We start from the raw sequence: 46,556 nt of genomic DNA, 5'->3' as shown, positions 1-46,556 counted from the left end.
TAAGCGACCACGAAAAACACGGGGTTACAATACGCCGGATGAGCTATTTAAAGGTACAAAAACTCATTTACTTCGTTTATAACGATGTTGCACTTAATATGTGAATCCAAGATGATCTGCTTATTTTCATTTGTCATGTAAATCTGAATAATTCTACTTTACAGACATTAAACAGATTGTATACATTTTTAAAATTTAATTAATTCAAATTTATTTGATTTATTTGTTAGTTTATAAGAAAGTATTATAATAAATAAAAATTTAAAACATTAATTTCTTTAATTACATGATTCGCATAATAACTATAATTTCAAAAATACTTGCATTTATATAATAAATTCATTCATGAAAGTACCTGAGTAGTCATCTTAAGAATTTCTTCTCTCAGGAGAAACTCATCTCTGAAAATTGTGGTTCTACAAGTCATTTGTATGTTGAGTGATTTATTGAATTAATTGATAATATAACGGTAAGTTTGATGTATACCACCGCACAAATTGTGGCTTATATCTGGGAATGCTAGCAGATTGTTTTCACTATGGTAGGAATAGCGAAATAACTACATTACCATGGTTTCAGTTACAAGAAATTGATTAAGATTCCTCATGTTAGAAGGAATGTACATGGCCTGTAGTGCCAAACTGATTGCCAGCCAGAAAGAGTTTCTCGTTTAATAAAACCACACTGACGCGCTGCACTTGTCTTCTCCATGTTACCGGGCTAATGCATTAGCCCGGTAACATGGAGAGCTGAAAAAACACTAGCCAAAAAAGATTTTTCCTCCTCATCAACTCCTCATTTTTCTCCTCACTTTTTGTTTTCCTCACTGCGAAAACAGGTGAGGAATTCATGATTTTTTATCCTTAAAAATCAATATGATTAGTGCTCCTCACTTTTTCTGTATATATGCAAGAAAAGTGAGGAAAACGGTGAGTTGTAAAATCCTTCTCCTCACCACTCCTCACTTTTTTACTCATTTTTTAATTTTCATTATTCTGGTTAACAATGGTGAGTTCCTGCCCGTTGCGGGTAATCAACTTTTCTTGCTCTAACTTGGTCAACCAGCGGCTGAAATTCTTCACATTCACGCCCATAGCTTTTAAATCATCACGGACAAGGGTAATATTGCAAGGTTCTCTCAGAGCAGTGCGCGACCGGATGCATTGCCACAATGCTGTGTGGTTATCGGTTTTATTGGAAATATGACCGATGTCTTCTTCTTCAACCGGATCACGTGGCCTGTCAATCAGAGCCAGTGACGTAATATCCTCACCGTCTTTATCAGTAAAAAGCTCCACCACGCGCATATCATAGGCTTTGGTTTCCGGTTCTTCGGCATCTTTCATTTTGGTACAGGTGATAACCAGCGCACCGCCTTTTTTTCCTTCCCGGTTGATCCGGTATTCAACATCCAGCGCAGCACGAAAGGCACTGGAACCTCTAGCCCCTTTGCTTTCATCCTTGCCTGAATGGTGAACCACGAGAATGCTTGCCCCTGTTTTGGCTTTTAATTCATCACAGCCCCGGACGAACGCACCCATATCTTTTGAATCATTTTCATCAGCCCCACCAAAACAACGAGCGAGGGTGTCCAGAATAATCAGGCGGACAGGTTTACCTGTTTCAGCTTCAACCTGTTGGGCGGCAATCACCAGTTCATGCACTTCGGCAGGCGAGGCCGGAAATACTGGGGTGTTGATCAGATACATATTTTCAACAGCCTGACCATTGACGATTTCCCATGCTTTGATGCGCCGGGGTACGCCGATCCCGCCTTCACCGACAACGTACAGTACAGAACCCTGCGCAACCTGTTTTCCTGCCCATGCCTTACCTGTAGCAATATGACAGCCCCATGCGCCCGCCAGAAAACTTTTGTATGATCCACTCGCTCCGTAAATGCTGCATAGGGAATGCGCCGGAATAATACCTTTAACCACGTAGTCTAACTGGGTATCAAAGCCTTCTGAGCCGATTGATAGTGGTAATTTTGTTTTGCGATTAGGGTAAATGCTTTCAACATTGTCATAACGACGGCTTTCTATTGTGTGACGGTTCATTGGTTTCCCTGCCTGATATAACCCGTTACTGAATGCCTGCTTTGTTACTTCAATGCCGTGTTGTTGCCGATAATCGTCCCAATCAGCTTTGATATTATCCGGTGGCAATGTGACCCAGCCATTAACCGCAAGAGCCGCTTTTTCTGCTGAAATTTTGCCAATATTTGTTTTGGGTTTGCCGTTTTTCTCCAATTCATCGGGATGATACCAGTCATTATCTGCTGCAATAATGATTTTCGTGTCAGGCCAGCGTTCCCGAACGGCTTTTGCGACAGAATACAAATTGCCTGCATCCAGTGCCGCCAAAACAGTACCTTTATAAAGTTGGTTAACCGTTAGTGCCGTGGCATAACCTTCGGTAATGATCACCGTGTCAGGTTGCTCTCCCAGTTCTGACAACGCAATAAACGCGCTTTTTTTCTGGCTGCCGGACAGTAATTTTTTCTCACCATTGGGTTTGATAATCTGCGCACCTGTTACTTTTTTATCCAGTGTTGTCAGAGCCAACACTGCCGAATTATCAGGCAACAGTCGTTGATTAGGATAATGCAGCCCTTTTGTCGTCAGATAGGGAGATTGCCCGATGACAGCTTGCGCCATCAGTGCCGCCACTCTTTCGGCAATGGGCTGTGTTGGATAGATGGTTTCTTTGGCGGGCTTGAGTTCCAGTAAAGGCAATGCCTGCACGTTAGCAACCACTTTTGCTGCTTCAAGAATCGAGATCCCATTGGTTCTAGCCACTAAATCCAGCCCATCACCATAGTTCGGCGCATCACACTGGCGACAGTACCAGTTGCCGTGATGATGGTCGTCGATAAAGTGAAAGCGGTCAGTGCCGCCACAAACCGGACAGGCACCATGTTTACCTTTTGCCGGAACAGTGATGCCACAGGCAGGCAGCAGGTTTTGCCAGGAATACATGGCGGAGGTTTTTACGGTTTGGATCAGGTCAAGCGGTTTTGGGATATTTGATGTTTTTTGAACTGTAAATTTAGGGCGAGTTTGGGTATGCTGTGTATCAGCCATCATTTTTACCTTGCTTAATGGTTGTTGGTGATACGCCTCAGATGTGTTCTCAGCACACTGGGGCGTTGTGTTTTATAGTACGTTTCTTATGTCATAGTTTTTTCTGCGTTATGCCGCTCGCGATTCCGCGATCCGCTGAACAATCCAGTTATCAATTTCAGCTTCAATAAAGGCGATGGAACGTGGGCCGATTTTGACCTGTTTCGGAAATTCACCATCGCTAATCAGTTTGTAGATCCACGCTTTGCTATAACCTGTTCTGCGCTGCACTTCCGGCAAACGAATCAGGCTGGTTTTCAATGCTGTCATTGTCATATTAATTCTCCTGTTACCGAGTCCCTGAGCGCTCATTGTGGACGTTGCTTGATGACAGGCGGATTATTTAAAAAGCAAGATTAAATGAACAGCGTTAATTGTTTTTCTCCCGATGAAAATTAACGGGTTGCAAATTGTACTAGAGGTTTTTTCTGTCACGCAGCGGTTTGGCGAAGTCATACGGTGTAATGGCCTTTTCCCGGTTTGCATCCAGATAATCCGCCCACCACTGCACCATCAGCCGCCGTTCGTCCAGATATTTAGACGTATGAATATAGGCTGCCCGGACGTTGTTGCGTTCGATATGACTGAGCTGGCGTTCGATGGCGTCATCGCTCCACAGGCCGGATTCCCCCATTGCGCCGCGCGCCATCGTGCGGAAGCCATGCCCGCAGACGTCGGTTTGGGTGTCGTAACCCATCGCCCGTAATGCCTTATTAACGGTGTTTTCACTCATGACTTTCGCGGAGTTATGATCACTGGGGAACATCACTTCGCAGTTACCGCTCAGTGCCTGCAACGATTTGATAAGCAAAACAGCCTGACGGCTCAACGGTACAAGGTGATCGGTTTTCATTTTCATACCGCGCTCAGAAAAGCGAACGCCTTTAATGGGTTGCCTTGTGGCTGGAATCTTCCACACCGCATTTTCAAGGTCGATTTCCTGCCAGCGGGCAAATCTCAGCTCACTGGAGCGGACAAATGTTAGCAGCGCCAGTTCTACCGCGATCTTGGTCAGTAAGCGCCCGCGATAGGAAGATAAGCGAGCTAAAAAGTCAGGCAAGTATTCATGGGGCAGTGCGGGATGGTGACGGGATTTTGTGGTGGTGAGTGCGCCGGCCATATCATTAGCTGGGTTGGACTCCAGAATATCATTCTGGACTGCATAGCGCATGATAGCTGTGGTGCGCTGCCGTAGACGTTGAGCAATATCATGTTTGCCCTGTTCATCAATGGCCTTGACCGGAGCTAAAAGCTGGCTGGTACGTAATGTGGTAATATCGCGGGAGCCGATATGCGGGAAAATATACTGCTCAAGGCTGCGCAGCACTTTTTGACGGTGGCTGTCGCTCCAGCGTTTGTTACTGGCGTGCCATGCACGGGCGACCTGTTCAAAGGTATTCACTTTGGCAGGCGAGGGCGCACCTATTTTCTCAGCTTTGGGATCAATGCCTTGTGCCATCAGCTTTTTGGCTTCATCGCGTTTAGCACGGGCATCAGCTAATGATACCGCCGGATAAACGCCGAACGCCAGACGGTCTTCTTTCTTATCGGTGGGGCGGTAATACTTCATTCGCCAGTATTTCGAGCCACGAGTAGTGACTTCTAAATAAAGACCGCCGCCATCGGCGAGTTTGTAGGTTCTTTCTTTGGGTTTTGCAGTTTCGATTTGCCGTGCGTTTAGTTTCATTATTAAGGGCATTCCTGTAATCGAACGGTAAGTGCCCCGAATTATGCCCTTCGCTGCATCTTGATTGCAACAGACGAAACTAGACGTAGAAATAGATAATAGTGTTGATTTTGCTGGATTTGACAGGAATTGTTTTACTGGGCTGGACTTCACTGGAAGTTGAAGTGGTGCCCGGACTCGGAATCGAACCAAGGACACGGGGATTTTCAATCCCCTGCTCTACCGACTGAGCTATCCGGGCTAACGGGGCGCATTAAACCGTATTCAGCCCAATCCGTCAAACACTTTCTGTGAAAAAATCATTAAAATTGATTGTTCGCTGTATTTTTATACCAACTTAGTGTGGTTATTCAGCTTGGGCCGCTTTTTATTAACTTAACGCCCCATTTTTTCGGCATTTTGCGATGGTTATAATATCCTCAGCCAGCAGTTTTGCCGTCAGGACATCTTCAAGATCTCTTTTCACGAGTAGCTTACTAAGACATCCTTCAAGGATAAGTTCCATCTGTTTGGCGATTTGTTGAACATCTTCAATGTCGAGTTGCTGCAATAACTCCGTTGAATAATGGAAGGAGTTTTGTTTTTGCAATTCTGCCAATTGATGGATCGGATGGTCTGCATCAGGGAAAGTGCTGCAAGCTGCGATGAACAGGCAACCCGGATAACGCTGTTCCTGTACTTTTTCCTTGAGAGCATCAAAGCGGGCTAATAATTTTTGTTCAGGGGTCAAATCTTCATCCAGCAGGATTTGGCGTTGCCAGATCTCAATCTGTTGGCTGTGGTAGCGTAAGCAATCGTAGAGCAGGGCCTCACGATCAGGCCAAAAATGTTTTATATGGTCAATATCAATATTCAGGGGAGTTAAAAGTGTCTCCAGTGTTGCTGACAGGCCATGTTGTTCCAATAAGTTCAGGGCATGGCTAAGCACATATTCACGTTGCACGGTGGCTCTCCTTCCAGATTATTTTTGTTGTAAATGCTGTATTTGCTGCACATGCTGGTTAAAACGTTCTGCATTCATAAATCCATTGACTCGTGAATCGATTAACTCTTTTCCTTGAATATCAAAGAACAAGATAGTGGGCAGCCCTCTTACCTGCAATTTGTGTAGTAATTCTTTCTGTTTTGGCCCGTTATCTGTGACATTTGCCTGTAACAGGAGGAATTGACTCAATTGTGCCTGTACTTGTGGATCACTGAAAGTATATTTTTCGAACTCCTTGCAGGCCACACACCAGTCAGCATACAAATCCAACATAATTGGCTGATGACGATTTTCGGCTAAAATTTGGCTTAATTCTTGCCAGTCACTGATTTGTTGGAATTTTATTGCTGTCTTTTGCTGTTCTGCCGTAGGCGTTCCCCACATCCAATCTTGCAAGGGGCGTGAAGCGATAAGTGCCAGAGCCAGCAAGAGAATTTGTAAAGTACGTAGCCAGCCGTTTTTGCTGTTTAATGTTAATGCGAAAGCCCATCCTAAGAATGCAACCGCCAGCATACTCCACAATTTGATGCCCCATGTGTCACCAAGAACGCGCTCCAGTAAGAATACCGGCAGAGCCAGAATAATGAACCCGAAGGCTTCTTTAACGTATTGCATCCACGGGCCGCTGCGAGGCAGGAGTTTGTGGCCGAATAATGTGACAGCGATAAGCGGTAACCCCATACCCAATGCGTAAAGATAAAGAGTCAGACCGCCAACCAGCGTATTACCGCTTTGGGCGATATAGAGCAAAATGGCGCTGAGTGGTGCAGTAGTGCAGGGAGAGGCTATCAATCCGGCTAAGGCACCCATGCTAAATACGCCAATATAAGAGCCGCTTTGCTGTTTGTTGCTCCAATCCACCAAACGAGTTTGGACAGAAGAAGGAAGTTGTAGGTTATATAGCCCGAACATTGACAGGGAAAGCAAAATAAATAGCACTGACAGCCCGATCAAAATGTAAGGGCTTTGCAGGGCAATCTGAAATTGCAGACCCGCAGCCGCGACGATTAATCCAAGCACGGTATAAGTAAGTGCCATTCCCTGAACGTAACTTATGGCGAGCCAAAATATTCGTTTCAGGCTTTCGGGGCGTTTCTGGCCCAGAATAATGCTGGAAATCAGAGGATACATGGGCAGTACACAAGGTGTAAAAGCGATGCCAATACCAATCAACAACGCCCATAATGGGGAAAATGGAACCTCATGTTCTTTGGTTTGGGGGCTTTCCTGCTGGGATACTGCGGTTTCATTATTTGATTGGTCTGAAGCAACCACTACTTGTAATGGTACGCTTAATGTTTCAGGAGGATAACAATAACCCGCCTCTGCACATCCCTGATAAATTATCTCAAGAGAAGCGTCATTGGTGGCGGATAAAATAGGAACATCAATGCGCGCTGATTGAAAATAAACTTCACTCTTCCCAAAAAACTCATCCTCATGATCTATTCCCTTGGCATAAACAATATCACCCAATGAAGCTTGCTTGGGAATAATCCTGAATTGTTTTCGATAGAGGTAGTAACCGGGTTTGATATCCCAGTTCAGTGTGAGTTTATTTCCTTGTTGCTGAAAATCAAACATAAATGCCTGATCAGCAGGAAGGTAGAGACTTTGCCCCGGTTGTTCAAACAGTGCGTTGGCTTTGATAGGAGAAAAAGCGATACCGCTGAACAGCAGAAACAACATGAGAATACGTTTCATCATAAGTAATCTTTGGCCTGCCTGTATCGTTGAATTGATTCGTAAAATTTATTTAGTCAGCACTATAACCGATGATGCTCATAGCAGAAAGCCACTTGATTAATATTAATACAATGCTGTTTTGGGGGGAGAAAAAAGATTTTTACGATGGAAATATCTCAGGGGCGTTATTGCCCCTGAGATAATATTTCCAAATGTTCGATCGATGAATAAAACTACAAGATCATACCGCCAAACAGAAAGCCGAATGTGACAGCCAATACAACGGCAATGGTTCCCGGAATAAAGAATGGATGGTTGAAAACAAAACGCCCAATACGCGTAGTTCCTGTATCATCCATCTGTACCGCCGCAACTAATGTCGGATAAGTTGGCAGGATAAAGAGACCGGAAACCGCAGAGAAAGAAGCAATCGCGGTTAATGGCGTAACATGCAGCGCCAGTGCCATTGGCATCAGAGCCTTCGCTGTGGCTGCTTGTGAATAGAGCAACGCTGAACAGAAGAAGAAAATGATCGCCAACAGCCATGGTTGGGCATGAATCAGGCTTCCTGCTGTCTCTTTGATCCAGTCAATATTAGCCTGTACAAAAGTATCTCCCAGCCATGCAACACCCAAGATACAGATACATGCACTCATGCCCGTTTTAAAGGTACTTGAGTTCAGGATGGCATCGGTATCCACTGAGCAAATGACGGTGGTGAGGGTGGCAACACTGAGCATGATGATGAGAATGGCATTGGTGGTGCTCATTAGTGGTTTTTCAACCAGACCAACGCTTGGGCTGTTGATAATGGCATAGATAACAACACTAATAACTCCCAGCAAGAACAGGAGAACAGACAATTTTGCTTTGGGTTTAATTTGAATTTGGCTGGCACCGCGCATTTCTATCAGATTATCCGCAAGGCGCTTTTGGTAAATTGGATCATTAGACAGTTTGGAATCAAAAAGCCATGAAATAATGAATGACATCAGAATGATGGCACAAAACGTTGCGGGTAGTAACACCATCAGCAAATGAATATAACTGATGCCTTGCTCTTCCATAACTGATGCCATGTAAACAACTGCCGCAGAAATAGGGGAAGCCGTGATCCCGATTTGGGCAGAAACAACAGCAGTGGAGAGTGGCCGGCATGGCTTGATGCCCTGCTCTTTGGCGACTTCTGCAATAACGGGCAATGTTGCCAATGAAATGTTTCCCGTACCGGCAAATAAAGTCAGAAAATAAGTGACGATAGGTGCCAGTATGGTGATGTATTTCGGATTCCTTCGCAGTAATTTTTCAGTTTGCTGAACTAAATAGTCCAGCCCTCCCGCCACTTGCATGGCAGATATTGCTGCGATAACAGCCATGATAATGGAGATAACATCAAATGGAATATGGCCAGGTTTAACACCAATGGCTGCAAGGATTAATACGCCAATCCCCCCTGCAAAACCAATACCTATTCCCCCTAATCGTGCCCCCAGAAAAATGGCCAGCAGAACAATAACCAATTCTACGGCTAACATGTTACGTACTCCTTAATTTATTTGATCTTATGAAAACTTATGGTTAATACTTTGTGTTTGCAGACAATTAAAAAGGCACGCTTCCGGTTGGAATGGCGTGCCTTAATAATTAAGACGAACTCGTTATTATAAACATTTAATCAGTCATCAAAACGTTTTGCTTTATAAGTTGGATGTTTTAGGTTCTCAACGGAGAAAATATCATCTAACTGAGCTTCAGTCAGCAAGCCGCGCTCCAGCACAACTTCACGAACGCTCTTACCGGTTTCAGCACAGATCTTGCCCACGATATCGCCATTGTGGTGACCGATGAATGGGTTTAGATAAGTAACTATACCAATGGAGTTGAATACAAATCTTTCGCACACTTCTTTATTGGCGGTAATACCGTTGATACACTTCTCAACCAGATTACGGCAAGCGTTGCTCAGGATAGACATAGATTCAAACATGGCCTGACCAATCGCGGGTTCCATGACGTTAAGCTGCAACTGACCGGCTTCTGCTGCCATAGTGATACAGGTATCGTTACCAATGACTTTAAAGCAAACCTGGTTAACAACTTCTGGTACAACCGGGTTAACTTTAGCTGGCATGATTGAAGAACCTGCCTGCAATTCTGGCAGGTTGATTTCGTTAAAACCAGCGCGAGGGCCGGAAGAGAGCAGGCGCAAGTCATTACAAATCTTGGACATCTTAACAGCCAGACGTTTCAACGCGCTGTGAACCATCACGTAAGCACCGCAGTCGGAAGTCGCTTCGATCAAATCTTCTGCGGGTTGGCAAGGTAATCCTGTGACTTCGGCCAATTTTTCAATGACTAATTGTTGGTAACCTGGCGCAGTATTCAAGCCAGTACCGATCGCAGTTGCGCCGAGGTTCACTTCCAGCAGAAGTTCTGCCGTGCGGGCGATGTTTTTGATTTCTTCTTTCAACAAAATAGAGAAAGCCCGGAATTCTTGACCCAGTGTCATTGGAACAGCGTCTTGCAATTGGGTACGTCCCATCTTCAGGATATCGTCGAATTCAGCGCCTTTTCTGTCGAACCCTGCTTTCAGCAACTCAATAGACTCAATTAATTGCATCAGTGAGTTATAGACAGCAATACGGAAACCAGTAGGGTAAGCATCGTTGGTTGACTGGCTTCTGTTCAGGTGATCATTCGGGTTCAGGTACTCATATTCGCCTTTTTTATGTCCCATCAATTCCAGACCGATATTCGCCAGTACCTCATTGGTATTCATGTTCAGAGAAGTACCTGCGCCGCCTTGGAAGACATCAACAGGGAATTGGTCCATACATTTGCCAGTGTTGAGGAGTTCATCACAAGCTTTGACAATAATATCTGCAACTTTTCCTGGAATAGTATGGAGTTCTTTGTTTGCCAGTGCCGCAGCTTTTTTCACCATGACCATGCCACGAATGAACTCTGGGACATCGTTGATAGTACGGTCACTGATATAAAAGTTTTCAATCGCACGCAGAGTGTGAATACCATAATAGGCATCAGCAGGGACTTCTCGTTTACCTAACAGGTCTTCTTCGATACGAATGTTGTTTGACATGAGAACCTTCTTAAAGTTGGATACGTTTTTTACTGTTCTATTACGTGTTTGTTTAGAATAATGTTGCCGGCGACAATTGCCTTGATATTAATCACTTATCATGGAATTGTGTGCGCGATCATATGTGGATTTATTATAAATGCCTTGAACCTGGATCACTTTATAGTGCTATTTTATTAATGAAATCACATATGTGTGATTGAAGTCACGATTACAGAGATGGAAAGTCAACTTTCTGAAGTATTGAAAACTGTTACTATCATCCCCACATTATGTGATCTAACGCCATATTGTGTGTATCTGACACAATATGAATGATAAATATTGTGATGATCGATATTTACTGCGACAAACAATAAATAGTGTGAACGATAAATAATGAAAGGAGAACCGCGTGCGCTGGCTCCCACTTATTCTTATATGCCTGCTGGTTTACATTGAGTCTGTCCTGTTTGTCCGGATTGCCTCTGAAGTTGGGGTCTTGCTGACTCTGCTGCTGGTTATTCTTACTTCTTGTCTTGGTGTGTCTCTTGTACGTAACCAGGGCATTAAGAATTTTATGTCTATGCAGCAAAAAATTGCAGCGGGTGAAAGCCCTGCCGAAGAAGCCATCAAAAGTGTTTCTTTGGTCCTTGCGGGATTCTTACTGATCGTGCCCGGTTTTTTCACTGATTTTCTCGGGTTGCTGTTGCTGCTGCCGCCTGTACAGAAGCTTCTGACGGCAAAGCTGTTGCCCCATATCAATTTTTACCGTCCCAATGCCTTTTATGGTTCAAATAATCATAGTTCGGGTTCGAATAATCATGGCCCGAACCACCAGAACGGGCAGACCTTTGAGGGAGAGTATGAGCGTAGGCAAGATGACGCTTCCTATACATTGGGTGGTCAGAAACCAGATGATCAAAAAAATCATGATGAATCTGGCAGTGAACACAACAAAAAATAATGGTGTCTGCTTGGTCTGGAATTTCAATGGGTAATAAAAAAGTAAAATATTTTTTGTCGCCACCCTTGAAGTACCGATCTTAAGCCCCAACTTGTAGCTTCATGGTACTGGTTCTGTTGGGTTCTGGTATCAATCCTCTTACCTGATATGGACTTTATTTATAGGAGATCTATCAATGAACATTCGTCCATTACACGACCGCGTTATCGTCAAGCGTACAGAAGTTGAATCAAAATCCGCTGGCGGGATTGTTCTGACTGGTTCTGCGGCGGGCAAATCCACCCGTGGAGAAATTTTGGCAGTTGGCAATGGTCGCATCCTTGAAAATGGGGAAGTGAAAGCGCTGGATGTAAAAGTGGGTGATACCGTCATTTTTAATGAAGGTTACGGCGTTAAAACAGAGAAGATCGATAATGAAGAAGTATTGATCATGTCTGAAAGCGACATTCTGGCAATTGTTGAAGCGTAATCTAGTCCCTTGCGCTTAGATCTTCTTAATTGAGAATTTAAAGGAAAGACACAATGGCAGCTAAAGACGTAAAATTTGGTAATGATGCTCGTAGCAAAATGTTACGCGGTGTGAATGTACTGGCTGACGCAGTTAAAGTCACTCTGGGCCCTAAAGGTCGTAACGTAGTTTTGGATAAATCTTTCGGTGCACCTGTTATCACTAAAGACGGTGTATCTGTAGCACGTGAAATCGAATTGGAAGACAAATTCGAGAACATGGGTGCGCAGATGGTTAAAGAAGTTGCCTCTAAAGCCAATGATGCGGCAGGCGATGGTACTACTACTGCAACAGTACTGGCTCAATCGATTGTCACCGAAGGTCTGAAAGCTGTTGCTGCTGGCATGAACCCAATGGATCTGAAACGCGGTATCGACAAAGCAGTTATTTCTGCCGTTGAAGAGTTGAAAAAACTGTCCGTACCTTGCTCTGATTCCACTGCTATTGCACAGGTTGGTACAATCTCTGCAAACTCCGACGAAACTGTAGGTAAACTGATCGCTGAAGCGATGGACAAAGTCGGTAAAGAAGGTGTAATCACCGTTGAAGAAGGTACTGGTCTGGAAGATGAACTGGATGTTGTTGAAGGCATGCAGTTCGACCGTGGTTACCTGTCTCCTTATTTCATCAACAAACCTGAATCAGGTGCTGTTGAACTGGAAAACCCATACATCCTGTTGGTTGACAAGAAAATCTCTAACATCCGTGAACTGTTGCCAGTTCTGGAAGGCGTAGCCAAGGCAAGCAAGCCTCTGGTTATCATCGCTGAAGATGTTGAAGGTGAAGCGTTGGCAACTCTGGTTGTTAACAACATGCGTGGTATCGTGAAAGTTGCTGCGGTTAAAGCACCAGGCTTCGGTGATCGCCGTAAAGCAATGCTGCAAGATATCGCAACTCTGACTAACGGTACTGTTATCTCTGAAGAGATCGGTCTGGAGCTGGAAAAAGCGACTCTGGAAGATCTGGGTCAGGCAAAACGTATTGTTATCAACAAAGACACCACTACCATCATTGATGGTGTAGGTGAAGAAAGTACAATTGCTGCTCGTGTTACTCAAATTCGCCAGCAAATCGAAGAATCCACTTCTGACTATGACCGTGAAAAACTGCAAGAGCGCGTAGCTAAACTGGCAGGCGGTGTTGCTGTTATCAAAGTAGGTGCAGCGACTGAAGTTGAAATGAAAGAAAAACGCGCTCGCGTTGATGATGCTCTGCACGCAACTCGCGCAGCAGTAGAAGAAGGTGTTGTTGCTGGTGGCGGTGTTGCACTGGTTCGTGTTGCTGGCGCTATCGCTGGCCTGACTGGTGACAACGAAGATCAGAACGTTGGTATCCGTGTTGCAATGCGTGCAATGGAAGCGCCAATGCGTCAGATCGTAGACAACGCAGGTGAAGAACCTTCTGTTGTTGTGAACAACGTGAAAGCAGGTAAAGACAACTACGGTTATAACGCTTCAACTGAACAGTACGGCGACATGATCGAAATGGGTATCTTGGATCCAACTAAAGTAACCCGTTCTGCACTGCAATTCGCAGCTTCTATCGCTGGCCTGATGATCACCACCGAAGCGATGGTGACTGAACTGCCTAAAGATGACAAAGCTGACTTAGGTGCAGCTGGCGGTATGGGCGGCATGGGTGGAATGGGCGGCATGATGTAGTGCTGTTCATCCTGATGATGGAATTGCCCATCCGTTAGGACAACACTTTGAAGGCGAGCAGGAAAAACTTGCTCGCCTTTTTTGAGGGAAGTTATGCGAATTAAAATTTTAATTGGTGCGTCAGTATTATTATTGGCAGGATGTACAACGAATCATCAGTTAACCTCCGCTGGCGCTAATGTGCAATTTGTGGAGACTCAACCGGGCAGTGAATGCCAGCGGTTAGGTGAAATTACCGGTACGCAAAGCAACTGGCTCAATGGTGTTAGCGGCGAGAGCAGTTCTATGCGCAGTGCAGCCAATGACTTACGCAATAAAGCTGCTGAAATTGGTGGAAACGTCATCTATGGCGTAAACAGTCCATCGGAGAATTTGCTGGGTAGCTTTGTACCTCTTGATAGCAAAATGGTCGGTCAGGTCTATAAGTGCCCTTAGGCATTAATGGCAGAAAAATAAAAGAGATAGCCCCGTAGAAGAGATGGTGTTGTCTATCCGAAGTGGATATAAAAATCGATGGGGTTAGTGAAAAATAAGTTTGGGCAATGCTCAGAAAAAACGTTTTGAAATAGCCATAATGACATATACGTTTGGTTTCTGGCGCTGCCCATTCTGAAAATCTTCAATGATGAAGTCAGCCCGCTCAGTGATTGATGGGCACTAATTTTGTTTTAACTCTAAATCCAGAGGCGTTTTGCTTGGTTCTCCCCCGATTTCCCTTGTCAGACAAGGCACTAAGTAACCGGATATCTTTGACAATAATTCCCGCATAATGGCTTTTGCTTCTCCATCACTCACAAGAAAATGGGCAGCACCTTGAACTTTATCCAGAATGTGGATGTAGTAAGGCAAAATACCTGCATCAAATAGCGCGTTACTTAAATCAGCCAGAATATCTGCATTATCATTGACATCACGTAGCATCACACTTTGATTTAACAGAGTCACACCAGCTTGTTTCAGCCTCATCATACTTTCCCGGAAGGCATCATCAATTTCATTGGCATGGTTGATATGGGTGACCATGATCACTTGCAAATGGGTTTGTGCTAAACGGTTACACAGTGAAAGCGTGATTCTGTCAGGGATAACAACTGGCAAACGCGTGTGGATCCGCAGCCGCTTAATGTGTGGGATAGATTCAATGTGACTGATTAACCAATCCAGCTCATGATCTTTTGCCATCAGAGGATCACCACCGGAAAAGATAATTTCATCAAGCTCAGGGTGTTGAGCGATATAATCCAGAGCAAGCTGCCAGTTGTTTTTATTGCCCTTGTTATCTTCATAAGGGAAATGACGGCGGAAACAATAACGACAATTTACCGCACATCCCCCTTTGACCAATAACAAGGCGCGATTGTGGTACTTATGCAATAAGCCAGGTACAACACTGCATTGTTCATCTAATGGATCGGTGGAGAAACCAGAAGGCGTAGCAAACTCTTCCCGGGAAGTCAGGACTTGCAATAACAGAGGATCTCGGGGATCGCCCTTTTTCATTCGTGCTACAAACGCTCTTGGCACACGCAGGGGAAATAAACGCTTTGCCTCATTACCTTCTTTCAATATGGCATGCGTGTTTAAAGACAATAGTTGCAACAATTCATTCGGATCAGTAATAACATCCGCAAGTTGTTTTAGCCAGACTTCTCTGACAGGGTGAATATGGGTTATAATGTGTGCCATTTTTTTGGCTAAGCCATTTTGTTAAAAATTAGAGGATCTCCATGGCTACTTATAGTACCAATGAATTCCGTTCAGGTCTTAAAATCATGTTAGATGGCGAGCCGTGCGCTATTCTTGACAGCGAATTTGTTAAACCAGGTAAAGGACAGGCATTTGCCCGTGTCCGTCTTCGTAAACTGATTTCTGGTAAACTGCTGGAAAAAACTTTTAAATCAACAGATTCTGTTGAAAGTGCAGATGTCATGGATGCCAACCTGACTTATTTGTACAACGACGGTGAATTCTGGCATTTCATGAACAACGAGACTTTCGAGCAGTTAGCTGCGGATGAGAAAGCCGTTGGTGACAATGCAAAATGGCTGATCGATCAGGCAGAATGTATTCTAACTCTGTGGAATGGCCGTCCTATCATTGTAACTCCACCAAACTTCGTTGAGCTGGAAGTGGTTGAAACCGATCCAGGTCTGAAAGGCGATACCGCTGGTACTGGTGGTAAACCAGCAACCCTGAGCACGGGTGCTGTGGTAAAAGTGCCTCTGTTTGTGCAGATCGGTGAAGTCATTAAAGTCGATACCCGTTCTAACGAATACGTTTCTCGCGTTAAATAATCGAGCCCGTTATTCTAGAGAAACCGCAGCCTCTTCGTCCAGAGGTTGCGGTTTTTTGTTGTCAGCCGTTGGTCGCCATCATTGCAGCAGCCAGATCGGATAGCTATAATTCAGCTTCATTTCTTATCGTTATTCGGGACGACTCGGATAAACGTCATCTCATTGGGGACGACCCCACTTGTCATCATATAAAAAGGGAAAGACATGTCTTGGTTGATCCTTCTTATTGCGGGTTTGTTAGAAGTGGTGTGGGCGGTAAGCCTGAAATATACGCATGGTTTTTCACGTCTGATTCCGAGTCTAATTACGATCGGTGCGATGGCTGTTAGTGTAGGGCTATTGGCCTATGCCATGAAAAATCTGCCCGCAGGAACCGCATATGCAGTGTGGACAGGCATTGGTGCAGTGGGAACGGCAATTTTTGGCATTATGGTACTGGGAGAATCAGTGAATTTCGCCAGAATTTTGAGCCTTGGCTTGATCGTTGCGGGTATTATCGGTTTAAAACTAGCGAGTTGATGTTTTATAAATGGATCGGTTTATAAATGAACCCAGCACTGCGCTGGGTTCTATTTTTGATTATTTTCTTTCATAGCGCGAAGGCCATATTTCTTCTGGCGTGCGCTCTAATGCTGTCGCGATAAGACGTTCGCCTTTCGGCCAATGTCGTTGTAGGGCATTGGCAAGGGTTGATGATGCAAGCCCTGCCTCTCGTGATACTTCTGATAATGTTGTCCCACGTTTTTTCAATTCAGCAATAATATCAGCGGAATGCCAGTCTTTTTTTTCCATCCTTAAGATCTCCAATTAGCTATCGTTTTTTCAATTAAAAAGTAAGTTATTAAACAGTAGACTATAAGTCACACATCATATCATAACTCAAATTGAATAGTGACTCATAGTCCGTGGTCGGATAAGTAACACGAATCGATACTTATCGGATGAAAACATCGAACAACATCAGATCCCTTTTTGGGCAAAGAATTAGATATCTCAGGAAAGAAGCAGGGATGTCGCAGGAGGCTTTTGCCGATAAATGTGGATTAGATCGAACTTATGTCAGCGGTATTGAACGCGGCGTCAGAAATCCTACCTTAGAAATTATTTATGTGATTGCCAATGGATTACAGATTGAACTGAATGATCTGTTTGATTTTAAAACAATGCTTCCGCCTCATTAGGGCTAATTATCGATAGCACTTCTCTGCAATAAAAAACGTCATTCTTTCTTCTCCTTCATCATTCAATTTATTGACTACGATCTGAATGATGAAGGCGATCCTCAATTTTGCTCGTGATTGTTTGTAACTTATATTCTTTTTTTAAATATGATATGTGTTTTTGACATATTATGAAGTGCTGCTGATGGGGATAAGACTTGTTGAATAGAATTTCCTTTAACCACTGAATCAAGGGGCCGTCTCAATGGTCAAAGGATATATTCGCATGATGATTAAGCGGGCTCTTCCCGAACAGACTTATGACTTGTAAGTTCAATAAGTTGTTTCGCCAATGTTTTTCAACGCATCGATCACTAATTGCCAAAATTTAGCTTGATCCAATTTAACGGCAACTTGTGTGTGGCAATCTTCAGGCGGTGGAAAACGGAAATCTGCGACTGTCATTCCTGTTGTTAAGGCTCCGGTTAGCTCAATATTGACGGGGACTTTTTGGGTCGTCATAACAGTAGGGTCGATCACATAGGCCACCGCACAAGGATCGTGAACCGGAGGATAACCAAATCCTTGGCTCTCACGATACCTGTCCCCATAAAATTGGAGTGCATCCAAAACGAATTGAGCAGAATGTGTTTTAATCTGGGCAATCTTCTCAATAACTTCAGGCGTCGCTTGAGCCTGATGAGTGAGATCTAAACCCACCATTGTCAGAGGCCATTTTTCATTAAAAACAATGTGTGCGGCTTCCGGATCGATCAAAATATTAAATTCAGCAACAGCGCTTCTGTTACCTTTGTGGTAGCCGCCTCCCATCAATACCACTTCTTTCACTCGCTCGACGATCTGCGGAGCTTTGCGTGCAGCCATGGCGATATTCGTCAGACCCGCAGTCGGAACCAGAGTGACGCTTTTAGGCGGATTTTCCATAATCACATCAATGATTAAATCCACTGCATGACGGGCATCCAACCTCATTGCTGGTTCAGGCAGAATAGGGCCATCCAGGCCAGTCTCGCCATGAATGTCCGGTGCTGTTTTGATCTCCCGAACGAGTGGTCGATGGCATCCTGCTGCGAAAGGAATATTGCTAATATTGGCAATTCGGGCAACGCACAGCGCATTATGGGTTACTTTATTCAGAGTTTGGTTGCCAACGACGGTCGTTACAGCCAATAGTTCAATATTTGGATTTCCGTGAGCAAGCAAGAGAGCAATGGCATCATCATGCCCGGGATCGCAATCAAGGATAATTTTCTTGGGTAGCATATTTGTTCCTTTTAGTGATTATGCCTTTCATCTTTCAGGCGGCTGTTTTGGTTACAATCCGAAACTTATTAGGCACACATGCAAATATCCCTTTCAGAATAATTCAGTATTAAAAAAATTCCTCTTCCATCTATCACAAAATGAAAACATAAAACTCATCATTTTTTAATGAATATTTTAATAATTGTGATTTGATTAACATGAAAACAACAAACAATTTGAGCATTTTAAGTACATGTGATTCATATATACCTTGAGATGAAATGCACAGACAGCGATTTGACATATTATTATTAACTTATTAATGTTTTTGTTGGTGTGCTTGTTAAACTTTTGTGAATACACCTAAATAATCAATGTTCAATAAATATGATAAATCTCCCTGAAAAAACAGAATAGCAATGTAACTGGATGTATATCATCAGGGGATAGATACACACGGGGTATAGCATGAATAATAAACTTGATTCATTAACATACTATGCGGCAACTAAGAAATATGATCTCCACTTTCCAATGCTGACAGAAGATTTGGATGTTGATGTCGTTATCATTGGTGGGGGATTCTCTGGTATCAATACAGCATTAGAACTCGCTGAAAAAGGGATCACCAATATTGCTATTTTGGAAGGCCGGACTCTGGGGTTTGGGGGGACAGGTCGTAATGGCGGGCAAGTGATGACAGGTATCGGTCATGACTTGGATAAGATCAAACGCCATGTTGGTGAGAAAGGTCTGGAAACAATATTCAAAATCAGCAGCTTGGGAGCCAGTATTATTCGTGACCGGATTGCCAAATATGATATTCAGGCAGATTTTTGTCAGGGTTATGCTTATCTTGGCTGGAATCCACGGCATGATAAAACCCTGCGGGGCTGGCTGGAAGGCTTCCGTGCCGCTTCCCCTGATGAGGAAATCGAGCTTTATACAGGGTCTGATGTCAAAAAAGTCATTGGGTCAGATCGCTATACCAGTGCATTGAAACATATGGGTGGCGGTCATGTTCATTCACTCAATCTGCTTTTAGGCGAAGCTAAGGCTGTCTCCGAATACGGTGTTAAAATTTTTGAAAATAGTCAGGTCTTGAATATCGAATATGGCCCGCGGGTCACGGTGCGTACAGCAACCGGCTCAGTTCGTGCCAGCAAGATGTTGTGGGCATGTAATGGCTTCTTGGATGAAGAGCTCGAACCCACTATCTACAGAAAAACTATCAATACGTATGCCTTCCAATTGATGACAGAAGAACTGCCCGAAGAGTTAATTGAACGAATAAGCCCGATTCGCGGTGCATACAGCGATATCAGTCCCGTCATTGATTATTACCGTGTCACTAACGAAAATCGCCTGTTATATGGCAGTGCGACACAGTTTATTGAATATATTCCTTCCGATTTAAAAGCATGGAACCGCAATATCATGCTGAAAACCTTCCCTTACCTGAAAGACGTGAAAATAGAATTGGCATGGGGCGGACCATTATGTTGCAGCGTTAATTTGTTCCCGCAAATTGGTTCCCTGCCTAAGCATAAAAACGTGTTCTATGTTCAGGGGTACTCAGGCTTTGGTGTAACCCCGAGTCATATTATTTGCAAAATTCTTGCTGAAGGAATGAGCGAAGGCTCCGATCGTTATTCACTACTAAGCTCTATTCCACATCTCGATGTTATTGGGAAAGACAGCCTTAGGAATATATTGCTCTCTGGCGGCAAAATTTGGCACCAAACTTCGGGTTATTGGAAAGGACGTCGTTAATCGGATCTCTGTTTAGCATTTTTCCCACGATTTTTTTGAACGGTAACTGTTAAAAGGTAAAAGTCATGATCAAGCCATTATTATTAGATAAAGCCCTTCCTGAATTAATGCCCATTGGCAGTGTCACTAATCTTGGTTCTGTTGTGGTAGAGGGAGATCCGCAGGCGAGTGCGGCCATGATCCACGGAGCACCATCGGATAATCTGACTTGCGGTATTTTTGCCTGTACCAAGGGCAAATTTAAAATGGTCTACCCCTTTGATGAGATGGCAACAGTGCATGAAGGCTCAATAAAACTGACGGATGTCAAAACTGGGGTTACGGTTGAATATCATGAAGGTGACTCGTGGTTTGCGGCAAAAGGGACTGAAGTACTGTGGGAAATCACCAGTGAACGTTTCGTCAAACATTACATGGCTTGTATAAACGGACAAGTGTCTGGCTAGACTGAGGAAGAGATGATGAGTGAAGTTAATTTGCTGGAGTCTGTAACCGCTTTTCTGCGACGTTCTCACGGCCATTATATTAATGGAGTCTCTATTCTTGGTCAGGAAAATGAAACTTTCTCTGTTGTTAACCCCGCAACGGATGAAACGATAGCTACGGTTAATCAAGGAGGAGAGGCCGAAGTTAATCAGGCAATGAAGGCGGCATCAACTGCCTTTCACGGTGTATGGGCAGAAACTTCACCCCTGGAACGGGGAAATTGCCTGAATCGGCTGGCTGATTTATTGCTGAAAAATAGCGAAGAACTGGCACAACTGGAAAGCTTATGTTCAGGCAAACCCATCCAGTTATCCCGCATGCTGGATGTGGGGGCATCTGCCGATTATTTACGCTATTTTGCCGGATGGTCGAGCAAAATCAGCGGAGAAACATTGGATGTTTCATTGCCCTCATTTAAAGGAGAGAAATATACCGCGTTTACCCGCCGTGAACCGATAGGCGTAGTGGTTGGTATTATTCCGTGGAATTTCTCCATCATGATTGCTATCTGGAAATTAGGGGCAGCGCTGACCAGTGGTTGTACCGTTGTGCTGAAACCCAGTGAATATACCCCCTTAACCATGCTGCGTGTGGCAGAACTGGCAAAAGAAGCCGGAATCCCTGATGGTGTGATTAACATCGTCAATGGGTCTGGTGCTGGTGTTGGGTCACATCTGCTGACTCATCCTCTGTGTGCCAAGGTCACTTTTACGGGTTCAGTGCCTACAGGAAAGCTCATTGGCAAATCTGTCATGGAACATGGGCTGTTCCGTGCAACGCTGGAGTTAGGTGGTAAAAATGCGGCTGCTTTCCTGTCGGATATGCCTGTCGAGAAGATTGTTGATGGGGTATTGGAAGCTGGTTATATGAATCAGGGGCAAATCTGTGCAGCTGCGGAACGTTTTTATATTCCTTCTGTTCATATGGATGCGGTTTTGAAATTACTTTCTGAGCGCTTGTCTGCGATGAAAATGGGTTCTCCCCTTGATGAAACGACGGAAATAGGGCCTTTGGCAAATAAAGAGCATTATGAAAAAATTCTGTCTTTGTTTGAAAAAGCGCGTCAGGAGGGGAGTGAAATCGTATATGGCGGCCATGCTGTGGAAAGGAAGGGTTTCTTTGTTATGCCAACCGTGATCCGTGCCAAAAGTGCTGACGATACATTGATGAAAGAAGAAACATTCGGGCCAATTGGTACTTTCCTCAGTTATGACGATGAGGAAGAACTGATTGCCATGATGAATGCAACACCATTCGGTTTATCCGCCAGTTTATGGACTAACGACCTGGGCAAAGCGATGCGTATGACATCTCGCATTGAAGCGGGAATACTATGGATCAACATGCATACGTTCCTCGATCCTGCCGTTCCATTTGGGGGAATGAAATCCTCTGGGATGGGGCGTGAATTTGGCAGCGCTTTCATTGAGCATTATACGGAACTGAAGTCGGTCATCATGCGTTATTAACGGAATGCTGGTTTATTGGTAGAGCGCCATCCGGCCTTTAGCTGCTGTGGCGCTTCATTTCACTTTTCATCTTTTAAAAAATCTTCCTGTCATCAGAATGTCGTCATAGGTTCAAATAACTGTCATGTGACATATCTATTATCCGGGCAACTCAACATGCTGATTTTTCATCTTTGACCCAATGGATTTTAAGGTACAGCCGGCAAGGCTATACTTGAAAGACGACGGGTATATTCATCTGACTGCAAGGAAAAACCTATGTCGCGTAATTATGAAAAAAAGCTGCTTGCTGCTGCCATTACTGTATTGATGTCAGGAGCTGTTATGCCTGCTTGGGCCGCTGGCGATTCAAATCACATTATGGCGCAACAGCGCGCAGCGCAAGGTAATATGACTGAATTTGGTGGTGCGCGCCGTTTGACTCAAGATCAAACTGAAGCACTTAAGGCCGCCCTGAGTAACAACAAAGCGAAAAATGTGATTTTGTTTATCGGCGATGGCATGGGGGACTCTGAGATTACCATTGCGCGTAATTATGCAGAAGGCGCTGGTGGATTCTTTAAAGGGATCGACGCATTGCCATTTACCGGACAATATACTCACTATTCGCTGGATAAGAAAACGCAAAAACCCAACTACGTGACGGATTCAGCGGCGTCCGCCACCGCATGGTCAACGGGAGTGAAAACCTATAACGGGGCATTAGGCATTGATGTTTTTGGTAACGCTCACTCATCCCTTTTGGAATTGGCCAAAAAGAACGGTAAAGCAACGGGAAATGTGACGACATCTGAAATTCAGGATGCGACTCCAGCGGCCCTGTACGCACATATCACAAACCGTAAATGTTATGGCCCGGAAGAAACATCAAAAGAATGTCCCACGAATGCATTAGAAAATGGCGGTAAAGGTTCCATAACTGAGCAATTACTGGCAACACGCGCTGATGTGACTTTGGGGGGCGGTGCGAAATCATTTACCCAACAATCAGTATCCGGCATCAATAAAGGAAAAACATTACAACAACAGGCATTGAGTCAGGGATATCAATGGGTAACCGATGCGCAGTCGTTAACTGCCGTCAAAGAAGCCAATCAACAAAAGCCCTTGTTAGGTTTGTTCCATGATGGAAATATGGACGTCGCCTGGGCAGGGCCAAAGGCGGTTTATCACGGTAATATCAATGAAAAGCCTGTGAAGTGCGACGTAAATTCTAAATTAAATTCTAACGCACCGACTTTGCAGCAAATGACAGAAAAAGCGATTGATTTACTGAAGGAAAACAAAAATGGCTTTTTCCTGCAAGTCGAAAGTGCTTCGATTGATAAACAGGATCATAATGCCAATCCTTGTGCGCAGATTGGTGAAACTGTCGCTTTAGATAAGGCGGTACAAGTAGGGCTTAAATTTGCGAAAGAACAGGGTGATACGTTAGTGATTGTGACTGCTGATCATGCACATTCCAGCCAGATCATTGGGCCTGATGCAAACTCGCCGGGTTTGACGCGTTCATTGATTACTAAAGACGGGGCTGTCATGACAGTAAACTACGGGAATTCGGAAGGAGGTAGCCAAGGGCATACAGGAGCACAGTTACGGGTTGCTGCTTATGGCCCACATGCCGCTAATGTTGTTGGACTAACCGATCAGACGGATCTGTTTTTTACCATACGCGACGCAATGAATTTGAAATAAATGAATCTGAACAATAAGGGCAGGGAAATAAAATAGAAAAGTGAAGAAAAGGGAGATAAAAAGAAGGAAAATGAAACAGTGGTGCGAAGGGGGGGACTTGAACCCCCACGTCCGTAAGGACACTAACACCTGAAGCTAGCGCGTCTACCAATTCCGCCACCCTCGCAGGTACTGCCATTTATCCCATTTGTTTAACCGATAGTTATCTGATTTGGTGCGAAGGGGGGGACTTGAACCCCCACGTCCGTAAGAACACTAACACCTGAAGCTAGCGCGTCTACCAATTCCGCCACCCTCGCATATTCAGACACTATTACTTAAACGAATAGCTTGGAGGCGCATTCTAGAGATTTTATGGCTGGCGTCAATCATTATTTAGTGGAAGAAAGAGTGATTGGTGTAAAAATCAGCATGTTGATGTTTTGGCGAAATTGCCTGCTCGTTAAGCTGGAGCAGGCAAAACGGGGAGCCTGTTTAAAGCCTAAGTTACTTCTTTGTTGCTTGATACACTTTGAATTTGCCTGTTTGTGCAAGCACTTCATGTTTGCCAAAGGCACTATCTAACAGAGCAGGATAAGGTAAGAAAGCGTTTGCAACGATCCGCAATTTCCCCCCTGATTTCAGATAGTTTGGTGCCATACGGATCATATCGTCAGCCGCGGTCAAATTAGTTTTCAAGCCATCATGGAATGGTGGATTGGAAATGATCCAGTCGAATTTCTCTTCAATGGCAGAATATACATTGCTGGTGACGACATTGCCTTCCAACTTATTGGCTTTCAGCGTTGCTCTACTGGATGTGATTGCGGCAGCACCGACATCACTCAATGTCAAAGTCAAATCAGGGTTTTTCTTACCCAGTACGCTTGCCAATACTCCTGCGCCACAGGCCATATCCAACAGACTACCGGAAATGGGGGCATTAAAAGTTGAAAGCAGCAGACGACTGCCTACATCCAGATCATCCTGGCTGAACACGCCGGGCAGTGTATTAACAATGACATCTCCCACTTGATAGCTGTTCCACCAGTTATTTTGATCAAACTGAACCTGATTTTTCAGTTGACCATAAAACAGACTGCAACGGCGGGCAGTATCAATTTTATGGAAAGTAGCTATACCTTCCATCAATTTATCAACGCTACGTACGCCACTGCGGTTTTCACCCACAATAAAAAGATCAGTGTTGGGAGACAGAACGGAAAACAGATTACGTAGCTGAAAACGTGCTTCATGCTTGCTTTTTGGCCAATAATAAATCAGCGTATCACACTCTTTGATAAATGTGCTGTCTGCCACAAGGCCAAAGTAAGCATTGTCACCGAGTTGACGAATCAGGGATTGCCAATGGTGGTACTGATTCGTATGCACCCGTACACTTGCAGCTTCGATTTCTGTCGCAAGATTGTCCTGAAGATCACCGGCAAAAAGCAGATGATGGGAGCGGAATTGCTCATGATGGCGCAGGATAACTTCGCTGGCCGGGGTTAATACTGACATCTATGAATAGCTCCTTATAAATCTTTTATCCAAGTATAAATACCAGTGGGCAGTATTGAAATGCCGTACTGATTGGCGCAAAGATAAGCCCTCTGATAATATATTACCTGTTATTTTTTATGGCAGATGGAATAAAACACGATGACGAAGCGTGACAGATTACTCTCCCAGTTGGGGATTACTCAATGGGTTTTGCGTAGCCCGATGGCCTTGCAAGGTGAATTATCTGTCCTCATCCCTGATTCAACCCGTCTATTGATCATTACCCATGATCATATTGACTTAAGTCATTCATTATTTGCTGATATTTTTACAGCCATGGGGATTGATGCCTCATCGGTATACTGCATCACGACAAAAGATGTTGAGCTACTTTCGGAATCAATCCACTGCCCGTACTGGCTGCTGGGGGTTGATATTACCCTATCAATACAAGGGATTTCTTTGAGAAGCCCGGCATTAAATGACTTATCTCTTGATGGGAATGCAAAACGCGCTCTTTGGCAACAAATTTACCATTATGAAGAATATTTCTCTATTAACTCCCGTTGATCTTCCCACAGCATTTCAAATAGAACAGGCCAGCCACGCATTTCCTTGGAGTGAAAAAACGTTTTACTCCAATCAGGGCGAGCGCTATCTCAACTATAAAATAATGTTGAATGACCAGATTATCGGTTTTGCGATAACGCAATATGTGATGGATGAAGCCACACTATTTAATATCGCCATTGATCCTGAATATCAATCAAGGGGATATGGCAGGGCATTGTTAAACCATCTCATTGATAACTTGCCTGAAAAGCAGATAAACACCCTATGGCTTGAGGTGCGGCGTTCAAATCAATCCGCTATCCGGTTATATGAAGATCTGGGTTTCAATGAGGTTTCTATCCGTAAGAATTATTACCCGACTGCGACGGGAAAGGAAGATGCCATTATTATGGCGTTGCCGTTGTTTGGTGGAGTCTCATAAACTTTCATTCATTTATTTTGGTTGATTTATGCTCTGTTTTTGTTCAGAATTTGATTTGTGATGTCAGAAAATATATGACTTTTTCTGTCTAATAGGCTTCTGTTACATAGGGGAAATTATGACAATTTCACAATCGATAAGGCAATGTGTTCACAATTATGAGTTAGGCGAACTATTCACGAGTGAATTTTTTCTGTCCCTTGGTTCGCGTGCGGCAGTGGACAAGGCACTTTCACGTATGGTTGAAAAGAAAGAAATTGAGCGTGTTGCGCGTGGTATCTTTATTAAGCCAAAGGAGAATCGGTTTGTTGGAAAAGTACGCCCAGATGTCACAAAAGTTGTGGAAATGATCACGGGACAAAATGGAGAAACTATACAAATACATGGTGCTGAAGCGGTTCGGAGATTTAAGCTAAGTACCCAAATGTCAACAAATCTGGTTTATTACACCAGCGGCTCATCAAGACAGATAAGAATCGGGAATCGTAAGGTAAAACTGATTCACACTTCCAGCCAGCGCAAACTTCAATATGCGGGTACAAAAATTGGTATGGCTATTTCAGCCTTATGGTATTTAGGTAAAGACGCTGTCACGCCTGCAACGGTAGAACAAATTCGTAGTTTAATGAGTGAAGAAGAGTTTGGTTTACTGAAAATGTGTAAATTACCTGCGTGGATGTCATCAGCAGTTCAAAACATTAATTGTGAGATGGTCCATGATTGATTCTTATTTTTCGATAACACCTGATGAGCAGCGCGCTGTATTGGGATACGCGGCAGATAAATTAGGGCGTTCTGAAAATGTCTTAGAAAAGGACATTTGGGTTTGCTGGGCATTAAAAACACTATTTAGCCTGCCAGAAGCGCCCCCTATGGCTTTTAAGGGGGGAACTTCGCTGTCAAAAGTTTTTAATGTTATTAATCGGTTCTCTGAAGATATTGATATCACTCTGGATTATCGGCACTTTGTAAATGATTTTGATCCTTTCTCAGAAAAGCATAGTAAAAACAAGCTGAAAAAGCTGAGTGAGCATCTCAAACAGCAGGTACACGCGTATGCGAATGAGATCGTTATCTCTCATATTAAATCTGAATTAAATAATCTTCCATCGTCTGAATCGCATGCGATTCGAATTGATGAATCGGGAGAAAAAATTTGGGTGAGCTATCCATCTGTTACAGAAGAAGCTGATGGGTATTTAAAAAGTGAGGTTTTGATCGAATTAGGGGGACGAAATATTATCGACCCAAATGAACTTCATACAGTTAAGCCTTATGTAGCGGAGCTGGTTCCTGAGCTTGAATTTCCTATAGGTCAAGTTGTTGTTTTATCGCCAGAACGTACTTTTTGGGAAAAAGCGACTTTAATTCATGTTGAATGTCGCCGTGGTCTGAGAGAAAGTGCGAGCCGCCTTTCAAGGCACTGGTACGATTTAGTGATGCTAGCCCGGCATGAGATAGGTAGTAGGGCAATGGCAGATCGGGGACTTCTTGAAGATGTCATCAGGCATAAGACTCTCTTTTTTAATGCAAGTTATGCGGGCTATGAAGAGTGTTTGGCAGGAAGATTATTGTTATTACCAAATAATGAATTATTGCCAGCGCTTAAAGCTGATTATCGAAACATGGTTTCTGCTGAGATGATATATGGTACAACCCCTTCTTTTGACGAGCTGGTAGAGGCTGTTAAACAAATCGAATATGGAATTAATTTGTGGGATTGATTCCAAATCCACGGTATTTAACTCTAATGAGAGCGCTAATCATTGGTTGTTTATAACGCCAAGTTCAGCCAAAATAAGCGCCAATCACGATTAACACGACGGATTTGAAGGCGAAGCGTCAGCAAGAGACGCTTCCTAAATGATATTAATCCGCATATAAACTAGAAGATCCCAATTGATGGCAAATTCCCCATTTCTGCAAGAAGTTGCGAAACGGCGCACTTTTGCAATAATTTCTCACCCCGACGCGGGTAAGACGACTATTACCGAAAAAGTATTACTGTTCGGACAGGCTATCCAGAAAGCGGGTACGGTAAAGGGCCGAGGTTCTAACCAACACGCAAAATCAGACTGGATGGAAATGGAAAAACAGCGTGGTATCTCCATTACCACTTCTGTGATGCAATTTCCTTATAGCGATTGTCTGGTTAACTTGCTGGATACCCCGGGGCACGAAGACTTCTCCGAAGATACTTACCGTACTTTGACCGCCGTTGACTGTTGTTTAATGGTGATTGATGCTGCGAAAGGGGTTGAAGATCGTACCCGCAAGTTGATGGAAGTGACCCGTCTGCGTGATACGCCAATCCTGACATTTATGAACAAGCTCGACCGTGATATTCGTGATCCGATGGAGCTGATGGATGAAGTGGAAAATGAGCTGAACATCGCATGTAGCCCGATTACATGGCCGATCGGTTGTGGTAAGTCCTTCAAAGGAGTCTATCATCTTTACCTTGATGAAACTTACCTGTACCAATCTGGTCAAGGCCACACTATTCAGGAAGTCCGTGCCATCAAGGGATTGGACAATCCTGAACTGGATGCTGCGGTAGGTGAAGAGCTGGCGAATCAATTGCGCGAAGAGCTGGACCTGGTCAAAGGGGCATCTCATGAGTTTGATCAGGATGCCTTTTTACAAGGTGAACTAACGCCGGTCTTTTTTGGGACTGCGTTGGGTAACTTTGGTGTTGATCATATGTTGGATGGTCTTGTTGAATGGGCGCCGACTCCGATGCCTCGCCGATCTGATGCACGTGAAGTGACTGCCAGTGAAGAAAAATTCACCGGCTTTGTCTTCAAAATTCAGGCTAACATGGATCCTAAACACCGCGACCGCGTGGCATTTTTGCGGGTTGTTTCTGGTAAATATGAAAAGGGCATGAAACTGCGTCAAGTCCGCATCAAGAAAGATGTCGTCATTTCTGATGCACTGACTTTTATGGCAGGAGATCGCTCTCATGTTGAGCATGCTTATCCGGGAGATATTATCGGCTTGCACAATCATGGAACAATCCAGATTGGTGATACCTTTACTCAGGGCGAAGAACTGAAATTTACCGGTATTCCTAACTTTGCGCCAGAATTGTTCCGCCGTATCCGTCTGCGTGATCCGTTGAAACAGAAGCAATTACTGAAAGGTCTGGTCCAATTATCGGAAGAAGGAGCGGTTCAGGTTTTCCGTCCACTGGCCAATAACGATTTGATCGTTGGGGCGGTAGGTGTGCTCCAGTTTGATGTTGTTGTTGCTCGTTTAAAGAGTGAATACAACGTTGAAGCACTGTATGAACCGGTTAACGTTTCTACGGCTCGCTGGGTCGAATGCAATGATGTGAAGAAATTAGAAGAGTTCAAACGTAAGAGTGAAATGAACTTGGCACTCGATGGTGGTAATAACTTAACTTACATTGCGCCAACAATGGTTAACTTAAACCTGACCAGTGAACGCTATCCTGATGTTGCTTTCCGTAAGACACGGGAACACTAATATTTCTTTTGAGCCAACTATCCTGTTGGCTCTTTCTATTTTATTCATATCCCCTATCTTTTTCTTAAGTTAAAAAATAATTCTCTGCTTTAGTGAAAATATACGTTATTTTTTGTAAATCCCATTTTATCAGCACAGACTAGTTGACATACTGTTGGTAACGATTCTAGCTTAAATGAAAAAGGTGGTAGGATGAAAAATATCAAGTTTGTGCATTCACTACTGGCTGTTGTTCTAGGCTCGGTACTGATCAGTGGTAGTGTTCTGGCTGCCGAAAACTCTCCGGGAAAAACCGTGGAGAGTACAGGGCAGAAAATTGATCACTCAATAGAAAACACTGGGAAGAAAATAGATAACTCCATGCAGCACGCCGATGTTTATTTAGACGATAGCGCCATTACGGCAAAAGTGAAAGGGAAGTTGCTGGAACATAAAGGTATAAACAGCAATGACATTTCGGTGAAAACGGAAAAAGGTGTTGTTTACCTTTCGGGTTTTGTCAAAAACAAACATCAGGCGGCAAAAATAGCCAAAATTGTTCATGGAGTGAAAGGTGTTAAATCCGTAAAAAGCACGATAGAGATCAAAGAATAACGGATATATACCCAATGGATTTCAAAGATGAAGGGTATAAAACAGTAACTTAAATTGTGAATAGAGTGGTGGTAATAAGCCACTCTTTTTACTTCTTTTCCTCAAATAAAACCCTATTAAATTGCGAGATTATCTCTTAGCAATATTATTCACTGGCTGTATTTAGGGAACTTGCTAAGCTAATATTTATTTATCTATTGATGCTTTATTCTTAATCTTTTAACAAAATCATTACAAGCTGAGTTGTTTAAGCAATAATATCTTGATAAATATTTAGCATAAATGTGTTAGTCCATAGGGTTCATTGTTTTTAGAGGAGGAGAAGGGTGGGGAAACATATTCCAATAACGCTGGGTAATATAGAACCTTTAGCTTATAACTCCCAGATTAAGCCAGGGAAAATTGCCCTTGTTTGTGAAGGGGGGGGTCAACGAGGTATTTTTACCGCCGGTGTTTTGGATGAATTTCTCCGGCTTAATTTTAATCCTTTTGAATTGTTTATTGGGACATCGGCGGGAGCACAAAATCTCTCTGCCTATATTTGTGGTCAACCGGGTTATGCCCGTAGAGTGATCAATCGTTATACTACAGATCCCGCTTTTTTTAACCCTTTTCGTTTTGTTCGCGGTGGGCACTTGATCGATCTCGATTGGTATATTGATACCATCTCTGAGCAGTTACCCCTTAATATTTCTGTGGCAATGCGTCAATTCGATGCCGGACGCGAATTCTATATGTGTGCCTGTCGCGCTGATGATTTTGCAGCAGATTATTTGCATCCTGATGATAAAAACTGGATGAACATTGTAAAAGCCTCCAGTGCTATTCCCGGTTTTTATCGTAATGGTGTGACACTTGGTGATGTTATTTATCAAGATGGCGGTATTAGCGATGCGATACCTGTGCAAGAAGCCTATCGCCGTGGTGCAGATACGATTGTTGTTATCCGGACAGTGCCTTCACAACTGTATTATACGCCTCAATGGCTCAAGCGTATGGAGCGTTGGTTGGAAACCAGTAGTTTGCAAAAAATGGTGAAAATGCTCAATCTCCATGCTCAGAGTTACCACCGGACACAGAAATTTATCCAGAATCCACCGGATGATGTACAAATTTTTGAAATTTACCCACCTGCCCCCCTGTCTGCCATGGCATTGGGAAGCCGAATCAGCGCATTAAATCAGGATTATCATTTAGGAAGGCGTTGTGGGCGGTATTTTTTGGCAACGATCGGGCATACATTTGTGGGTGGAAAGTTTGGTCACACAGAACGTAGGAGTTATGGCGTGTGCCGCAGTGGCTTAAACGCCGATGGCATCAATCGTAATTGTTTCCGGCGAAACCATTTTCTGAATCATGCCAACCATTCGATAGCAGAGAACCCTGTACCTGATGTGATTGATAATGCACAGGCAACAGAGTCGCTCATTGTGGATAGTCTGGATAAGTAGATGTTTATTGATACACATTGTCATTTTGATTTTCCTCCTTTTGCGGGTAATGAAACAACAAGTCTGGAACAAGCCAAACAAATGGGCGTGGGAAAAATTATCGTACCTTCGGTGAGCCAAATGAATTTCCGGAGGATTGCCACGTTGGCAGAGAATTATCCCTCAATCTATGCTGCTTTTGGCTTACATCCACTCTATATTCGTGAACACCAAAACGTGCATCTGGACGAGTTGGAGCGGCAGCTACAGAAGAAAAGTGCCAAATGTGTGGCGGTAGGTGAGATTGGTCTGGATCTTTATATGCCGGAGCCACAGTTTGAAAAACAAAAAAATGTGTTGGAAGAGCAAATAAAGTTAGCCAGGCAATATGATTTGCCTGTGATACTTCATTCCAGAAAAAGCCACGACCAATTAGCAGCAATCTTGCGGAAGCAGAATTTGCCACGCACAGGCGTGATTCATGGTTTTGCAGGGAGTTTGTCTCAGGCTCAGGCTTTTATACGTTTGGGGTTTTATATTGGTGTTGGAGGAACGATTACTTACGAAAGGGCACAAAAGACACGTAATACCATTTCGCAATTGCCTCTGTCATCTCTGGTATTGGAAACAGATGCGCCTGACATGCCATTATCGGGATTTCAGGGACAGCCAAATCGTCCAGAAAGAGTCGCACAGGTTTTTTCAATATTGTGTGAATTACGCCAAGAATCCCCAGATGAAATTGCCAGCCAGATTTATCAGAATAGCGTAGCATTATTTACATTGGGTTAACTTTAAGCAACAAAATGATAAAAATTCTTCAATCGCAGAAGAGTACAATAAGTTTTAAATAAACATTAATAATGCTTAACTTATATTCCCTGCTTATTTATTCTTTTTTTTAGCCTTTTCTCCATAATATTATCTAATCCCACCGAAATTAAGTGGTTTTATGTGATGAATGTCTCATTTTGTGTTTTTATATTACTTTTTGCTGTATTAATTTGTGATGTTAGTTGCTTGTTCCTTTTTAGTACTAGGTATAATCGGCGCACACACAATGTCAGTGGGAACTTATAGAATAACTGACATATTTTTTTATTATTCATACAGTGAACAGGGATTCTTCCAATGCAACTCCTTATGAGCCTGATCGGGATGGCCGTGCTGATTTTTATCGCAGTACTCTTCTCCAGTAACTATCGAGCCATTAAAATCCGTACTGTCCTGGGCGCCTTTCTGATTCAGGTTGCTGTTGGGGCATTTGTACTTTATGTACCCGCCGGTAAAGACGTTCTAGGGGGAATGTCGAGAGGCGTTTCCAACGTGATTGGATACGGTCAAAAAGGAACAGATTTTATTTTTGGCGGATTGGTTTCCGACAAAATGTTCGAACTGTTCGGTGGCGGTGGCTTTGTTTTTGCCCTGCGTGTTCTGCCTGTCATCGTGTTCTTCTCCTCACTCATCGCGGTTCTGTATTACATGGGTATTATGCAGCTCATCATCAAAATTTTGGGTGGTGGATTGCAGAAAATATTGGGAACATCGCGGACTGAATCTCTGTCTGCAACTGCGAATATTTTCGTAGGACACACTGAAGCGCCTTTGGTTGTGCGTCCTTATATTGCGACGATGACCCAATCTGAATTGTTCGCCGTGATGTGTGGTGGCTTGGCTTCTGTCTCGGGTTCAGTACTGGCTGGCTATGCGTCTATGGGCGTTCCATTGGAATATCTGATTGCGGCTTCATTTATGGCCGCACCAGGTGGTTTACTGTTTGCGAAGCTGATGGTGCCGGAAACAGAAAAAACTCACGATACTGCTGATGCGATGTCGTTGATTGCGGCGGAAGATCGTCCTGCAAATATCATCGATGCAGCTGCATCGGGTGCCGCATCAGGTATGCAATTAGCCCTGAACGTCGGCGCAATGCTGCTGGCATTCACCGCATTGATTGCTTTGCTGAATGGTATTTTAGGCGGAATTGGTGGCTGGTTCGATTATCCTCAATTCTCTATGGAACTGGTTTTAGGCTGGTTTTTTGCACCAATCGCCTATCTGATCGGTGTTCCATGGCATGAAGCAACCATTGCTGGCTCTTTCATCGGCCAGAAAATAGTCGTCAATGAATTCGTGGCGTTCATGAACTTTGGTAAATATCTGGAAGCGGACGATATGGTTAGGGCTGCGGGTCTGCAAGTGCTTTCAGAACATACTAAAGCGATTATCTCTTTTGCTTTGTGTGGATTCGCTAACTTGTCCTCTGTTGCGATTCTTCTGGGTGGCTTAGGTGGTATGGCACCAAGCCGTCGCGGTGACATCGCTCGTTTCGGCCTGAAAGCTGTACTGGCTGGTTCACTCTCTAACTTAATGAGTGCAACAATTGCCGGATTCTTCCTCGCATTATAAGACGCAGGAAGAAATAGTAAGGCGCAGGAAAACGCGTATCAAATTGAATGCAGGTGAGATATCTCACCTGCTTTTGTTTTTCCTGAAATCATAAATGTGATCAAATTCACATTAAAATGTTTGTGATTGCAAATTGTATTTTATTAATGTGATTTTCAGCACTAACTATTGATCATTTACATGTTCAAATAATGATATGCAAAGACTTTATGGATGAAGCTGATACCCGTAAGGTTATGCAAGCTGAAGAGAGCTAAGTGCAGAAAAATTGCACAAAAAATAGTGCGGAGAGAAGGAACTCTATTGTTGTTGTCGTCTATTATTATGATAGCAACATCTTCAAGGAACCAAGTCCGCTCGCCAACAAACGAATGTGTTAATGGTTAACGATAACCGTTCGTTCAAAATAATCGTACAAAAGAATATGTGAACTGATTCAGTCACGATAATAATACCGTTGGAGAGTTTTATGACCGATTTAACCGCCGCCGCTCAGCGTGCGCTGAGTCTGATGGATTTAACTACGCTTAATGATGATGATACAGATGAAAAAGTGACGGCACTTTGTCGTCAGGCAAACAGCCCTGCCGGACATACGGCCGCCGTCTGTATCTATCCACGTTTTATTCCCGTGGCGCGCAAGGTATTGCGTGAGCAGGGAACCCCCGAAATTCGCATTGCCACGGTGACTAATTTCCCACACGGCAATGATGATATTGATATTGCACTGACTGAAACCCGCGCGGCCATCGCTTATGGTGCTGATGAAGTGGATGTTGTTTTCCCTTACCGTGCATTGATGGCAGGTAATGAACAGATTGGTTTTGATCTGGTGAAAGCCTGTAAAACAGCCTGTGCAGAATCAGGTGTCTGGCTGAAAGTCATTATTGAAACCGGTGAATTAAAAGAAGCCGATCTGATTCGCAAGGCATCTGAAATTTCAATTAAAGCGGGTGCGGATTTTATCAAAACCTCAACAGGTAAAGTTCCCGTTAATGCGACACTGGAAAGTGCTGAAATTATGCTGAATGTGATCCGTGATATGGGCGTCGGCGATACCGTTGGCTTCAAGCCTGCGGGTGGTGTGCGTACTGCTGAAGAAGCGGCGCAGTATCTGGCACTGGCCGAACGTATCATGGGAGACAAATGGGCTGATTCCCGCCATTTCCGTTTCGGTGCGTCCAGTTTGTTGGGCAGTTTGCTGACCACACTTGGACATCAGGGACACAAGCAGAGCAGTGGTTATTGAGGCAATAATGACTCATTAAATACACGTTAAGATTAAAGTGATGTGTATTACTGCCATTCTTTTCAGATAATAATGATTGGGAGGTAGCTTTGTTTCTGGCACAGGAAATTATTCGCAAAAAACGTGATGGCCATTCATTGAGTGAAGAAGAAATACGCTTCTTCATTAATGGCGTTCGTGATAACACGGTTTCTGAAGGGCAGATTGCTGCTCTGGCAATGACTATCTATTTCCATGATATGACAATGGAAGAACGGGTTGCTTTGACATTGGCAATGCGTGATTCCGGTACAGTTTTAGATTGGAAAACCCTGAACTTACCCGGGCCGATTGTCGATAAACATTCGACGGGCGGTGTGGGAGATGTCACTTCCCTGATGCTTGGCCCTATGGTGGCAGCCTGTGGAGGATATGTGCCGATGATCTCCGGGCGGGGTTTGGGGCATACCGGAGGAACGCTGGATAAATTAGAATCTATCCCCGGCTTTGACATCTTTCCAGATGAACAACGTTTCCGTAGCATTATTCAGGATGTTGGCGTCGCTATTATAGGGCAGACCAGCTCATTGGCCCCTGCGGATAAACGGTTTTATGCGACGCGTGATATCACAGCGACCGTTGATTCTATTCCTTTGATTACTGCCTCGATTTTGGGTAAAAAGCTGGCTGAAGGATTGGATGCGTTGGTTATGGATGTGAAAGTTGGTTCCGGGGCATTTATGCCGACGTATGAACAATCAGAGCGTCTGGCAGAGTCTATCGTCGAGGTAGCCAATGGTGCGGGTTGCAAAACAACCGCATTATTGACGGATATGAATCAAGTTCTGGCATCCAGTGCCGGTAATGCGTTGGAGGTTCGTGAAGCTGTCCGGTTTCTGACAGGCGAGTACTGTAATCCCCGGCTATTTGAAGTTACGATGGCGCTGTCTGCTGAGATGCTGGTTTCAGGCAATTTGGCAGCCGATCGTGATGATGCGCGTCGTAAGTTACAGGCAGTATTGGACAGCGGCAAAGCGGCTGAAATATTTGGCCGTATGGTGGCAGCACAGAAAGGGCCAACAGATTTTGTTGAAAATTATGCCCGTTACCTGCCGACTGCGGAATTCACCAAGTCAGTATTGGCCGGAAAAAATGGAATCATTGCAAAAATGGATACCCGAGCATTGGGAATGTCTGTTGTTGCATTGGGAGGAGGCCGTCGTAAGGCGACCGACCCTATAAATTACAGTGTGGGGTTAAATGATATCGTTGCGCTTGGGACAACAGTCAATGCAGATACCCCCTTGGCGATGATTCATGCTAATAGCGAAAATGCCTGGCATGAAGCGGAAGAAGCCGTGCGCAACGCTTTTGTTTTTGAAGAAACCGTTCTTGAAAAAACTGAAACAAAAGTCGCCACACCGATGGTTTACCGTCATATTGGTGGATAAACCACACAAGATTGAAAATCGATTTTAATAGCTGGCAGTTCCCGCATTGATAGCGTGAATTGACGCAGGAGAAAATTATGAAACGTACATTCATCATGGTATTAGATTCTTTTGGCATCGGTGCAAGTGCTGACGCTGAAAAGTTTGGTGACAAAGGATCTAACACTTTAGGCCATATCGCAGAACAATGTGCTCGTGGTGAGGCTGATATTGGTCGTAAAGGGCCATTGCACCTGCCTAACCTCAGTCGGCTGGGATTGGGTAAGGCAACGGAGGAATCCTGTGGAACCTTCCCGATTGGTCTGGATAAAGATGCCGAAATTATTGGTGCTTATGGTTACGCGAGTGAACTTTCTTCTGGTAAAGACACGCCATCAGGTCACTGGGAAATCGCAGGCGTTCCGGTTCTGTTTGACTGGGGTTACTTCCATGACCAAGAAAACAGTTTCCCACCGGAATTGCTGGATAAACTGGTTGAGCGTGCTAACTTGCCGGGTTATCTGGGGAACTGCCACTCTTCCGGTACCGTGATTCTGGATAACCTGGGTGAAGAGCACATGAAAACCGGTAAGCCGATTTTCTATACTTCTGCGGATTCTGTTTTCCAGATTGCTTGCCATGAAGAGACATTTGGCTTGGATCGCCTGTATGAGTTGTGTGAAATTGCCCGTGAAGAGCTGAATATTGGCGAATATAATATTGGGCGCGTTATTGCCCGTCCATTTGTGGGTGATAAAACAGGGAATTTCCAGCGTACCGGCAATCGCCATGACTTGGCGGTTGAACCACCAGCGCCAACCGTTCTGAAAAAACTGGTTGATGAAAAGCAGGGTGAAGTGGTTTCCATCGGCAAAATTGCCGATATCTACGCGAATGTGGGTATCACTAAAAAGGTTAAAGCAACAGGAATTGATGCCCTGTTTGATGCTTCACTGATTGAAATGGAGCAGGCAGGGGATAACACCATCGTATTTACCAACTTTGTTGATTTTGACTCTTCTTACGGCCATCGCCGTGATGTTGCTGGTTATGCGGCTGCATTGGAATTGTTTGATCGTCGTCTGCCAGAAATGCTGAAATTGGTTAAAGAAGATGACATTCTGATTTTTACTGCCGACCACGGTTGTGACCCGACTTGGGCGGGATCTGATCACACTCGTGAGCATATCCCGGTTCTGGTTTACGGACCTAACGTTAAATCAGGTTCATTAGGGCATCGTGAAACATTTGCCGACATTGGCCAGACAGTGGCGAACTATTTCGACCTGACGCCAATGGATTACGGTAAAGCGATGTTTTAATTTTTTGGAGGCCAATGCAATGGGCCTCCTCATTTTCACCTATGTTGATACGTAAAAAAAACAAGGAAATAAACTTATGGCTACCCCACATATTAATGCTGAGATGGGCGATTTTGCTGATGTTGTTTTGATGCCGGGTGATCCACTGCGTGCAAAATACATTGCTGAGACTTTTCTGGAAGATGCTCGTCAGGTTAATAACGTTCGCGGTATGCTTGGCTTTACCGGTACTTATAAAGGCCGCCGCATCTCTGTTATGGGCCACGGCATGGGCATTCCATCTTGCTCTATCTATGCCAAAGAACTGATCACTGAATTCGGTGTTAAAAAAATCATCCGTATCGGCTCCTGTGGTGCTGTCAGTGAAGCTGTCAAAATCCGTGATATTGTGATTGGCATGGGGGCATGTACCGATTCCAAAGTTAACCGCCTGCGTTTTAAAGATCACGATTTCGCAGCGATTGCTGATTTTGATCTGGTTCGCAATGCTGTTGATGCTGCCAAGGCGAAGAATATCAATGCCCGTGTAGGTAACATTTTCTCTGCTGATCTGTTTTATACGCCAGATCCTCAGATGTTCGATGTAATGGAAAAATACGGCATTCTGGGTGTTGAAATGGAAGCAGCCGGTATTTACGGTGTTGCTGCTGAGTTTGGTGCAAAAGCACTGGCGATTTGTACTGTTTCTGACCATATTCGTACAGGCGAACAAACAACGGCTGAAGAACGTCAAAATACATTTAACGATATGATTGAGATTGCACTTGAATCCATTTTGTTAGGTGATAATTAAAAAAACGTAAATAGTTTTGCCATTTTATTAGAAAACGATAAGCCCTTTCCAATAATGGAAAGGGCTTTTTATTTATAAAACCTATTTTCCCTTTTCATATTTTGTTAATGATAGAACAGGCCAATTTATTTAATAGTTATTTTATTCCTCACTAAATTGATTAAAAAATGAATGAAGAGAATAAATTTAACAAATTTAAAGCGGAATTTTTTTAAGTAGTGTCAGTAATTGATAATTAGTTTGGTAATTATTCTATCCAGATAAATGTATCGTGTTTGCTTTGGATTAATCAATATAATTGACAATAAAATCTAAATTTTATGGCTGTGTCGAGATAATAAATTTTTCCTTATTTTCAGGAAGGTAAAATAGAGTAATAAAGCAACGCCAATTAAGATGCTAAACTACTAAACATTGCTCGATATAACTCAGGGGAATAATCCAAAATAAAAAAATTATTAGTAAAATATACTACTCATTATGCGTACTTTTTTATAAAAACTCATATTTCATATGATGTTAAAGCACATAGCCAGTTTTATCGGCTGAAATTTGACTTAAGACTTATTCTGTAGAATGATATTGCCAGTTTGGTTTATTTTGACCAGTTATGATTTCTGTCAAAAAACTAAATAATCATTCGCCTAAGTGTCAGAAATTAATTTCTGTGCTTCGGCTTCCTTTTGGCTATCAGTATCTATTTTACAATTAAAGGTATAAGTTAAATTATGAAACTTAATAAATTGGCGATGGTTTTAGGTTTGGGTGTGGCTTTAACTGCTGGCGCGGCAAATGCAGCACCTACCGAGGGTAACGGCACGGTCAAATTCAATGGTTCTATTATTAATTCAGTGTGTTCGATCAAAAATAATAATATTGAAGTTGAGATGGGCCAAATCAACAACAAGATCCTGACAAATGGCGGTGAATCAGCTTCTAAGCCCTTCAAAATTGAATTGCAAGACTGTGTTCTTGATGTTATGAAAGGTGTAAAAACAACTTTCACTGGTCCAGAAGCTGATAGTCCTATCACAGGACTGTTAGCACTTGAAGGTGGTGCGAAAGGTGCTGCTATCATGATCACTAATCATGGCAACAAGCATATTCCTCTGGGTCAAGCATCTGACGAAATGACTATACACGATGGTGATAACACCCTGAACTTTGCTGCTCGCCTGAAAGGTCTACAAACTGAAGATGGTAAAGATATCGGAGTGAAAACTGGTAACTTTACTGCTATCGCAAACTTTACTCTGAACTACCTGTAATATTCCGAGCTGATAGGTAATTTTTATTAGTTGAATATCAGGAAACCAATCGCAATTTTTATTATGAGTTTCCTGATGATACTTTCAGGGTATTTCTTGGATATCACATGTTAGCAGTATGGTATTAAAATATTCTGTAACGGGATCGGCTTTATTGATATAAATCAATATTACGACTCATTGAGTAAGCAGAATGTGCCATTAACGAAATGAACCCTATATGAGGTAAATTGAAATACCCTTTTTTGTTTATTTAATCTACGGTGTTCTCTATTGGCTGTATTAGGTAGGAAAATAATTTTTTTGCCATTCGAAAGTAATTTTTGATGGCATACCGATGGTGACATGTTTTCTCTATTCCCCGCAGTACGGTTAAGCCAGTAAAGCATAAAACAGAGAACGTAACTATTACGGATAAAAGCAGGACATGTGGCTACCTCTGCAACCTCAGTACCGGTCATGGTCCTCAATTTAGAACGATGAATATTAATGATGCCATGTAATTGGTGATAACCCCTACACACTGACAGACTTGGCAGTATCAAACAGCGGCTAAATTCAGATTGGTTTATTAACAATTCATTGTTTAGAGGATGCTATGGCTTTGTTTTCAGATTCTATGAATCATGATTCTTCATCTTTTAATAAAAAAACGAACAGTAATAGAAAAAACACCTGTCATAAAAATAGAGTGGTTAATAAAAATAAGAGCGTTAATAAAATAAAAAAAAGCCATTTAATCTACGGAATTAAACCTCTTTCTGCTCTGGTACTGTTTGCATTATCGAGTATTCAGGCAGGTTATTCTAAGCCAGGAATTGAATTCAATACCGATGCGCTGGATATCGGTGAACGTGCCAATATTGATTTGGATAAGTTCGCACGCGCGGGTTATATCATGCCGGGTAACTATATAATGGGTGTCCGGATGAATAAAAATGAATTTCCGGAGATGTATCCTATCGATTTCATTGCACCACCTGATGATCCGGAAGGCAGTCAAGCCTGTATATCCCCCGAATTAGTGAAACAAATCGCACTGAAACCAGAGTGGGTAGAAAAATTGGGTTGGCGGAATGAGGGGAAATGTCTCGATCTCAATACCCTGCCGGGCTTATCGGCCAGAGGTGATTTAGCCACTTATACGCTGTATTTGATTGTCCCTAAAATCTATTTGGAATATGACTTGCAGGACTGGGACCCTCCTTCCCGTTGGGATAATGGGATCCCCGGATTGCTGTTTGACTATAACCTTAACGCACAAACATCCAAACCTAACCACGGCAGCAGTAACCAACAGGTAAGCGCTATCGGAACTGCGGGTATGAATGCTGGTGCGTGGCGTTTTCGCGCTGATTGGCAGGCCAGATATAATCGTTTTAAAACCAAGGATGATAAATCTGATAAGTCGAGTAACTTTGGCGGGAATAATTCTGGTGGAAATAGTTCTGGTGGAAGAGAGCGCGAGTGGGATTGGAGCCGTTATTACGCGTATCGTGCGCTCCCTCGTTTGGAAGCGAAATTAACATTGGGTGAGGATTATCTCAATTCCAACATTTTCGATAGCTTCCGCTATACCGGTGTCAGTTTGGTGACCGATGAAAATATGCTGCCACCGAATTTGCGCGGATATGCGCCTGAAGTCACAGGCGTGGCGCGGACTAATGCCAAAGTGACGATTAGCCAACTGGGAAGAGTATTATATGAAACTCAGGTCGCTTCTGGCCCATTCCGTATTCAGGATCTGAGTGATGCTGTGGCAGGAACACTGGATGTCAGAGTCGAAGAGCAAGACGGTAGTGTACAGCAATTTCAGGTCAACACGGCGACTATTCCTTACCTTACTCGCCCCGGACGTGTGCAGTACAAATTAGTGGGGGGTCAATCGACTAATGATAAGCACCGTCGTGAAGGGCCAGCGTTTGGTTTGGGGGAATTCTCCTGGGGAATTAACAACGGTTGGTCATTGTATGGCGGCCTTTTGGCGGCGGGGGATTATAACGCCTTGTCATTGGGGATCGGCCGTGACTTGATGATGTTTGGTGCGCTGTCATTTGACGTGACGGAATCAAGGGCAAGATTACCGGGAGAGCACAAGACGCTGACGGGCGGCTCTTATCGTCTCAGTTATTCGAAACGTTTTGATCAATACAATAGCCAAGTGACATTTGCCGGATATCGTTTCTCTGAACGCAATTTCATGAATATGGGGCAGTATATTGATCGTCGCTATCGTAATGTTTCTTCTGATAGTGGCAAAGAGCTGTATACCATTATTTTCAATAAACAATTTACAGATATCGGTCTGAGTGCTCACCTTAACTATAGCCATCAAACCTACTGGAATCGGCCGACAAATGATCGTTATAACGTCTCTTTATCCAAATACGTAGATATTGGACGTTATAAAAATATCAGTGTCAGTCTGTCAGCCTACCGCAACAATTTTGACAATAGAAAAGATGACGGCATGTACCTGAATCTTTCCGTTCCGTGGGGAGATAGCGGCACTTTCAGCTATAGCGGAATGCTTAACCGTCAAGGCAACTCTCATATGGCTGGCTACTATGGCCGCATTGATGATCGCAATAACTACCGTATTTCAGCGGGTACCAGTATGCGCGGCAGGGCATTAGCGGATGGTTATTACACTCACTATGGTGACAAGGCACTGTTGACTGCCAGCGCCAGTTATCAGGATGGTGGCAATACCACGGCTGCACTTGGCTTACAAGGCGGAGTGACTGTAACCGCAAGTGGGGCCGCACTGCACCGTATCAACATGCCGGGGGCAACCCGTCTGATGGTAGATGCAGAAGGGGTCAGCAATGTCCCTATCCGGGGATTCGGTTCGGCAGTTCATACCAACTATTTTGGTAAAGCGGTGCTGGTTGATGTGAACAACTATTACCGTAATACGGCAAATATTGACTTAGATAACTTGCCAGATGATGTAGAGGCACTGCGCTCTGTCCAGCAGGCAACATTGACAGAAGGTGCGATTGGTTATCGCAAATTCCAAGTTGTGTCCGGGATTAAAGCGATGACGATTATCCGGCAGCCTGATGGTTCATTCCCACCTTTTGGTGCTTCTGTCTTGAATGCCGCTCAGCGTGAAATCGGCATTGTCAATGATGATGGATACGCTTACCTGAGCGGGATTAATCAGGATGAAAAATTGAAAGTACATTGGAATGGGCATGCCCAGTGTGAGATTACCGTACCAGATGATATTGCTACAGAATCTTTGTCTGCAATTTTGTTGCCTTGTCAATTTTTAAAAGGCGAAGATAAGTAAATGTAATGAAACGGTCCATAAAATCTGTCTTAAATAGCGTATTATATTGCTTTTTTGACGCGGGAAGTGCTGCTTTTGGTTAGCACATCAGTATAAACCTGAGCTTCTTTTGAGCATGAGCAAATGACACTATGAAACTGAAAAAAATTCTAATGATAACTGCCATGGCACTGATTGGTTTGATGTCAGTTCATCAGGCAATGGCTGCGATAACGTTGGATCGTACCCGAGTCATTTTTAATGGGGATGTGAAATCCGTTAGCCTTAACGTCGAAAATCAACATCTTGATTTGCCTTATTTGGCACAGTCATGGATTGAAGATGAAAAGGGAAATAAGATCAATGGTCCGCTTGTTGTTGTTCCGCCTGTACAACGTATTGAAGCCGGATCAAAGAGTCAGGTTAAGATTCAAACATTGCCGACCATCGCTCAACTGCCACAAGATAGAGAGAGCTTGTTCTATTTCAATGTTCGCGAAATTCCACCACGCAGTGAGAAGCCTAATGTATTGCAACTTGCTGTACAAACGCGCATCAAATTGTTCTACCGTCCTGAAGCTGTCATCGCACGTCGTATTGATATTGATAACCCGTGGCAAGAAAAACTCACTCTAACCCGTGAAGGAAATCAGTATTTAGTGAATAACCCAACACCTTATTACATCACTATTTCAGAAGCATCGAACAAATTGAATGGTAAGAGTGTAGAAGGTTTTCAGCCTGTTATGTTAGCGCCCAGAAGCAGCGAAAAACTGGGTGGAACAATCAGTTCATTGGGGAATACGCCGGTACTGACCTATGTCAATGATTATGGTGGTCATCCTCAGTTAACATTTAATTGTAGTGGCGATACCTGTGCGGTGGAAAAAATCGTCACTGAAGGAAGCTGATTAAATTAAGTTAAGTTGTATAGGTGATGTCCCATCAATAGCAAATAGCAACGTTGATGGGCATCAATACAGAACTAGCCGGAACGAGATGAGTTTCTTTCGATAAATAATTGGATAAATGTAGGGTAATAATAATGAGTCCGTTAAGCATCAAATTATCCAAATATGTACTGACAGGGTTGTTTCTTTTGGGCATTAATAGCCAGCAAATTACGTATGCACAAGATAACCTGCGCCAAGATGTCAAAATTACGTTCACTGTACTTGCTCCGACTTGTTCGATTAAGACAGAAGATCAAAATATAGAAGTAGATTTCGGAAATATTTCTAACAGGGATCTTTATCAGAAACATCGTACAGAAAACCAACGATTTAATCTTCGTCTGGAGAATTGTGATCCTCGTGTCACAAAACGCCTAAAAATTAAGTTCGCAGGAGAATCCAGCAAAGAATTGCCGGGATTGTTAGCAATTAGATCTACCGCTGGTACGGGTGGTGTAGCTATTGGAATGGAAACAACCGATGGTACACCGATACCGTTTAATAAAACCAGTGAATTCCCGTTATTAGCTGATAGCAGAAATAATGTGATCCCATTCCGGGCATATATACAAGCCGAGCCTAGCGCTCTTCAGGAGAAAAAGATTGGTGTTGGTCGATTTACTGCAATCGCGGCTTTTGAAGTTAACTACGACTAGTCATGCTGACTGGTTTTTCATCCACGATCTTTAGTCAGAATCAGATGCTATTTGGAAAATAAGCTATGCGCCATATTAAAAAATCGTTGTTGAAACTAGCGGCGTTGTTGTTTTTATTAAGCGCCACACATGTCTATGGTGGGGCTTATGTGATGCCGGTGAATACGGTACCAAAGGGTAATCAAGCTACCACAACCATGGAAATTATTGAATGGACAGAGGAAGAGGGTATCCCGAATCCTTGTTATAAATGGGGAAAATGCCTTGTTGGCCCTGATGTGCAGTATAAGACGCATCAGCCGGGTATGTACGGTTCTTGTGACATTGCAGGGGTATGCCTGACAGATGCACAAAAATATCCGACAACGGCTGATGTTATGCGGGCTTATAAAAAGAAATTTGGAATTCCTAAACGGGTTACATTCGACATTATGACCGCAGATTCAGAATGTGTAGGTTTGTTTTATGCGCCGAAGACATTCCCTGGAAATGGTAATGCTGAAAAATTCCCGAATTCCACTTGTAATAAAATGCCGCCTCCACGTCAATCTTGTAAAATTTACATACCTTCTGAAATTGCATACGGGGAATTAATTGCTTCAGAAGTGAATAACGCCAGCCGAACAATTAATGGTTACCTTGAATGTGCTCTTCCCAGCAGCAAAATACAGTTGCACGCTAAATCAATCGATGGCGAGCCTAAAGTTTATTTTGATTCCAATAGACAAATGCATGCGACATTGCAAATTAATGACCAAGACGCAGCAAATGGGGTCGGGGTCACTGCCAGAAAAAATAATGAAAGGGCACCTTTCACCCTAAAATCAACACTGCACACAATCACTCTACCAAAAGCCGGTAAATATGAAGGCACCGCAGTCGTTTATTTAACTTATTTATAAATTGAGAGCAAAGATATTATGCACGTCAGTATGCTGGTAGGAAAAAGAATCCAAATGAAAAGGAAAGAAATTGGAGTGACAGCAGCAGAGCTGGCAGACAAAATTGGAGTTAGTCATCAGCAATTGTCACGTTATGAACGAGGAACTAATAGAATCAGTCTGGAGCATTTGGTTGCTATTGCTATTGCTCTGGAAACGCCCGCAGACTGGTTTTTGGAGGATTGTTTTACTCCCCCTAAAGTTAATATGAATAATCAATATGACTGTGTGGCGGAAACAATATTGGGATTATAAGGCAGGATTTATATTGTTAATAAATAGAAAAAGATTAAGGCTGCAAAAACCTAAGCCATTCCCGAACAGGAATGGCTTTTTTGTATATAGAAAACCCCCAGCTTGGCTGGGGGTTCCGTAGAGCTTACAGCTATAAGTCTGCTATAAAAACCCCTTTTGATTTGTTAAAACACCTTGCGGTCTGGCAACTG

The 46,556-nt window shown here is 43.5% G+C and carries 41 protein-coding genes and 3 tRNA genes; 30 read left to right on the top strand and 14 right to left on the bottom strand.

The features are described from left to right. Positions 1-980 precede the first annotated feature (980 nt). The 8 genes from AAC854_RS07735 to aspA all read right to left on the bottom strand — a co-directional run bounded on the left by AAC854_RS07735 (position 981) and on the right by aspA (position 10,583). Complete coding sequence (locus AAC854_RS07735; RefSeq protein WP_340616586.1) at positions 981-2,981, bottom strand: AAA family ATPase; 2,001 nt, start codon at positions 2,979-2,981, stop codon at positions 981-983. A gap of 213 nt (positions 2,982-3,194) precedes the next feature. Continuing rightward, positions 3,195-3,401, bottom strand: a complete 207-nt coding sequence (locus tag AAC854_RS07730; RefSeq protein WP_340616583.1) for a helix-turn-helix transcriptional regulator — start codon at positions 3,399-3,401, stop codon at positions 3,195-3,197. Between the two features lie 139 nt (positions 3,402-3,540). Continuing rightward, the gene (locus AAC854_RS07725; RefSeq protein WP_340616582.1) at positions 3,541-4,812 is read right to left on the bottom strand and encodes a tyrosine-type recombinase/integrase; all 1,272 of its coding nucleotides are present in this window, start codon (positions 4,810-4,812) and stop codon (positions 3,541-3,543) included. A 165-nt stretch (positions 4,813-4,977) separates the two neighbouring features. Then, a tRNA-Phe gene (locus AAC854_RS07720) sits at positions 4,978-5,053 on the bottom strand. 129 nt (positions 5,054-5,182) lie between these two features. Then, entirely contained in the window at positions 5,183-5,755 is a 573-nt protein-coding gene (dicD, locus tag AAC854_RS07715; RefSeq protein WP_340616581.1) for a division control transcriptional repressor DicD, read from the bottom strand. Between the two features lie 18 nt (positions 5,756-5,773). Continuing rightward, positions 5,774-7,504: a protein-disulfide reductase DsbD gene (locus AAC854_RS07710; protein WP_340616580.1), complete on the bottom strand. Its 1,731-nt coding sequence runs from the start codon at positions 7,502-7,504 to the stop codon at positions 5,774-5,776. Positions 7,505-7,716: 212 nt separating this feature from the next. Then, positions 7,717-9,018, bottom strand: a complete 1,302-nt coding sequence (locus AAC854_RS07705; protein WP_340616579.1) for an anaerobic C4-dicarboxylate transporter — start codon at positions 9,016-9,018, stop codon at positions 7,717-7,719. 140 nt (positions 9,019-9,158) lie between these two features. Beyond that, positions 9,159-10,583, bottom strand: coding sequence for an aspartate ammonia-lyase (gene aspA, locus AAC854_RS07700; RefSeq protein WP_340616578.1), 1,425 nt, complete (start codon positions 10,581-10,583; stop codon positions 9,159-9,161). Between the two features lie 394 nt (positions 10,584-10,977). Between aspA and AAC854_RS07695 the strand changes: the two genes are divergently transcribed. The 4 genes from AAC854_RS07695 to AAC854_RS07680 all read left to right on the top strand — a co-directional run bounded on the left by AAC854_RS07695 (position 10,978) and on the right by AAC854_RS07680 (position 14,133). Beyond that, complete coding sequence (locus tag AAC854_RS07695) at positions 10,978-11,529, top strand: FxsA family protein (protein WP_340616577.1); 552 nt, start codon at positions 10,978-10,980, stop codon at positions 11,527-11,529. A 175-nt stretch (positions 11,530-11,704) separates the two neighbouring features. Continuing rightward, entirely contained in the window at positions 11,705-11,998 is a 294-nt protein-coding gene (locus AAC854_RS07690; RefSeq protein ID WP_047963838.1) for a co-chaperone GroES, read from the top strand. Between the two features lie 53 nt (positions 11,999-12,051). Next, positions 12,052-13,698: a chaperonin GroEL gene (gene groL, locus AAC854_RS07685; RefSeq protein ID WP_340616576.1), complete on the top strand. Its 1,647-nt coding sequence runs from the start codon at positions 12,052-12,054 to the stop codon at positions 13,696-13,698. Between the two features lie 93 nt (positions 13,699-13,791). Beyond that, positions 13,792-14,133 carry a DUF4156 domain-containing protein gene (locus AAC854_RS07680; RefSeq protein ID WP_340616575.1) on the top strand — a complete coding sequence of 114 codons (342 nt, stop codon included), beginning with the start codon at positions 13,792-13,794 and terminating at the stop codon, positions 14,131-14,133. 222 nt (positions 14,134-14,355) lie between these two features. On the opposite strand, the gene epmB is transcribed toward AAC854_RS07680, so the two are convergent. Continuing rightward, positions 14,356-15,384 (bottom strand): EF-P beta-lysylation protein EpmB, encoded by a 1,029-nt coding sequence (gene epmB / locus AAC854_RS07675; protein WP_340616574.1) that lies wholly within the window; start codon positions 15,382-15,384, stop codon positions 14,356-14,358. A gap of 41 nt (positions 15,385-15,425) precedes the next feature. Here epmB and efp point away from each other — a divergent pair, with 41 nt between their 5' ends. Further along, positions 15,426-15,992, top strand: a complete 567-nt coding sequence (gene efp, locus AAC854_RS07670) for an elongation factor P (RefSeq protein WP_047963842.1) — start codon at positions 15,426-15,428, stop codon at positions 15,990-15,992. 204 nt (positions 15,993-16,196) lie between these two features. Beyond that, complete coding sequence (sugE, locus tag AAC854_RS07665) at positions 16,197-16,511, top strand: quaternary ammonium compound efflux SMR transporter SugE (RefSeq protein WP_340616573.1); 315 nt, start codon at positions 16,197-16,199, stop codon at positions 16,509-16,511. A gap of 60 nt (positions 16,512-16,571) precedes the next feature. Here the strand turns inward: sugE and AAC854_RS07660 are convergent, their stop codons facing one another. Beyond that, a complete protein-coding gene (locus tag AAC854_RS07660) occupies positions 16,572-16,784 on the bottom strand; it encodes a helix-turn-helix domain-containing protein (RefSeq protein WP_047963844.1) in 213 nt (70 codons plus the stop codon). 149 nt (positions 16,785-16,933) lie between these two features. On the opposite strand from AAC854_RS07660, the gene AAC854_RS07655 reads away from it, so the two are divergent. Continuing rightward, positions 16,934-17,173 (top strand): helix-turn-helix domain-containing protein, encoded by a 240-nt coding sequence (locus tag AAC854_RS07655; RefSeq protein ID WP_340616572.1) that lies wholly within the window; start codon positions 16,934-16,936, stop codon positions 17,171-17,173. A gap of 312 nt (positions 17,174-17,485) precedes the next feature. On the opposite strand, the gene uriH is transcribed toward AAC854_RS07655, so the two are convergent. Then, on the bottom strand, positions 17,486-18,436 hold the full coding sequence (gene uriH, locus AAC854_RS07650) for a uridine-preferring nucleoside hydrolase UriH (RefSeq protein WP_340616571.1): 951 nt from the start codon (positions 18,434-18,436) through the stop codon (positions 17,486-17,488). Positions 18,437-18,886: 450 nt separating this feature from the next. Between uriH and AAC854_RS07645 the strand changes: the two genes are divergently transcribed. The 4 genes from AAC854_RS07645 to phoA all read left to right on the top strand — a co-directional run bounded on the left by AAC854_RS07645 (position 18,887) and on the right by phoA (position 23,841). After that, a complete protein-coding gene (locus AAC854_RS07645; RefSeq protein WP_340616570.1) occupies positions 18,887-20,191 on the top strand; it encodes an NAD(P)/FAD-dependent oxidoreductase in 1,305 nt (434 codons plus the stop codon). A gap of 65 nt (positions 20,192-20,256) precedes the next feature. Continuing rightward, entirely contained in the window at positions 20,257-20,637 is a 381-nt protein-coding gene (locus AAC854_RS07640) for a cupin domain-containing protein (protein WP_099115061.1), read from the top strand. Between the two features lie 15 nt (positions 20,638-20,652). Then, on the top strand, positions 20,653-22,146 hold the full coding sequence (locus tag AAC854_RS07635; RefSeq protein ID WP_340616569.1) for an aldehyde dehydrogenase family protein: 1,494 nt from the start codon (positions 20,653-20,655) through the stop codon (positions 22,144-22,146). A 258-nt stretch (positions 22,147-22,404) separates the two neighbouring features. Next, positions 22,405-23,841 (top strand): alkaline phosphatase, encoded by a 1,437-nt coding sequence (phoA, locus tag AAC854_RS07630; protein WP_340616568.1) that lies wholly within the window; start codon positions 22,405-22,407, stop codon positions 23,839-23,841. A gap of 79 nt (positions 23,842-23,920) precedes the next feature. On the opposite strand, the gene AAC854_RS07625 is transcribed toward phoA, so the two are convergent. From AAC854_RS07625 to rsmC, 3 genes are all read right to left on the bottom strand, one after another. Continuing rightward, positions 23,921-24,007, bottom strand: a tRNA-Leu gene (locus AAC854_RS07625). Between the two features lie 46 nt (positions 24,008-24,053). Beyond that, positions 24,054-24,140 (bottom strand) — tRNA-Leu (locus AAC854_RS07620). 187 nt (positions 24,141-24,327) lie between these two features. Continuing rightward, a complete protein-coding gene (gene rsmC, locus AAC854_RS07615; RefSeq protein WP_340616567.1) occupies positions 24,328-25,341 on the bottom strand; it encodes a 16S rRNA (guanine(1207)-N(2))-methyltransferase RsmC in 1,014 nt (337 codons plus the stop codon). A 141-nt stretch (positions 25,342-25,482) separates the two neighbouring features. Here rsmC and AAC854_RS07610 point away from each other — a divergent pair, with 141 nt between their 5' ends. The 19 genes from AAC854_RS07610 (at position 25,483) to AAC854_RS07520 (ending at position 46,365) form a co-directional block, all read left to right on the top strand. Next, positions 25,483-25,893 carry a DNA polymerase III subunit psi gene (locus AAC854_RS07610; RefSeq protein ID WP_099115065.1) on the top strand — a complete coding sequence of 137 codons (411 nt, stop codon included), beginning with the start codon at positions 25,483-25,485 and terminating at the stop codon, positions 25,891-25,893. Beyond that, positions 25,862-26,317: a ribosomal protein S18-alanine N-acetyltransferase gene (gene rimI / locus AAC854_RS07605; protein ID WP_340616566.1), complete on the top strand. Its 456-nt coding sequence runs from the start codon at positions 25,862-25,864 to the stop codon at positions 26,315-26,317. The genes AAC854_RS07610 and rimI overlap by 32 nt, the downstream gene beginning before the upstream one ends. 118 nt (positions 26,318-26,435) lie before the next feature. Further along, entirely contained in the window at positions 26,436-27,041 is a 606-nt protein-coding gene (locus tag AAC854_RS07600; RefSeq protein ID WP_340616565.1) for a DUF6088 family protein, read from the top strand. Further along, positions 27,034-28,041 (top strand): nucleotidyl transferase AbiEii/AbiGii toxin family protein, encoded by a 1,008-nt coding sequence (locus tag AAC854_RS07595; protein WP_340616564.1) that lies wholly within the window; start codon positions 27,034-27,036, stop codon positions 28,039-28,041. The genes AAC854_RS07600 and AAC854_RS07595 overlap by 8 nt, the downstream gene beginning before the upstream one ends. A gap of 178 nt (positions 28,042-28,219) precedes the next feature. Further along, complete coding sequence (gene prfC, locus AAC854_RS07590; protein WP_340616563.1) at positions 28,220-29,809, top strand: peptide chain release factor 3; 1,590 nt, start codon at positions 28,220-28,222, stop codon at positions 29,807-29,809. A gap of 192 nt (positions 29,810-30,001) precedes the next feature. Next, complete coding sequence (locus AAC854_RS07585; protein ID WP_340616562.1) at positions 30,002-30,403, top strand: BON domain-containing protein; 402 nt, start codon at positions 30,002-30,004, stop codon at positions 30,401-30,403. A 326-nt stretch (positions 30,404-30,729) separates the two neighbouring features. Then, positions 30,730-31,854 (top strand): patatin-like phospholipase family protein, encoded by a 1,125-nt coding sequence (locus tag AAC854_RS07580; protein ID WP_340616561.1) that lies wholly within the window; start codon positions 30,730-30,732, stop codon positions 31,852-31,854. After that, entirely contained in the window at positions 31,855-32,625 is a 771-nt protein-coding gene (locus AAC854_RS07575) for a TatD family hydrolase (RefSeq protein ID WP_340616560.1), read from the top strand. A 351-nt stretch (positions 32,626-32,976) separates the two neighbouring features. Beyond that, positions 32,977-34,242 carry a NupC/NupG family nucleoside CNT transporter gene (locus AAC854_RS07570; RefSeq protein WP_340616585.1) on the top strand — a complete coding sequence of 422 codons (1,266 nt, stop codon included), beginning with the start codon at positions 32,977-32,979 and terminating at the stop codon, positions 34,240-34,242. Positions 34,243-34,711: 469 nt separating this feature from the next. Beyond that, a complete protein-coding gene (deoC, locus tag AAC854_RS07565; RefSeq protein WP_340616559.1) occupies positions 34,712-35,491 on the top strand; it encodes a deoxyribose-phosphate aldolase in 780 nt (259 codons plus the stop codon). Between the two features lie 89 nt (positions 35,492-35,580). Then, the gene (deoA, locus tag AAC854_RS07560) at positions 35,581-36,921 is read left to right on the top strand and encodes a thymidine phosphorylase (protein WP_340616558.1); all 1,341 of its coding nucleotides are present in this window, start codon (positions 35,581-35,583) and stop codon (positions 36,919-36,921) included. Between the two features lie 77 nt (positions 36,922-36,998). After that, the gene (gene deoB / locus AAC854_RS07555; protein ID WP_340616557.1) at positions 36,999-38,222 is read left to right on the top strand and encodes a phosphopentomutase; all 1,224 of its coding nucleotides are present in this window, start codon (positions 36,999-37,001) and stop codon (positions 38,220-38,222) included. A 76-nt stretch (positions 38,223-38,298) separates the two neighbouring features. Beyond that, entirely contained in the window at positions 38,299-39,015 is a 717-nt protein-coding gene (deoD, locus tag AAC854_RS07550; RefSeq protein WP_340616556.1) for a purine-nucleoside phosphorylase, read from the top strand. A gap of 728 nt (positions 39,016-39,743) precedes the next feature. Continuing rightward, positions 39,744-40,283, top strand: coding sequence for a fimbrial protein (locus tag AAC854_RS07545; RefSeq protein WP_340616555.1), 540 nt, complete (start codon positions 39,744-39,746; stop codon positions 40,281-40,283). 556 nt (positions 40,284-40,839) lie between these two features. Then, complete coding sequence (locus AAC854_RS07540) at positions 40,840-43,581, top strand: outer membrane usher protein (RefSeq protein WP_340616584.1); 2,742 nt, start codon at positions 40,840-40,842, stop codon at positions 43,579-43,581. Positions 43,582-43,712: 131 nt separating this feature from the next. After that, entirely contained in the window at positions 43,713-44,471 is a 759-nt protein-coding gene (locus tag AAC854_RS07535) for a fimbria/pilus periplasmic chaperone (protein WP_273549727.1), read from the top strand. A 134-nt stretch (positions 44,472-44,605) separates the two neighbouring features. After that, on the top strand, positions 44,606-45,169 hold the full coding sequence (locus tag AAC854_RS07530; RefSeq protein ID WP_047961491.1) for a fimbrial protein: 564 nt from the start codon (positions 44,606-44,608) through the stop codon (positions 45,167-45,169). Positions 45,170-45,234: 65 nt separating this feature from the next. Next, on the top strand, positions 45,235-46,071 hold the full coding sequence (locus tag AAC854_RS07525) for an MrpH family fimbial adhesin (RefSeq protein WP_340616554.1): 837 nt from the start codon (positions 45,235-45,237) through the stop codon (positions 46,069-46,071). Positions 46,072-46,089: 18 nt separating this feature from the next. Further along, positions 46,090-46,365, top strand: coding sequence for a helix-turn-helix domain-containing protein (locus AAC854_RS07520; protein ID WP_273549729.1), 276 nt, complete (start codon positions 46,090-46,092; stop codon positions 46,363-46,365). The last annotated feature ends 191 nt before the right edge of the window (positions 46,366-46,556 follow it).

The organism is Xenorhabdus entomophaga (genome assembly GCF_037996725.1).
GTDB lineage: Bacteria > Pseudomonadota > Gammaproteobacteria > Enterobacterales > Enterobacteriaceae > Xenorhabdus > Xenorhabdus khoisanae.
This window is presented reverse-complemented; position numbering and strand designations above follow the sequence as displayed.

Coding starts and splice junctions, on each gene's coding strand:
- AAC854_RS07735 (WP_340616586.1), bottom strand. CDS start 2,981: ATGTATTCCTGGCAAAACCTGCTGCCTGCCTGTGGCATCACTGTTCCG.
- AAC854_RS07730 (WP_340616583.1), bottom strand. CDS start 3,401: ATGACAATGACAGCATTGAAAACCAGCCTGATTCGTTTGCCGGAAGTG.
- AAC854_RS07725 (WP_340616582.1), bottom strand. CDS start 4,812: ATGAAACTAAACGCACGGCAAATCGAAACTGCAAAACCCAAAGAAAGA.
- AAC854_RS07710 (WP_340616580.1), bottom strand. CDS start 7,504: ATGATGAAACGTATTCTCATGTTGTTTCTGCTGTTCAGCGGTATCGCT.
- AAC854_RS07705 (WP_340616579.1), bottom strand. CDS start 9,018: ATGTTAGCCGTAGAATTGGTTATTGTTCTGCTGGCCATTTTTCTGGGG.
- aspA (WP_340616578.1), bottom strand. CDS start 10,583: ATGTCAAACAACATTCGTATCGAAGAAGACCTGTTAGGTAAACGAGAA.
- AAC854_RS07690 (WP_047963838.1), top strand. CDS start 11,705: ATGAACATTCGTCCATTACACGACCGCGTTATCGTCAAGCGTACAGAA.
- groL (WP_340616576.1), top strand. CDS start 12,052: ATGGCAGCTAAAGACGTAAAATTTGGTAATGATGCTCGTAGCAAAATG.
- AAC854_RS07680 (WP_340616575.1), top strand. CDS start 13,792: ATGCGAATTAAAATTTTAATTGGTGCGTCAGTATTATTATTGGCAGGA.
- epmB (WP_340616574.1), bottom strand. CDS start 15,384: ATGGCACACATTATAACCCATATTCACCCTGTCAGAGAAGTCTGGCTA.
- efp (WP_047963842.1), top strand. CDS start 15,426: ATGGCTACTTATAGTACCAATGAATTCCGTTCAGGTCTTAAAATCATG.
- sugE (WP_340616573.1), top strand. CDS start 16,197: ATGTCTTGGTTGATCCTTCTTATTGCGGGTTTGTTAGAAGTGGTGTGG.
- AAC854_RS07660 (WP_047963844.1), bottom strand. CDS start 16,784: ATGGAAAAAAAAGACTGGCATTCCGCTGATATTATTGCTGAATTGAAA.
- AAC854_RS07655 (WP_340616572.1), top strand. CDS start 16,934: ATGAAAACATCGAACAACATCAGATCCCTTTTTGGGCAAAGAATTAGA.
- uriH (WP_340616571.1), bottom strand. CDS start 18,436: ATGCTACCCAAGAAAATTATCCTTGATTGCGATCCCGGGCATGATGAT.
- AAC854_RS07645 (WP_340616570.1), top strand. CDS start 18,887: ATGAATAATAAACTTGATTCATTAACATACTATGCGGCAACTAAGAAA.
- AAC854_RS07640 (WP_099115061.1), top strand. CDS start 20,257: ATGATCAAGCCATTATTATTAGATAAAGCCCTTCCTGAATTAATGCCC.
- AAC854_RS07635 (WP_340616569.1), top strand. CDS start 20,653: ATGAGTGAAGTTAATTTGCTGGAGTCTGTAACCGCTTTTCTGCGACGT.
- phoA (WP_340616568.1), top strand. CDS start 22,405: ATGTCGCGTAATTATGAAAAAAAGCTGCTTGCTGCTGCCATTACTGTA.
- rsmC (WP_340616567.1), bottom strand. CDS start 25,341: ATGTCAGTATTAACCCCGGCCAGCGAAGTTATCCTGCGCCATCATGAG.
- AAC854_RS07610 (WP_099115065.1), top strand. CDS start 25,483: ATGACGAAGCGTGACAGATTACTCTCCCAGTTGGGGATTACTCAATGG.
- rimI (WP_340616566.1), top strand. CDS start 25,862: ATGAAGAATATTTCTCTATTAACTCCCGTTGATCTTCCCACAGCATTT.
- AAC854_RS07600 (WP_340616565.1), top strand. CDS start 26,436: ATGACAATTTCACAATCGATAAGGCAATGTGTTCACAATTATGAGTTA.
- AAC854_RS07595 (WP_340616564.1), top strand. CDS start 27,034: ATGATTGATTCTTATTTTTCGATAACACCTGATGAGCAGCGCGCTGTA.
- prfC (WP_340616563.1), top strand. CDS start 28,220: ATGGCAAATTCCCCATTTCTGCAAGAAGTTGCGAAACGGCGCACTTTT.
- AAC854_RS07585 (WP_340616562.1), top strand. CDS start 30,002: ATGAAAAATATCAAGTTTGTGCATTCACTACTGGCTGTTGTTCTAGGC.
- AAC854_RS07575 (WP_340616560.1), top strand. CDS start 31,855: ATGTTTATTGATACACATTGTCATTTTGATTTTCCTCCTTTTGCGGGT.
- AAC854_RS07570 (WP_340616585.1), top strand. CDS start 32,977: ATGAGCCTGATCGGGATGGCCGTGCTGATTTTTATCGCAGTACTCTTC.
- deoC (WP_340616559.1), top strand. CDS start 34,712: ATGACCGATTTAACCGCCGCCGCTCAGCGTGCGCTGAGTCTGATGGAT.
- deoB (WP_340616557.1), top strand. CDS start 36,999: ATGAAACGTACATTCATCATGGTATTAGATTCTTTTGGCATCGGTGCA.
- deoD (WP_340616556.1), top strand. CDS start 38,299: ATGGCTACCCCACATATTAATGCTGAGATGGGCGATTTTGCTGATGTT.
- AAC854_RS07545 (WP_340616555.1), top strand. CDS start 39,744: ATGAAACTTAATAAATTGGCGATGGTTTTAGGTTTGGGTGTGGCTTTA.
- AAC854_RS07535 (WP_273549727.1), top strand. CDS start 43,713: ATGAAACTGAAAAAAATTCTAATGATAACTGCCATGGCACTGATTGGT.
- AAC854_RS07530 (WP_047961491.1), top strand. CDS start 44,606: ATGAGTCCGTTAAGCATCAAATTATCCAAATATGTACTGACAGGGTTG.
- AAC854_RS07525 (WP_340616554.1), top strand. CDS start 45,235: ATGCGCCATATTAAAAAATCGTTGTTGAAACTAGCGGCGTTGTTGTTT.
- AAC854_RS07520 (WP_273549729.1), top strand. CDS start 46,090: ATGCACGTCAGTATGCTGGTAGGAAAAAGAATCCAAATGAAAAGGAAA.